Source organism: Synechococcus sp. BIOS-E4-1, assembly GCF_014279995.1.
Classification (GTDB): Bacteria; Cyanobacteriota; Cyanobacteriia; order PCC-6307; family Cyanobiaceae; genus Synechococcus_C.
In genome coordinates this window covers 1,543,756-1,595,773 of the sequence record NZ_CP047935.1, presented here as the reverse complement: position 1 = coordinate 1,595,773, position 52,018 = coordinate 1,543,756, and the positions used below count along the sequence as shown (strand labels likewise).

The window sequence follows — 52,018 nt, the reverse complement described above, 5'->3', positions numbered from 1 at the left end:
GATTCAGACCACCGCGAAACCAGACCCAACAACGCTCACGTTTCATTGATGTCATGCGGACCAGTGACTGCAACGCTCGCATGGGCCTTCCGGAATCACGGCACAGCGCATCAGCGGACTTCGGGCATTGAAACGACAGGCTGGATCACCAATGACCCATCCATGCTGAAACCAGTGTGCATCGGCAGGTCGCTTCTGAGGTTTCACCATCAACACAACTGAACTCAACTGGTAATGACCGGAATGGAGTCGGTAACGGTGACGGCGCTGCATCACCAGAAAACTGTTGTCTTCGTGAAGGAACCAACGTCCTGGGGAAGGTGGCTCATCCAGCTCCACACGATCAAGCAGTTGCTCGCTACCGGTTTGTCGGAGTTCCACGAGCATCAGCTCAGGACTCCTCTGCTGCAGGAGATTCACGCAGTGAAAATCCCCAGATCATCAAGCCGATCACAGCCGCAAGAGTCAGCAGTTCTGATGGATGCAGCGTCGGCATAGCCGTTAACACCAGCAATTTGAGACCAACAAATCCCACGGCTAGGAAGCCGGCCGTTTCCAGTCGTGGATAAATCTGCAGCCATCGAATGAAGAGTCCTGAGGTGAAACGCAAAGCGACCACTCCGATCAAGGCACCCGTCAATACAAGTAGCAACTGATCACTGATCGCAACCGCTGCAGCAACACTGTCAATCGAAAAGGCGAGGTCGGTAATCGCCAGGGTCAACACCGTTCGACTGAAACGAATCGGGTTGGTTGATGTTTCCTGTGATTTCTCGCTGATCTGATCCGTTGAAGAATTCCAATGACTGAAGCAGAGCCAGAGCAGATAAACGCCTGCAATGAGCTGAATCGGAGGAAAAGCAAGTACATATTGCGCCATCAAAATCAGTCCGACGCGCAAACCGAACGCCATCACAATGCCGAGATTTAACGCTCGACGTTCCAGTCTGGGATCACGTTGTTCTCGTGCGATTGTTGCTAATGCAATCGCATTGTCAGCGGATAGGATGAATTCCAGTGTGATAAGGACCGGCAACAGCGGCAGCAGTTCACCCAGCTGGTCAACGCCATCCAACCAGGCCGTGAGTGACGAGAGGGCAGCTGTATCCATACCTACAGCCTAGAAATGGAAGACATTGATTAGTGGAATGCGAACCCACGCCCAGCTCTGCCATATCAGTGCCGACCGATGCGTTGTTCTCGTTGAGGCCTATGAGGGAACCACACCGCTCGGGAGCTCTCTCGGTGAGGGTCGCAGCGTCTCAGAGGCAGAGGATCAGGCTCTCGAGCGACTTCATTCAAGGTTCAGTTCCTCAAAGCCACCCACAGCCGAGGAGGCAGCGATCACGTCCGCTGAGACAAGCATCGAGAGCAAAACTCAGACTGCTGGCTCGAAGCAGCCCGTGCCGATCAAGCGAGTCGCCCCGCCAGAGATAACGGCTTCCGAGGAACCCATGCAGGTCCTGCAGTCCATGGCGCCTCAGTTGACTCCATCTGTTGATGCCTCCTCAATGGTTGAGAGGGGGCCTGATCCTCAAACACCCAGCGAAGCACCCATTGATCCAGAGGACTGGAGTGAGGAGCTCACCGCCATTGACCTCGAACTTCAAAGGGTGGGATGGGATCGTGACAGTGAAAAGATCTATCTCGAGCGAGCCTTCGGCCATGCAAGTCGCCATCGGCTCACACGCTTCAGTGATCTTGTGTCCTATCTCAAACGTCTTCGTGTGCTTTCACCAGGAAGTGATCCCATGCACGCGGAGATTCCTTTACGTCGATCGGATTTAGTCACACAGGGTGATGAAATTCTCAAACGGCTGCAGTGGAGTCAGCAACAGGCAAAGGATTTTCTGAACCAGAACCTCCAGGCCAGCTCAAGGCAGCAGCTCAGTGACGAACAACTTTTAGGTTTTAACATGATGCTTGAAGAGAAACTACTTAATTCATAATCTTTTGTCTCTGATGAATACTCAAACATCAGGCTAGAGAGTTGCGGTTCTTTCCATAAATGAGGATTGAAAAGTTTTCAATCAGCCGTTGCGATGGCATCTGGAATCTCAGCGCTGGGTGCCTCAAAACATCCATCAAGAACAAACTCAAGCCTCAATTTCATAAAAGTAATGAAGTTCGAGTCTGTGGAAACGACAGCCGCAGCGGGCTGCGGCAGCTGATCACAGACCGTCTTCATCTCCTCCGCATTGAGAAAAGCAGGTTGGCGAACCAGCCAGAAGTCGATCTCCTTGCCGTTTTCTTTGTAGTTGCGCCGTCTTTCCTTGAGAACTTCCTCCAAGGGCTCCTCCTCTGTGAGGAATCGCTCGCTTGCTGCAACGAAGTAGTAGGTGGTCATCAATTTTTGCTGGCGAACAAGGGCTCACGGCGTGGATTCTGAACCAGGGAGCGCATCTCACTCACTGCGGTTTTCAAACCCACAGCCAGTGCACGGGCCACGATCGTGTGGCCGATGTTTAGCTCCTCCATTCCCTCGATGGCCGCTACTGGTTCCACGTTCTGGTAAGTGAGGCCATGGCCTGCATTGACGCGCAAACCGAGGGAACGGGAAAAAGCCGTGGCTTCAGTCAAACGTGCCAGCTCACGGGGTTGTTCAGTCCAAGCGGCTTCTGCGTAGGTGCCGGTATGCAGTTCAACCCAGCGTGCTCCCGCATCGCGACTGGCCGTCAGCTGCGACTGATCCGGATCCACGAAAAGGCTGACGGGGATGCCTTTGTCATGGAGTCTCTGCACCATTTTTTTCAGTTGCGGGAGCTGACCTTCCACATCCAGCCCACCCTCGGTGGTGACCTCTTCACGTCGTTCTGGCACGAGCGTGACCATGTCGGGCTTGACCCGTACAGCAATCTCAACCATCTCGTCGGTGGCCGCCATTTCCAGATTCAACCTGCTGCGGACTGTCTGCCTGAGCAGATCCACATCACGGTCCTGGATATGACGACGATCTTCACGCAAATGAACGGTGATGCCGTCAGCTCCTCCGAGTTCTGCCAGCAGAGCCATGGGAACAGGATCGGGCTCCACGGTGCGCCTGGCCTGCCGGACATTCGCGATGTGGTCGATATTCACCCCGAGGCTGGCCACGATCAGTTGTTGCAAAGGCGTGAATCCTATTCAGCACGTGATCCGATGCGGCCGAAGGATCAACTGCCCAGCAGAGTCCTTGCTGCTGGGTCTTCCCCGGTAATTTCTCATGAGTGGATTTTTAGTTCGAGGCGGTGTCCAGCAGCCTGACGAAGCGTTCATCTGCCCTCGACACGGGGATCGATCCCTTCTGGGCGCCGCTTGCCATGTTTTTGACCCAGGACATGGCTCTTCATTACCTACGCGCCAGAATCGTTCTTGGTTCCGAGAACCTTCCGAAGGATGGTCCGGTTCTTCTCGCTCCAACGCACAGAGCCCGGTGGGATGCCCTGATGATCCCCATGGCAGCCGGACGACGGATCACTGGGCGTGACTGCCGTTTCATGGTCACAAGAACAGAAATGTCCGGATTGCAGGGTTGGTTCCTGCATCGCCTGGGCTGTTTCGCGGTCGACCAAGACAAACCTTCGCTGACAACCCTGAGATTCGCTCTCGACCTGCTTGAGAGCGGTCAGCAGCTGGTTGTCTTTCCTGAGGGACGCATCAGGAGAACAGACGCACCAATCACGTTGGAACAGGGACCAGTCCGACTGGCACAACTGGCTCATCGGCGTGGGATCGATGTGCAGGTTGTCCCTGTTGGTCTTGCCTACAACCCTGCTGTTCCAGGTCCACGCAGCCGCTCAGCAATCTGTTTCGGCCAACCTTTGTTTGTTGATGGCAGGGGCAAGGAGGAGGCCCTTCGCTTCAATCATCTGCTGGCCGAGCGGATGCATACGGCTGAACAAGCGGCCCGAGAGGCCATCGGACGACCGCTGAATTGCACTTAAAGTCCGCGCATTCAAGTTTGGTTTCATGGGCACCCGCCTTCTTTGCACAGCGTTTGCCCTGACTGCAGGTTTGTGCATCACCCCTGCATTGGCCCAGTCGGAATCAGATCCATCCGGATCCACCACCAAAGTGCTTGCTTCAAGTGGATCGGGATTCAATGTCTCGTCCGTTGAAGCCTTGATTCAGCGTGGAGATGCAGCAGTGGCATCCGGCAACCTGGCTCAGGCCAAGAAGGATTACGACAACGCCAGGACAGCGTCCAAGCAACTTCTGGCCTTCTACCGCGACCTCTCTGGATCATTCCGTGGTCTCGATGCCCGGATCCCCAGGGAAATGGATACCAAGGGACGTGCGGCACTGGCCCTGCTCGCTCAGTCAAACCTCCGTCTTGCAGCGCTCTTCCGCCGGCAGGGACAGCCCGAAATTGCTGTGCCTGTGCTGGTTGAAGTTGTTCGATTGATGACACCAGCCAAGCCGGAAGGTCAGAAGGCTTATCAGAGTTTACTCGAACTCGGCTTCGTCGATACCCCCTACCGGGGCGCGAGCGCTGGTGAGTGATCTGAGTCACACGCGACATCCATCTGCCAGCATCAATTGAGTTCAAGCTCTGTTCCGTGGTTCAGCCTGACGCCGTCTCTTCCGCAATTCGTCGCGCTATCCCAGATGCGCAGGTGAGCGTTGAGGATCTCACCGGTGGTGGTGATCATCTTCAGGTGAGTGTTGTGTCGACTGCCTTCGACGGTCTCAACCGCATCCGGCAACATCAGCTTGTTTACCGAGCCTTGCGGGAGGAGCTGGCTTCTGAGGCGATTCACGCCCTTGCTCTCAACACCTCCACACCCAACTGATTCACCTCTTTCTCTCATCGCCCGATTCCCATGGACTCACAGACCCAATCCCGCATCGAGAGCCTGATCCAGTCGAGCCCGATCTTCGTGTTCATGAAGGGCACCAAGTTGATGCCACAGTGCGGCTTCTCCAACAATGTTGTGCAGATTCTCAATGCACTTGGTGTGAGCTTTGAGAGTTTTGATGTGCTCTCGGATCCCGAAGTTCGTCAGGGGATCAAAGAGTTTTCCGATTGGCCCACAATCCCTCAGGTCTATGTCAAAGGCGAATTTATGGGTGGTTCCGACATTCTGATCGAGATGTACAACGAGGGCACTCTTAAGGAGAAGTTGGAGATCGCTCTGGCCAGCTGATCAGTCCAGCTGAATCAGAAAATCGTTGATCAGCTCAACGAATGCCTGGTTGCGATCAATGTAGGTTTTATGTCCTGCATCCTTGAGCACTTCCAGTTGTGCACATTCACCAATTGCGGATCGTGCATCCTGCATGGTTTGAGGTGTTGCTGTGTCGAATTCACCGCAGATGAGTAGCGTAGGATTCGACAAATCCTTAAAGCCTGGAAATAGGTCAAGGTCGCTGAGCATTCCGTGATGCTGGAATTCACTCGGCCCCCACATCTGCGTGTACAGCTTGTGGTTCCCTCGTTCACGTTCACAACGCAAAGCATCTTGATCTGATGCCCGCGCAGAACGACAGAAGTGTCGACGTTCAAATTCCTCTTCCAGATGTACTGATCCCCCAAGCTCCAGTTGAATGTTTTTAGTCAATTGATTGCAATCGGCAATCCACCTTTGTGTGGACAACAGAGGAGATGAGAGCAACAGGGCTTTGACTCGATCTGGATGATCAAGGCAGAACTGCGTCATGACGGCACCACCCCATGAATGTCCGAATACATGGGCACGGGGCATTCTGAGCTGATCAAGAATGCGCAGCGGCTCCGTCGCGAAGCGCTTCAGGGTCATCTGCTCAGGCGACAGATCAGCCGGTGATGCATAGGACCCCAGCTGGTCGTAGAAAATCGTCGGTCGTCGGTCTGCGAGGGGGTGCAGAGCGTCATAGAGCCCAACACTTGAACCACCCGGACCGCCGTGTGTGAGCAGCAGGGGAACCCGATCAGCAGCTTCGTCGCAGTGAGGTCGGTAGCAGCGGAGCTCAATCTGCCCTCCGCTGACGCTGACCGTTCTGACCGCCTCAAGTGAATGGCGATTGATGCCCATGACCGCAGAGGCTCAATACTGATTCGGGTGTCTGTAGAGAGCGCTCACATCCCCGTCAGGACCGATGAAACTGGATGGATCCAGAATCCAGCGTTCAATCAATGTCTCGAGCTTGGACAATTCCCTTGGGTCGAGATCACCAGTTCTGCGCAGAGCGTGCAAGTAACCGTCTGCATAGAGGCGAAGCTCGGATGGGCCGTGATAGCGAGTCGTCAGTTCCTGGCATGCATCACAGAGCGCCTGGAAGTGGCGAATGGCCTCCGGGTGCTGAAGAGATGTCATCTTTGGTGAGGACGGCAGCCTCTGTTACCAGCGTGCCTTAGGAATGGCATTAGCGTAAGACGGCTTTCGGACGCCTTGTGACCTCCTCCTCCCGCGATCTCCTCGCCCATGGAACCGGTCAGGCTCCTGTGCAGCAACTGACTGTTCCCGCGATTCCTTCTCGAGAACCCGCACGTGTTCTTGTTGTTGAACCTCATCCGACACTGAGAACCGTCCTTGTTCAGCGTCTGCGCCAGGACGGCCATCTCACTGCTGCGGTGTCGTCATCGCAGGAAGCCCTTGAGCTCTGCCAGGAGCAGTCCCCGGACCTACTGGTAAGTGCTGAACTGCTGGAACAGAGTTCTGCCCTGAGACTTGGCCAGCAATTGCGCTGTCCGGTGATTGTGCTGACAGCCCGCAACGGGGCTGAACCTGTTGTGGGATTGCTTGATGACGGCGCGGATGACGTGCTGCGCAAACCCTTTGGTCTTGAAGAGATGGCGGCACGCTGTCGCACTTTGCTCAAGCGAGGTCGTAGCGGACTTCAGGAACGTGTTGCCGTTGGCCCCCTTGAGGTGCATCTGCTTCTTCGGCAGGTGACCCTGCGCGAGCAACCGGTGGAACTCAGCCCTCGCGAATTCGCGTTGTTGTGTGCACTGCTTATGCCACCTGGAATGGTGCGCAGCCGACAGGAGCTTCTGAGAATGGCCTGGCCTCCTTTCAGCGGCGGCCCACGCTCTGTGGACACACAAGTCTTGACGCTCCGACGCAAACTTGAACAGGCCGGTCTTGGTGAGGGTGGTGGCATTACCACGGTTCGTCAGCAGGGCTACCGATTCAGCCTGGATAACCTTCCGGAATAACAATCCACCCGTATCCGACGCCCATGGCTACCGCGGATTCCACGATCAGCATGCCAAGCGCCAGACCAAACAGCAGCTGGTAGGTCCAGGGTGGAGTTAACCGTCGAATCGAGGCTGTCTTAAGACCTGTTCTCTGCTCAATGATTGAGAGAAAACGATCAAACTTTTCGAGGCGTTGCGGAAGCAGCCGTTGATCCTGGTTGGTTGTGGTGAGGTAATAAACCTTTCCTCCCTGGCTTGTGCCGACGGGAACCAGCCGCTTGATCTCATTCCACTGCAGCTGCCAACCACGACGAATCAACCAGTTGCACCAAGTGGGATGGCCCACGCTGATCCCGTTTTCATCCACGTTCACCTGCTCACTGAGCATGGCCAGCACCAGTGCCAGTCCGATCGGTGCAGCAACCCAGAGGCTGAGCTTCAACCCTGGAGGTGCCATCAACGGCAACGGCAGAACGAGAGCCAGATAAACGCTGATCAAAGTCCACCTGATCAACGGCGAAAGTCGAAACCGCTCCTGAAGCGCGGCAGGCATCACTCAGCGATCCTCCGGTGAACCCGGCAATGGCTCGATGACATCGTTGGGGCGGTAATCACCGTTGAAGACTTCTTGTTCTCGACCCTTCCAGAATTCACCCAGACGCATGAGGTCAGCGTGGGCCTCCTGAATTGATTTGAGGTAGGTCTCAGGGGTCATCTGATCACGCGCTTCCTTCAGTTTTGAGAGTCGCAGCATCTGCAGCATCCAGGGCTTCCCCAGCTCACCGCGTTGTTCCAGGTAGCGCGCAAGTTCAGCAGAACTGGGTTGAGGAGCTGATGCCATGGCGATGAAATTCTCAGATTGACCCTAAACAGCTGATCAGGTCTGATGTGGTCAGATTCAGGCGGGAAGGGCCCAGGGATTCAGACCGAGATCCGCTCCGATGCGATGGCTGCAGGCATAGCCACTGAAGGCAACCGCATTCAATCCCTGGCCCGGGAAGCAGGAGTCTCCAACGCAATAGAGACCGTTCAAACCCGTTCGATTGAACGGCATCGGCAGCAGCCCCGGCAGTCGACCTGCCGGAATTGGTCCATAGGAACCGCCCATCCGCCCGAGGAAGCGACGATGGGTACGAGGACTTCCGACCTCCTGAAGTTCGATGGCCTGCGATAAACCCGGAAGAATTGACTCGAGCCGCTGGATCAGTCGGGTCGCATCAAGCTGCTTTTTGGCTCTGTATTCCTTGGGCTTCAGATCGTTCCAGTGCTGGATATCACTCATGGTGAAGCAGTGAACGATATGCCGACCCTCAGGTGCCAGGGATGGATCCAGCAGGGTTGGAATGGAAACAAAGATCACTCCCTGCTCGGCTTCAAGTTCATTCCAGTCCTCCAGCAACAAGTGATGGCAGTGGAACCCCTCGGGCACAACATCTGCCCTTACCCCGAGGTGGACTGAAAGAAACGAACTGGAAGGTTGATAACGACGACGCCAGGTGGATTCGGCTGCAGGCGTGTGATCCTTTGTGACCAGCGTGCTCTCCGGTGAACCTTCTCCAGCGAAGGTATCCCAGCGAGTGGCATTGCTCACGATGCGACTGGCTCTGAGTTCTTGACCATCGGTAAGGCTAACGCCGACGGCACGACCTTGTTCGATCAGAACCTTCTTGACGCGGGTCCGATAGCGGATGGTGCCGCCATGAGCTTCAAGACCTGCCACCAGCTTCTCGGCGATCGTCCCGACGCCACCCTTGGGGTAATTGATGCCGCCGGCATGGCGGTCGGAAAAGACCATGCCGGCATTGATCATGGGGGTGCGATCGGCTGGCATCACCGACCAACAGAAACACTCCATATCGATCAGCCGAAGCAAGTCCTGATCGCGGATGTGTTTGCGAGCCACATCCCCCACATTGAAAGGCAGCCAGCGAGCCAGTCCCAGGCAAGCAAGGGGTGCCCTGAAAAAGACCTTGGCCAGATAGGCCGGATCCTCAAGCGAGAGAAGCGGCATGGCATCAAGACAGCGAAAGACCTGCCAACAGGTGTCATAAAAGGCTCTGATCCCCTTCGCTTCATCGGGAAATCTGGCGCTCATCCTGGCGATGAATCCCTCATAGTCTCGATCAACGGCCATGGTCAGACCATCAGGGAGGTGGTATTCCAGTTGCACCGGATCTGGCACCGTCTCGCAGCTCTGCCCCACATCGGCAAGAGCCCTCGTGAGCAAATTGGTGTGCCCGTGCTCGCCGAATCCGAAGATCATCGAAGCACCAACGTCGAAGGTATAACCCCTGCGTTGAAAGCTGCCACCTGAACCTCCTGGAATCAGGTACTGCTCAAGCACCAGGGTTCTGGCTCCTTTGGCAGCCAGCTGTGATGCCGTCACCAGCCCTCCTATACCTGAGCCGATCACGATCACATCCCAGTCTGGGTTTGAGCTCACGGCCACACCTCAGAAATTGCTGCAGCCTTAGACCCTAGGAAACACCGGCTGCAGCGAAGGGTGGAGTTGCGGTCAGAATCACTTCGGTGCGAACAGGACAGTTGAGCAGGGACTGACATCGCTGCTGGATGCGATCACGGATCAGGTCGATGGAGCCTCCGTCCATCGGTTGACTTGGATTCAAATAAACGACCACAAAGGCCGTCCGACCGACCTGATAAACCGTGAGATCAAGAAGCCAGCAAGACAGACCTGCCAGCAGATCCTCCAGGGCGAGCCGGGTGCTGCGGATCAGATCGGTCTCGGCCGAGGCACCAGCTGCCTGTCCCAGAGCGATCAGAAAGCCCTGTAAGGGCTCGCGCAACACCAAAAGACTCACCACCAGCACCAGTAACGAGTCGGTGACCGGAATCAGATCGGACAGCATCGTGCCATTGAGCAACGGTGCCCCGAGCAATGCCAGACCAGTCAGACCACTAATCAGTCCATCAAGCCGTGCTGCCTTGGCTTCGGTGAGCAGGATCTGGGAGTGACGCCCTGTCCGGCACCAGTCGTGATGATGGCGCCAGGCCAGCCCCCAGCATGTGGCCACCATGGCAATCGAATACCACGCGACAGGCCCGAGGCGAACGGAGCTCACGGGAACTCCGTAGGCGTAATCAATCACGGTGCTGAGAGCTGAAATCGCAGCAAAAGAAAGCACCCCCATCAGCAGCAGAGAACGAAAGAGCACGTACAACGCTTCCTGTCCGTCGTAGCCGAAGGGATAGGCGCGATCTGGCGGTCGCACGACGTTGCGACTGATCCTTGCGGCCACAAGGCCAGAACCCACCATCACCGCTGAATAGAGGCCATCCAGCAATAAAGCGTATGAGCCTGAAATCAAGTGAACGCAGACACCTGCCACCGCCATCAGGGCGCTGGCATAAACACCGATCTTCAGCGATCGGCGCTCAATCAGCCGGTCTTCAGGCAGGACAGGCGACATCAACAGACTCCTGCTTCTGTGTTGCTAGCAGCAAATCATTCAGTGCTCTGTCCCTGTAAGCGCCATAGCGACGGCGTTTGTCTCTGATCCTTTCAGGCAGAGCAGGCAACAAACCAAAGTTTGGAGGCATCGGCTGAAATTTGCCCGATGGGGCCTCACTGACGAAATGGGTGAGCGCTCCAATCATGGTCGTGGGAGGCAGATCGAACGTTGATTGTCCTAGAGCCAGGCGAGCTGCATTGGTGCCAGCAAGCCAGCCACCCGCAACTGCAGCGGCATACCCCTCGGTACCCGTGATCTGCCCAGCGGCGAGAAGACGTTCACGCGTTCGGAACTGAAGCGTGGGGTGCAACAGCTCAGGGGCCTCGAGAAAGGTGTTGCGATGCATCACGCCGAAGCGCACGAACTCAGCTTGTTCAAGACCTGGAATCATGCGCAGGACCCGTTTCTGTTCGCCCCATTTGAGATTTGTCTGGAAGCCAACCAGATTCCAGAGGCGGCCGTCTCTGTCCTCCTGACGCAGTTGGACAACGGCATGGGCGCGTCTGGCACGTCGCACATCCCGATCGTTGACATCACCCCAGCGTGGATCCCAGAGACCAATCGGCTTCAGCGGTCCATAGCGCATGGTGTCTTCACCACGGCGTGCAAGTTCCTCGATCGGTAAGCACCCTTCAAAAAAAGTGGCGCTGTTTTTTTCGAAGTCCTTCAGCTCAGCCTGTTCGGCGCTCAGCAGCGCTCCCAGAAAGTCTTTATAGCGAGGCTGATCCATCGGGCAGTTGATGTAATCAGCGTCGCCCTTGTCGTAACGGCTGGCTCGGAAAGCCTTTTTCATATCAATGGTTTCACCATCGACGATCGGACTTGCAGCATCAAAGAAGTGACAGTCATCACGGCCTGTGAAGGCGCGAAGGTGATTGGCCAGTGCATCGCTGGTCAGCGGGCCTGTCGCCAGGACCGTGATTTGATCTGCGTCAGGCAGATCCATCTGTTCACGACGTTCGATCGTGACCAGAGGATGCCGCTGAAGGATCTCTGTCAAAGCGGCGCTGTATCGTCCGCGATCAACAGCCAATGCACCACCTGCCGGCACTGCATGAGCATCCGCGGTTCGGATCACCAATGATCCCAGTCGACGCAGTTCCTCCTGCAGCAAACCAGCTGCGCGATCACTGCTGAGAGCCCCAAAGCTGTTGCTGCAGACAAGCTCAGCAAATTCACTGCTGTGATGAGCTGGAGATCTTCTAAGCGGGCGCATTTCGATCAGATGGACCGGCACCCCCGCTTGCGCAACCTGCCAAGCAGCTTCGGTACCGGCCAAACCGGCTCCAATGACAACGACGGGTCCGACGCTCAAGAATGATCAATCAACCGATCTCAACCCTATCGATCGGTACAGAAGTGAGCAAAAGGGTCAGACTTCTCCGCGCTTGAGCATCATTTGCAGTTGACCGATGGCAGCTCGGCTGATGTTGTATCCAGCCCAGCCCAGGGCAATCAGGATTGGAGCTGCCACGATGACGACGCGAAGGTCCATGGTTTCTAGGGATGGTCGGCAGATCCTAATGAATGCATGAGCAACGAAGGATCGAAAGCGTCAGTCCGTTTGGTTTTGCAGCAATTCAGCCCAATTGGCAGCCAGATGGGCGTAGTGGACTGCGTGCTGTTTCTGTTCAAGCACTGCTGAATCGCTCTGTTCGCGCTTCACCTGAGCGGGCACACCCGCTACCAGGCTGCGGGGTGGAACATCACGTGTCACAACTGCACCGGCGGCAACCAGCGCGCCTGCCCCAACGGTGACACCGTTGAGAACGATCGCTCCGATCCCAACCAGACAACCGTCTTCGAGGGTGGCTCCATGAACCACTGCGCGATGGCCGATCGTGACATCGGATCCGATCAACACCGGCGATCCAGGATCACCGTGAAGAACGGCACCATCCTGAACATTGCTGCCTGGTCCGATCACGATGGCTGACATGTCACCCCTTGCCACGGCAGTCGGCCAAAGGCTTGCACCTGCAGCGATCTCGACATCTCCCATCACAACAGCACTATCTGCAACCCAGGCCTGAGGATCAATCCTTGGAGAACCGATGTTCAACGGCTCTGGATTGGGCGAACCATTCATCAGCTCACAGTCCTGAACTCGGAATGCCGATTCAAGCGGTTGGGATCAACGCCTGACCAGATCAGATCAAATCATCAAGCCAATTCAAGCGGACCTCCATTCTGGAGAGCTCGTGGACGACGGTGGGTCAGGGTGATATTTTTCTTGGGTGCTTGAGGGCACAGCCTGTTCCGGATCGGTTGTTCCGGCTCAAGTGAGGGTCGCTAGCTCAGCGGTAGAGCACTCGGCTTTTAACCGATTGGTCCTGAGTTCGAATCTCAGGCGACCCACTTCACCATCACCGCTGGGACCCAAGTGATGATTGGGACATCTGACCAGAGTTGACCATGGATGAAAAACCACGGGTCGCTTTTGTCGATGATGATCCGCGGCTTCGCAGTCTGATCGCGGAAGAGTTGCTGGATGAAGGTGTACTCCCTGTCGCTTTCAGCAGCGGTCAGGAATTACTCGAGTGCGTGGAGGCAGAAGAGATTGACCTGATCCTCATCGATCTGATGATGCCGGTTATGGATGGGCTGACTTGTCTGCGACAGCTAAACAAGCGCACAGAAAATGTTCCGATCCTTGTCGTCACAGCATTCAATGACGATGTCAAGCGGCAGGAATCAATGGACAATGGTGCGGTTGACTACGTTTTCAAACCGGATCTTTTTGAGCGTCTTCCTGAACTGCTGGATCGACATCTCAAAACTCCAAGAAGTACAAGTTAAATCGTATCCATCAATGGAAAAAAACTAGACCTGGAGACCAGATGAAGAATTTGAGTCGTTTAGCAAAACCAATTTGATTGCACTTCACTCAATCACGATGCTCCTGGAGTTGAGGAAATCAATCAGGCAGAAGCAAAATCAGGCTTTTCTTGAATTCTGATAAAAAGCAAACAACTCATGCAAAGGGCGAGTAGTTAAAGCCCTTTTATCCAGAAGATGCAGCAAAACCTGCCGCTGATGCGGGATACAGAGAAACCTGGCAGGAAACGCTAAAAGCCAACATATGAAAATGGTCGACCTATCTCAAGAGGAATGATCATCGATTCCTGGAGGGCATAAGAGTGGATTGATGAATACTGTCGATGCAGTGAATTCATCTAGGTCTAACAATCAAATCCTCGCTAAGATGGCGCGGGCTTTTTGTTTCTTTATTGGTTCAAATAACAGCCTAAATCGTCTTGCAATAGCTGGCACAAATAAGAACAGAAATTACAAACCAAAGAATCTGCAGTAGAACAGTGCTGTGACTGCGGTATTTGCGGCTATCTCATGTCAGAAGAAAAACTTAAGGCATTCCTGGAAAAGTTCACAAGCGACGCCAGCCTTCAGGAGAAGCTCAAAGCAGCTGCTAATTCTGATGGAGTTTGTGCGATTGCAAAAGAGGCTGGTTTTAGTATCTCTGCTGACGACTTGAAGAACGCTCAGCAATCAGAACTTTCAAACGCAGAGCTGGAACGTGCGGCTGGGGTAGGTGACTCTCTGAAAAGCGACAGCGTCGCTTGCTTTTCTGTGTATTGCTGCCCCGATACGCTGTCAGATTTATAGTGTAAATAGTGACGGATTTATGTACTGACACTCTCTAAGTTACTCCTTCAAAAGCCCCTGCCGCCTCAAGGGAGTTTTTATTTCTTCAATTACCCCAAAAAGACCATCAATCAGCATTCAATACCTGGCACGATTGACTGCAGTAATTGTTAGCCAAAGACACTTCATGTTGTTGTTGCTATAACCGTTAAAGACTCCTGAAACCCATGTCAGAAGAGCAACTCAAAGCCTTTATGGAGAAGGTTCAAGGCGACACCAGCCTTCAGGAGAAGCTCAAAGCCGCAGCAGACCCCGATGCAGTAGTGACTATTGCTAAGGATGCTGGTTTTGTAATTACTGCTGAAGAGATTCGATCAGAACTGACAGATGAGGAGATGGAAAGCGCCGCTGGTGGTATTACTTCTTACGAGTGGTGCGATACGAAGTGCCAATACACTGGTCTGCGATGCTGTACCCAACACTGAAGACGGGCAGGGTAAGCCAACCAAAACCCCTACGACCTCAGGTATTTTTTATTTCTACAATCACTCCAAACAGCCCACAAATCAGCCTTCAATACCTGGCACGATTGAGCACATTAAGTATTAACTTAAGACGCTGCAGTAGACCATTGCTATAACCATTAAAGACTCCTGATACCCATGCCAGAAGAGCAGTTGAAAGCCTTTATTGAGAAGGTTCAGGGAGACGACAGTTTGCAAGAGAAACTTAAAGCAGCTGCTAATCCTGATGCAGTAGTTGCAATTGCGAAAGAGGCTGGGTTTAGTATTTCTGCTGATGAAGTTCGGACCAAGATTTCAGACGAGGAGTTGGAAGGTACAGCTGCTGGCGGGTCATTTTATGGCTGCTGCACAGACGAGCACCACCAGACTTTGTGCTAAAAAAGCCTTATTACCTGATTTTTAATATTATTTATCGTGCCTTTATTACAATGTAGCCTACGCCCACAAAACCCCTGCAACTGCAGGGGCTTCTTATTTTTTCAATCTCGCCAATAATCCCACAAATCAGCCTTCAATGCCTGGCACGATTGAGCACAGTTGAGCAGAGATAGTCAGGGCTTGCTTAGTAATCAAGGCTGCAATCAACTAGCAACTCCGGCCAATACTCGTTCAGCGGCAGCCCGATCCACCAGGACGCCCGAGCACCGGTGAACCGTTTGGCTTGCAGGAATCCCCAGTCACTTCCTCACGGGCCGACTCCTCAGTCATGCCACTAATCCCCAATATCGGGTTGATGTAGCTCTTGTGCATTGAAGGTCAAAGCAGCGGTCGCTCAATGTCGGCACCTCTGGCGTTGCACTTGCCGCTGTGGATGTCATTCACCCGGCGCAGATATCACGGGTCAAGTAGACGCCTCGGTTGGGGTCAACCCCATCGGTGTTCAACTGCAGCGCCTGCTGTTGCTCACTGATGCCCATCACTTCCAGGGCCAAAAAAGGCTACTGAGCAGGTCTTCCATGACCTCGGCGACTGCCTTCTTTGCCTCTAGACCAGCGATGCGGATCGCCTGTTCTGTGATGTTGACTGCTTTTTTGATCAGCTCTCGGTTGCTCTGAGCAGCAGTGTTCAAAGCACCGACTGAACGGCTTGCATCGTTGGTTTGCTGCTGCAGGTCTGCCAGAGCTAGGCGATACGTCTCAAAACTTCCGTTGATCTGCTCTTAATTGTTTTTCAGCAGTGCCAGTGACTGCTGCTGTAGCTGTTCACCAGTCTTTGCAGCTTTCTGCCATGGCATTGGTTCGCTCAAGCAGATCGTTGACGATGGCTTGCATTCCGATAACTTTCCCCGGTAGCCGAATTGACCTTGCGTCGATGGCGCTGTTTGCAATCGTCAAAGCCCTATCACTCTCGATAGAACAGTGGATTATTATAACTTAGACCTCTAAAAATTCAAGATAAGCAGTTTTTACCAAAAATCATGGTTCCGTTTTAAAATTGAAGTTTATACATTTTATACATCAGCAGCATGAATCAAATAATTGAAAATCCCTTGAATATTACTTCTTCATGGCTAACAGCAGTATTACGTAAGTCAGGCTTTATTAATCATCAGGTGATTCTTAATCTTAAACTCGAGCCTATTGGCGAGTCTACAGGGTTTCTTTCTAGGATTTTTCGCATTATTCCAAGATATTCAGAAGAGAATGAAGGCTTGCCCGAATCTATCATTCTAAAAATACATACAAACCGACCAGAGTTTTTTTCAGTTGGAGAAAGATTAAAGGCTTTCGACAGAGAGAGTGGATTTTATAGGCATATCAGCCCCCATATATACGGTCGATTGCCCAAAATCTTCGCTTCGTATTCGCAGGGTGGAAAGGGTTGGATTCTAATGGAGGATCTATCATACATGAAAAATGGTGATCAGGTTTATGGGCTAAATAATCAGGGAGTAAAAGCATCACTTTCAAGTATTGCTTCTGTGCATGCTGATTGCTGGCAGGCTTGCGATCAATATTCTTACCCATGGCTTCCAACCGATGACTTCTGGTTTCGTGTGGATCCTCAACCTTTGTGGACAAACCTCAAAGAATGTTACGGGCTACGGATTGGACAAGAAGCAGTAACCTTGTTAGATGAATATGTCATGCGTCATGATGAGATTTTTAGTCGACTCCAAAAATGTCCACGGACAATCGTCCATGGAGATCTGAGAGCAGACAACTTATTGATCGACAACAATGATCAGAATAATCCTAGTATTCTCATCATTGATTGGCAGACAGTCACCATTAGTGCTGCTGCAATAGACGTCGCTTTTTTAATTCTTGGTAGCGAGCCCCCCGCTGAAAGGCACGGCCACTTTAAGGATCTTGTTTCACACTGGCACTCACGTTTAGTTTCATTAGGAGTGAAAAATTATTCCTTTTCTGAAGCGTATAGTGATGTTCGACTGGCTTCTCTTGCATGTCTATCAGCTCCGATCAAGGCTTTTGCAGAGCTGGGTGGACCTAACTTCAAGAACGCCAAGGAAGCACAGTTGGCCGAATGCTTTATCTTTCGCCATATAGAAGCATCAGTGGAATTGAATCTCTCTGAGATCTTATAAATGGCCAACTTCATTCCCGTGTGATAGATTTAAAGCTAACACTTTCAGGATAAAAATCTTAGTATTTTTCAATTCATACGCTTTTCTATCATTGTCAAGCTTAGATAGAAAGAACGAGCAAACAAGAGAAAGCAGGGTTATAGATGCAATCCAACCTCGTCTCAGAGCAGTTCGGGGAATCAGGCTCAATCTGCTAAATAATTTCTGCTCCATCACCCTTTATGCGGGGGAGGCTGTTGAACTTAGCTGGTTCAGAGACCCAGAATCCAGTCAGGGAAATGGCTACGCCAAGCCAAAGACAATTAGTGAAAAAATTTGTGAGCTAGCGACAAAGCTGCGACAAAAAGCTTGCAGATGGCGGTTCTTGACCACTTCTGACACGAGAGCGAAACCCTCTGCAGCAGATGGTTTTGGCGACATCCCCGTCAGGCCCTACTATATGCAGGTAACGGGGCGTGGCGCAGTTTGGTAGCGCGGGTGCTTTGGGAGCACTAGGTCGCAGGTTCGAATCCTGTCGCCCCGACTGGTTTCTCAGCGATTGACCTTACGGGGTGTGTGCAAACGGTGTGCAACCGGGCACCACATATAGCGGTTTTTGCACACATATTTCTGATCACCTGTTGACAGGATTACGCCTGCGGATGAAGATTGGCCCAGCAACTTCTTGTTGCCACCGAATGAAATAGTCGCGGGACTTGGCAGCGCATCGCCTAAGAGCCCACAGATCCTCTGGCTATTCCCCGTTTTTCGGGTCGTACTGCTTACATCCGTTTGCGGGCTGATGAGTCGGTTTCTGTTTATCCCTTGTGCAAATGGCACGCAAGCAGGACCGTTTCTCTAAATCAGCTTCCGCGCAGGTCGTAGTCAACGGCCACACAATCAAGCTCGCCCATCCAAGTGATCGAGCTGAGATTGAACGTGTGGTTTCAGTTATTGATCGCAAGATTGCTGATGATGACTGGCGTCCGTTTGCTTCGAAAGAAGCAGCGGTTCAACGCTGGTCTGAATTGAAAGGTCTTCGCGCTGCAGTGTTGAGAGCCAAGGGGCTGATCTAGAGCCCGCAAATGAAAACCGCACCTGAATGGGTGCGCGAGCAGGAAGCTTCAGAGCTTCTTGGTATCGCACAAAGCACCCTTCGACTCATGCGCCGTGAGCGCAAACTGCTGCCTGGTGATCATTGGATCTTCGCCACTGGCAAACCCAATGGCCCAGTGCATTACGACATCGCTGCGATCCGCAAGCACCTAATTGAGCTGACGATTGCTGCAGCTAAGGAAGAGGATCAGCGCCGTCAAAGAGAGCTAACGACACGCAGAAATGCTGTCGAGACCTACGACGCCCCGCATCTGGATCAACTGATCGCAGAGGTGCAGAGCTGATGGCTGACTTCGATCTGAGCACCCTCCCATCCACCAGCGATGAGATGCAGGCTTACTCCGAGAAGTTGAGGAACGAACTGACCAAGGCTGTCGAAGAGAACGGCATCAATGAGGTCATTCCAATGATCGCCATGGCAATGGCAACAACGGCTTTCTTCTCCAATTCACACAGGCAAACAGCTGAAAAGGCGAATGAAAACTTCGAATGCCTACTGGAAATTGTTAAAGACCTGAAAGAGACGTTCAAGGTGCAAACCACAACGGTCTCCATGCGCCTCGAAGCGCTGGAGGGCAATTGATGCCAAGTCGCATCTCTCGTGTCGTTGGCAAAGCCAAAGAAGACACCGCCACCGTTCTCACAACGGGGCAAAGGTGGGAATCATTGCGGGCTGGTTTCTGGGGTGGTTTGAATCACCTTGAACTGGCGATTGATTGCCGTAATCGCGCCAATGAATACGAGACAGCCCTCACTAACCACCTGAACAATCAGAAAAAAGGGTAGGTATTTTTACCCTAATTTTCCCGTAAGTCCATTAACAGCTGCCATCAAATGTCAGCAGGTGTTTGGTATACGGAAACTCACGGATTGGGGGGTTGGGACTCCCTATCAGCAGTTCTACATTGCGATCATGAACGCTCTACAGACCCCCACGGATCACAAGGCATACATCTATCAAGAGTGCCGTTTTGGCGGCGTGAAAGATCGTAGCTCCATGGTTCGAATGCCTCGCCCGATGTTCGCTCACCTCGGAACAATCGCCAGGCAAAACAACTCCGACATCAGCACCGTCATCCGCCAAGCGGTTTACGAGTACCTGCAAGCATGGGGTTTTAAGCCTTTTACACAACTATGAAAAAAACGCCTCGGGTCTCCACACCCTCAGCGGTCTTCAGACAACGTGCTTTCTACAAATGAACTCTATCCGAGGTCGGCAGTCAACCGACACCCAACACATTCAATCGGTCACACAAGCAGCTGCAGCACGGTTTGCAGAACCGCTCCCGCTGCCTCCTGAATACGACTTTCAAGCAGACGTGCAGAACGATCTTCAATTCGCTGCTTTGCTCTGCGCCATCAGACAGATCGCAAAGCAACGCGGCACAACTATCATCCAGCAACTTGATACCTGGGAGGCGGGTGAGTGAAATCATCAGGGCACAATCAACCCTGCCCCGTTTGTTCCAGGGTCAAAGACGCTGATTGCAGATTCAACGATGAAGTTGTCCTCTGCCATACCGGCACTGATCTACGCCCAGGCGACACCATCACCATCAGCGGGGCGCAATGGGCATTCATTCACCACAAAGGCGGGTTCAGCGGCATGGCCGCAGTCTTCATGCCCCATAGAGAAAGGAGCTGACTAGGGGTCAACGCCTCCAAACCCCTACCACTACGCAGGAACTTCTATCCAGCCAGACCAAGCGCTCTCAATGGGCGCACATCCTTGATCAATTTCACGATGCCTACGACGAGGCGTGGAACATTCCCGACCTCTACACCTGCACCCCTAATCAATTCCAATCCGCCTGCGCAGCCGGATCAGACGCACAGGCCAAAGCAGCAGCTCTTCGACCACACCTCAGGACCATCTGGAGGGATCACGACGACCTCTCACAGCTGCATCGCCTACGCGTTGAAGCGCAGCTAAAATCCATCGCCTATATCGCAGAAGATCTCAGACAGTTTCAACAGAACGAACTCGGTCTTCCTTGCCCCGCGGCTGTTCAAGAACTGCTGGAGGCAACCTAATGACACTCTCTCCAGATTCAGATCTGGCCAAGGTTTACGGGATCTCACCTGTTGAACTAGTTCCAGAGGTTGCTGATGAAGATCTCCCGCTTGATCAATTCATCGAGCGGAAAGTTGATGAGCTACTAGACCTCAGGCTCCGCAGTATCGATACCTGGAACAAGGAGATGGCAATCATCTCTGAACTCACCTGCCGCAGAGTTCAACGTCAGGACATAGAAGGCCGAGTGCTCGAAGCTCTTGCCGATCGCTGGAACCTATCGATCAGCCAGCACCATTCAGGCAAGCGCCGCAACCGTCACGCCAATCAGTCACGAGAAGGCGAACGCCAGCAGATGCTCATTGATGGGTTCCTGCCTTGGAAACACGATGCGCTGCTGTTTAGCCCAGGCGGAGTTGGCAAAACAACTGCAGCAGTCGCGATGGCTTGGTGTGTCATCAGTGGCAAGTCATTCCTTGATTACGACATCTCCTCTGAAATCAAAGGCAAAGTCCTTTGGATTGGCTCTGACGGCGGTGATGGTGCCTATGAGATGTGGCAAAACACTGCTGAAGATTTCGGCATCGCCAACGATCTTCGATGGGAAAAAGGCTGCGTTTTCTGGGGTGCTGATCAGGAAGCTGGTACTGGCGCTTGGTCCTGCTCTCCATCCAATCTCTGCGAGCTGAAAGAAGAGCTGGAATCAAATGACTAAGCCCTTGTGGTCCTTGATTCTTGGAAAGCCGTCTTGGAACGTGCGGGCATTGATTTCGGTATCGGCCCAGTCGGCACCGTCGTGCGCTTCCTTCAAGCACTCATCGGCCAACACTGCAGCTCTCTACCTTCACCACCCATCCGGCAACACAAAAGGGAAAGGCATTAGCGGGGCAGGTGGAAACCAGAACGTCAATCAGATCCCCTACGCCGTCCACGAGCTGCGCGTTGAGCCCTCTTCAGAAGATCGCCCTAAGTGCGTTCGCTGGATCGCTCACAAGCTCCGTGGGTATCAATCCAGAGAGTTTCTCTACCGCCTCTCAGATGACGGCTTTCAAGTCGTTGAAGGCGAGGTCATCACAAACTGCGCCGATCAACTCCTCATCTCCATTTCTGATCTTGAAGGGCTCGAAACTGCAACCACCACGCATGCAATTAAAAACCTGAATCCAACAATCGCTCCAGCCACCGTTTCAAACAACCTCACGACGCATAGACAGCGCCAATTCATCAATAAATCCGGCAGCTCATGGCATCTCACGCATAGAGGCAAACTCGCAATTGATCGGATGATGAAATAGGGGACCCACACCCCCTACCTATGTATCGGGAGAAAGGGAAAATATCTTTATAAACCCTCATTATAACAAGCTTTTTACTTATAGACCTATCGGGAAAACCACAGGAAAACATCGGGAAGCAATCGGGAAAACATAATTCCACTTTCCCGGCTATCCCAACACTTTTCCCGACTCAGATGAACCCTCTTTTTCAGTGTTTGCAGCGCCTCTCAGCCATATTTACCCGATTTCCCCGCTACACATAGCCCCATGTGTCCCCCTCCCCCTGCGCAGGGTGAACAAAAGAGTTTTGCCGCATCTATTTATGACGTCATATAATTTTTGAAAGGCTTAGAGTTAGTAACATCGTGGCTGCATCGATTGAGCAGAGAAGACAAGCCAAAATTAAGCGCAATCGTGATTGTCAATTACATCTGAACGATGCCCCGCAATTTGCAATCTCTGCGGAGTTGGAGATAACCCAGGCCAGGGTGAGCCAATTCATCAAGCAATCAGCCAAGGCGCACCCGATCAATCAGCTGACGCTCGAAGAGCGGATGGCAGTCAGCGAAGAGCGCTGGAATCTGTCTAAGCGGGAATTACGCGAGCAGATTGCGGTGCAACGCCAACACGGACGCACCGTCACCGAAACAGTCACCGACGCCATGGGGCGCACCACCGTGAAGACCACGTACGAGCCTGGTGTCGATCCAGCTCTGCTCCGCGCACTCTCAACGCATCACGATCGCCGTGCTCGCCAGTTGAACAATCAGCTCAGCCCTGATGCAGGCGTCCAGGCGATGCAGGTCAATGTCGTGAAGGATTTCATCCAGCAGGGCGATGCTCAGGGCAAGCTCTCTGCAGAACAGTGGAATCAGCAGGCAATCGACGTTTGATTGCTTCGTAAGCAACGGGTCCACCAGTTACTGACTGAGTTTCTGCAACGCTGTGCGCAAGAGTGTGCGCATACCGACCACCAGTGGTCCGTCATTGAGGATCTTTGGTCATTTTGGGGGATGCGCCTTCACCACCCTGTCAGCGACTGTGAATTGCCTTTAACTAATGGTTACTACGCTCAATCGTGCCAGGTATTGGAGGCTAATTTATGGGATTATTCAGACTGTTGAAGTAATAAAAAGCCACTACGACGGCAGGGTGTTTGATAAGTAGAATCAGGAGCCCGGAGGAGGGTCAGTAAATCTCCTACACAACCTGAGGTTACAGGCAGTCCAAAGAGATGGTAAACCTCTGCCAGCCAAGCCTTCTAGTTCCTCTTAACTGAGTTCAGCGATATTATCAGCAGTGAATTCATGACCGTGCTCCTTAGCGATCCCTACGACGTCTTCAGGAGTCTTTACTGCCTTTAGTTTGTCTTGAAGACTTTTGTCGCCTTTGACCTTCTCCAGGAAGGCTTTGAGTTGTTCTTCTGACATGAGATGTTTTTTAAAAACCAGAATAGCCGACTTTGAATGTGGCAGCTGTGCAACAGCAGAGATTGGGCGTATTAGCACCACCTGACAAACTTTCTAGCTCCTCTTCGCTGAGTTTTTCATATGTGTCTGAAGAGAATTCGTGACCATGTTCCTTAGCAAGGTTTGTTATACATACTGATTCGCTAGCTTCTTTCAGCTTTTCCTGAAGGCTTGTGTCTGCTTTGACCTTCTCTAGAAAGGCTTTGAGTTGTTCTTCTGACATGAGTAGTAGGTCCTTTCAGCAGTTATAGCAACAGTCTGCTGGAGAGGCTTTGAGTGTGTAAGTTTTGAAGCCGAGGAGAAAAGTTATGGACACAACTGCAGCCTGTTGTTTAGTTTCTTATGTTCTTTACGTAGGTTTAGTTATGGACACACTTCCAGTCCGATAAAGACATCTGGCCACCAGCCACGCCTTCTAGTTCCTCTTCACTGAGTTCAGTGACCTTATCAGCAGTGAATTCGTGGCCGTGCTCTTTAGCAATGCCTACAACATCTTCAGGTGACTTAGCTTCTTTTAGTTTCTCCTGAAGATTGGAATCACCTTTGACCTTGGCGAGGAATGCCTTGAGTTGTTCTAGGGACATGGGTATCAGGTCTGTTCAGCAGTCATAACAACGGTCTACTGCAGCGTCTTTGGCTAATACTTACTGCGCTCAATCGTGCCAGGTATTGAAGGCTGATTTGTGGGATTATTGGCGAGATTGAAGCAATAATAAGCCCCTGTCAACGCAGAGGCTTTGATGAGTAGGCTCACATAACACATTCACCACACATATTTAGTGCTTATTACAAATAAAACAGGTTCCCATATAGGAATCCCAGACTTGGTGAGTCATGATATCGCAGGAGTTAGCTCCACCAGCTGCACTTTCAAGGTCTCTCTGAGACAAGTCTTGGGGATTTGCTTTTAAGTCTTCTGTGCTAATCGCGAAACCAGCAGCTTTGGCAATAGCAACAGGGTCTGCACCTTCTGCCTTGAGCTGTTCCTGCAGTGAAGTATCGGCTTGAACTTTGGCGATGAATGCCTTGAGTTGTTCTTGAGTCATGGGTGTCTCCGAGTGGGACCTTTTCGTTCTATTCCCGCTGGATCACGCATGGAAGTGGGGCGACCGTCCGTCGAGGTTCGGTTTCAGGACCTTTTCGGACAGTTTGTGCGGGAGCAAAGTCGTATGTTTCGATGGCGCTGAATGAGCCAAGCCTTTTAAAACTGACAATAAAAGGCTCGGTGAGACGCTAAACCTTCAAATAGATGTATCACCCATAGAGACAATTACAGGCGCCTTGTAGAGGCTTCTAGCGAAAGTAGAAGCCGTTATAACTAGGATTTAGCGGTACGGTATTTGGCAGTGTGCCTGACATAAAGGGATTCCCTAGCAGCAGCTAAACCACAGTTATGATTGAACTGTTTTTGTGAATGGTTATAGGAAGGCAACCCAATATCCTTTTCAGCCTTTTCTCCTTCTTTTTTAGTCATTAGTGTTAGTAAATTAATTTATTGCACTCAGAGTACTAGCGTTAAGTGATCAAGCGTATGTCTATGAAATCTCTATTAGTATTAAGTGCTCTATTTCTTACATCTGCACCTGTCTATTCGCAGTACTACGCCGACGATGACTGCGTTCTCAATAAGGCAAGTGAAATACAAAGGATGGAAAGTGAGCTTCAAGAGCAAGTCAAAGAAACCGAAGAGCCTGGATTTATTGATTCTTTTGGAGATCGATTGGTTTTCACGGGTCACCTTCCAAAGGATGCGAGTGCAAGCATGAAGAAAGAGCTGGCTCTCTGGTTTATTGAGGGATGCAGAAGGGCATTGCAAAAGAATATTGATGCATTAAACATATCTCCTGACTGCTCAACGATTGATTGACTGGACAACACGAAGGAAGTCAGCTTGTCTGGTGCGTCGCTAGACGCGCCGCTGGCTTACGGAGAGTTGTTGCTATGTGGGAAGGATGTGCGTCACCAGGTCAGCTTTGAACCAGCGGATCACCACTGAGATGCCCCACTCATGAGAGCGGGGCTTTGCTTTGAAAGGTCGTGGCTCAGTCGTTCTGTGCAAGCTCAAATAGCGGTCAGCCCAACATTTGAAGCCAGAGTTTTGGATCAGGTGGACGACCAATCTCAACTGAAGCTCCTTCAAGTGGTTGAAAACCGCCATCTTCTGGAACGGGCTTGAGGGATTCACCAAAGCTGTCCATCTCAGGGACTGGCTTGAAGGTTTCGGTTATGTCTTCGAAAGTAGCTCCGGGGCCAAGACGGTATCTCTCTGAGGTATTTCCAGCTGCATCACGAAAGTTTCCAGCTGCATCTTTGCCCCAAACACTGTTCATCGCGCCTTGATGCATCGACATCTGGGGAGGTGTTGTATCTAGGACGATCCCACTGCCAGGTGCTTCAAGACCGCCAATCTCTGGATCAGGTCGTTGTCCAATCTCAACGGGTATCACTTCACGCGGCTCAAAGCCGCCGGTCAGCTCATCTGCCTGTTTAAGCGAGGTACCTTCATCGCAGATTTCACTCCAGTTCAAACCCTTCCGACCGGTCACGTCATCATTCGTAGAAGCGTCCTGCAACTTTGCTTGCCTTGGTTCAAAGCTTCCAAAGCTGTCCTTTTCGGGTTGAGGTACGACGTCGAAAGTCACAAAATGAGGCATGGATCTGAAAGCGGTGGAGGCTTGTTTCCTCTCGATGGCCACACCATCTCCGCAATCAACAGCTGACTTGATGACCTGCCTCAAGGAGGGTTGTGAGGTTGGTCACACCGCCCTTAGATCGCAGGAAGGATGTGAGTCACCAGATCAGCGTTGACCCAGCGGATCACGCCAGAATCCACATCAGCGATCTGGAACAGGTTGTGCATGGAGCGGTGGTGAGGAACCGCTGCAACATGCGCTGCCTGTTAGAGGTGGGCTCCCTCAAGATCCCCCAAAAGCCCCTTGACCACATCACCTGATCGGGTGATTCCGAAAGCCTTTCTGAACTCGCTTGACCACACCTCTCACCCTGTCTTAGTACGTCTGCACTACAGCAGAGAGGAGCGATGGAGGAGTGGGACTTTGTGGACGAGAAAGAGCTGCAGAACTGGAAAGGAGCCCGGATTTGCCTGACTTGCCAGCACTTCGCCTATGGAGTGGATGGCCACTGCCGAACGATGGTGGCCTGCAATCTCAGGCAACAGCAGCTCCAGCAGGGCGATCACCTGATCAAGCGTTGCCGCCACTGGACTCCCACCTGGCAAGACCAGGCCGGATGGTGCCCGGAGTTCGGGTGACGCTGCAGCTGGCCATGGCTAAGCCTTCTGTACTGGCCAGCCACCCAAGTCAGAAGAGCAACTCAAAGCTTTTCTAGAAAAGGTCAAAGCTGACACCAGCCTTCAGGAAAAGCTCAAAGCAGCTGCTGATGTTTAAGCAGCTCTTGCGATTGCAAAGAGGCGGGATTTAGTATCTCTGCTGACGATTTGAAGAAGGCTCAATCAAAGCCTTCTGAAGATGAGCTGGAAAGTGTTGCCGGCGGTGGACTCCAAGGTAAACCGTGCACCTGGCTGCACACTCACACCTACGCGCACACGTGTGTAATCTGCTTAATGTTGTAAGTAGCTGTAGTCCACTCATCAAATTCCATGCCGATGCAGGTTAATTTAATGCTTCAATATCCTAAATAATCCGATAAATCAGCATCAAACACCTGCCACGATTGAGCGCAGTAATTGTTAGCCAAAAACGCTGCAGCCGCTGGTATTATTTCTGATCAGACCTGATACCCATGACAGAAGAACAGCTCAAAGTTTCTAGAGAAAGTCAAAGGCGACACCAGCCTTCAGGAGAAGCTAAAAGCAGCTGCTAATGCCGATGCTGTGGCAGCCATTGCTCAAGAAGCAGGCTTCAATGTCTCAGCTGAAGCCATCGTCAAAGCTCAATCAATCTATACAGAACTTTCAGAAGGAGAACTCGAGGAAGTCTCTGGAGGAGCTAACTCCTGCAGCACTGGGTCATATTATATATATGGCACTCATTGCGGCACGTGTAAATGCGAGAAAAAATAATACTAAAAAGGGTAAATTGAAACCCCACACATCTGCCTAGAACTTTCACAACTTAAGTATTCTTTCAACAACACTCAGAAGCCTTCATGGCCTCAAATCTCTATATTTTAGAGTACATAATTATCAGCCAAAGCACCTTCATCAGGCCATTACTATAACCACTAAGGACTACAGATACCCATGTCGGAATAACAACTCAGAGCGTTCCTAGCAAAAGCGAAGGACGACCAGACAATTCAGGAGAAACTAAAAGCAGCTATATTAGCTGAAGATGTTCTATTGCTAAAGAGCATGGTCATGAATTCAATTCAGATCACCTCAGTCAGCTCAGTAAAGAGGAGCTAGAAGGCGTGGCTGGTGGAACTGGTAGCTGGGGTCTGGGCTGTAGCGGTTATAGTTGAGTAACCAAGCCTACACACAGCAAAGCTCTTGCATTGACAGGGGCTTTTATTTATTTCTTCAATCTCGCCAATAATCCCACAAATCAGCATTCAATACCTGGCATGATTGAGCACTGTAAGTATAAGCCAAAGACACATCAAAACATCGTTGCTATAACCTTTTAAGACACTTGATATCCATGTCAGAAGAACAACTCAAAGCATTCCTAGAAAAAGTCAAAGGCGAGACCAACCTTCAGGAGAAGCTCAAGGCAGCTGCTGGTTCCGATTCAGTTCTTGCGATTGCAAAAGAGGCGGGATTTATGATTTCTGCTGACGACTTGAAGAAGGCTCAATCAGAGATTTCTGAAGAGGAGCTAGAAGCTGCGGCTGGTGGTGGAACCTCCAATTTTATGACGACTTGCTGGTTATTGACGGCTGAGTGTTGAGCCTACTAAAAGACTACTCATCAAAGCCCTTGCAACGGCAGGGGTTTTTTATTTCTTCAATCACCCCTAAAAGACCATCAATCAGTCTCAGACATCTAATACGATTGTTCGCATTAGTTGTTAGCCAGAGACACTAGAAGATATCGATGCTATAACCGATAAAGACTCCCGATACCCATGTCAGAAGAACAACTCAAAGCCTTTTGGGAAGCAGTCAAGGCTGATACTTCTCTGCAGGAAAAGCTAAGGGCAACAACAGATGCTGATTCAATCGCTAGTCTTGCCAAAGAGGCAGGTTTTGAGATTACTGCTGAAGCGGTCGAGGAAGCACAAGCTCAGCTGTCAGAAGAAGAACTGAAGGGAGCTGCTGGTGGTTTGTGCATTCCTGGATGCGGACCGTGTAGTGGTGCTTGAATTGAGTGCGTCGTTTCTGCGGTGACTAGCCCGGGACCGGACAACAGCCTATTTTGCTGGTGACACAGCCAACACACTCACAGCCCTTGCATTAGCAGGGGCTTTTTATTGGTTCAATAGTCTGACTAACCCCATAAATCAGCCTTCAATATCTGGCACAATTGAGCGTATTAATCGATTGACAAAGGCTCTGCAGCAGACCGTTGCTATAACCGTTAGTGATTTCAGATACCCATGTCCCTAGAACAGCTCAAGGCATTCCTGGCCAAGGTCAAAGATGGTTCCAATCTTCTAAGCAAGCTAAAAGCAGCTAAGTCACCTGAAGATGTCGTAGGCATTGCTAAAGAACATGGTTACGAATTCAGCGCTGATAAGCTGAGTCAGCTCAGTGAAAAGGATTTAGAAGGCGTGACTGGTGGGAAGGTCAAACAGAATTGGCATGGTTGGACACCAGTTGAGAGAGCGATTTACTATGCGGAGGGTGGAGGATGGGGACTGATATAAAGGGTAACTTATAAATTTTTCCACTCGGCTTTAAAACTTACACACTCAAAGCCTCTGCAGCAGACAGTTACTATAATCGTTAAAGACTCCCGATACCCATATCAGAAGAGCAACTCAAAGCGTTCCTTGAAAAGGTCAAAGGCGATACAAGTCTTCAGGAGAAACTTAAAGCAGCAAAGTCACCTGAAGATGTTGTAGACATTGCCAAAGAGCACGGTTATGAATTCACTGCTGATAAAATTAACCAGCTCAGTGAAAGGGAGCTAGAAGGTGTTTCGGGTGGCGCGGCGAGTACGTTTGTGGGGGATTGTCAGTCTCAGGAAGGGCATGTATGTTTCAGTGAGGGCGAGGTTGTGTGTGGTAAAAGGTAGACTGCTGGTCTAGTTGAATTACTAGTTATATCAAACCTGAAGTCTCTTTTATCACTGAGATCTTGCTTCATTAGCTCAACTAAACCCATAAATACACCTTCAATACCTGGCACGATTGAGCGCGCTAAGTATTAACCAAAGACGCTGCAGCAGACCGTTGCTAAGGTTGCTGAATAGATTTCATACATATGTCAGAAGAACAGCTTCAAGCCTTCTTAGAAAAAGTCAAAGACGACACCAGCCTTCAGGAAAAGCTCAAAGCAGCCGCTGATGTTGATTCAGCTCTTGCGATTGCGAAAGAGGCTGGGTTTAGTATTTCTGCTGATGACATTCAGAACGAGATTTCAGAAGAGGAGCTGGAAAGAGCTGCTGGGGGTGCTTGCATTGATTGTTTTACTAGATATGGTACAGATGAAGATGTTACCTTGATCGATGACTGATACCGTTAAACCTGCTAATGCTAGGAAAGGAAGGAAAAAGAACTGTACTTTATTTATCAAAGCCACTGCCGTCGTAGAGGCTTTTCAATTCTTCAATATCCTGATTTATCCCATAAAGCAGTCTCTAAAAATTTTAAATTCGTCGCCATGTCTGGCTCGATTGAGCATTGTCACTGTTAGCTGAAGACACCGCTGCAAGTCGTTGCTATGACTGCTGAACAGAACTGCTATCCATGTCCCTAGAACAACTCAAGGCATTCCTGGCCAATGTCAAAGGTGATTCCAATCTTCAGCAGAAACTAAAGGCAGCTAAGTCGCCTGAAGATGTTGTAGGCATTGCTAAAGAATACGGTTATCAATTCACTGCTAACAAGTTCTGTCAGCTCAGTAAAGAGGAGCTTGAAGGTGTGGCTGGTGGGAAATTAAAGTGGCATGAAGCAGATGTGCCCTTAATGGGTTATCCCATTGATGCCTTTTGACAAAGAAAAGATCTGACGCTGCAGCACATAGTTGCTATGACTGCTGAACAGACCTGCTTCTTATGACAAAGAACTGCCGAAGCGGGAAAAAGATTAAGTGGAAGAAGCTCTTGTCTACTACTACTGGCAGAGTGGTAATCCTCTTTGCTTTGATACTCTTTATATTTAATGTTGGTAAATTGATAGGTATTGCTCCGACATTGATTGCTCTCATCGTTTTTGCTTGGTTGATAAATAAATTCTCCCAATGATTTCAGCGGAGTTGATTCTTTTTAGAGTTATGGCTTATAAAATTTTTCCATCCAAGCGTAGCCGCCAATAAGTAGCTAGCTGGCATGATCAGATTTATGTTTAGTCTTTTCACGAATAAGCATGAATAACTTAAACGCCAGAAAGCCGAAGACCAGGGCAACAATGATTTGTCCAATGGGATTGACAATTGCGAAGGTTGTATTAATTAAATTGCAAGCAAACGCCCAAATTGCAACAAGAATAGTCGCAGCAAGTGTGTAGAAAGCAAATTTTAGTTCAAGTGATTTGCCGTTGTTAGCCATAAGGAGCTTTAGATATTTGCCAAGATAGCTCCTTTTAAGCGATTAAACATCCCCCAAATATCACCAATAGTGCCAGCAAAGGAACTTGGCCGGCATCGTTTCGCTCAATGCTCATCGGATCACGTTGACTGATATGAGGGAAAGCGCTGTGGCTGAAAGCACTCTGTCGCCAGTCGCATTGAAAGACACCTTGCCATCGAAGCCTGGACACCATGCAGAAGTCAGGCGATTCGGTGCCTTGTCAGCCCTGGTATTGACGCTCAGCAAGCCAGTGCCACAAGAGCGACGATGACGACGGTGGCAGTAATGGGTTCCATGTCGTTGTGCTGTTTCCATCCATAATCGTTTGGATGCTCTGAATCCACCACTTCAAACACTGGTGAATCTGTGGTGAATTTCATGAGAGCCCCCCCAAATAGTCAATGAGTCTGTTCCTATGACAGCTGAAGACACCAGCTACCCATGTCCCTAGAACATCTCAAAGCAATTCTCTAAAAAGTCGAAGCCTACCCCTGTCTTCAGGAGAAACTAAAAACAGTTTACTCACCTGAAGATGTTATTGGCATTGGTAAAGAGCATGGCCATGAATTTACCGCTAAATAGTGCAGTCAGCTCAAGGAAGCGCAGCTATAAGAACCAATAAGAGGTGTTTTTTTCCCAGTATGGTAAATTTGAACAAATTAATTGATAAACAAGCGAGGACTTTGACTCATATTAGAAATCAGAAGATGTCACTTCCGTTCGATTTTTAATTGATTTAAATGCACCCATAAGCCCACAAAGAAGGCTTCAATATCTGGCTTGATTAATCTCAGTTGAGCAGGGACAAATGTAACCTTATTATTATAACGAGTTTTTGATTTGCGACTTTGCAGCCCGCATTAAATGACTCAACAGCAGGTTCGGTTATTGAATCGTGCTCGCAAGATGGCAGGCATTGATTCAGGCAAGATCAGCCCTAGTAATCCATTCGAGAAGAGTGAATCTGTTGCGGGAATTTTGCAGGCAGCAATTGCAGAATTAGACCCAGCGCAGGCACCAAAATGGGGCATTGCTGCTGGTGGATTGCTTTTTATTGCCACTCTGAATGAGCTTCAGAGCGGATAGAGCTGACCGCCGCTGCTGGGGCTGACCTTTTGTATCGCGATCCTGAAATTGTTGCTGAGGTCCAGCAGCAGCGAGAGAAGCTCTTCGAAGCACAGTTGAAGGCACTTGAGAACGGCACCAATCAGAAGCGTCTTCAGAACACGATGGTCTGCTCTGGTGGTGATGAACGGCATGCGAAGCGGATGATCGCTGCAGAAGACGCAGAAAACGAGCGCATCGAGCAGCAGCGCCTGGAAGTGATGGGCTGATGGCTGAAGCAATTCAGCTAGCACCGGCGGGTGCTGTTGATCGCCTTCGGAGACGAGCAGTTGGACGCTGAACCGCGGCTGAGACCATCAGCAATGCTCCGCTCTCTTGGTCGCCTCCGTGAAGAGCTGGAGGCAATGACAGAGCACTCAGCACTTGATGCACGGGTCTGCGTATCGCTTCAGGACGCGCTTGTGCTGATGAGTCAGCTCATGCAGAAGCTGCGCTGATGCCTCCAAAGTGAAGACGCAGGCCACCAGCACAAAAGGCAAGGGCAAAAGCGGAAGTCGAGATCCTGGAGTGTGGATGCAGAAGTCAGCTTCAGGCCAATGAAGCTCTCCACAGCGAAGAGGCAAACATCACCTTCTCAGCACTCTGCAGACACTTGCTCGAAGGTGGTGCAGCAGCGGCTGATTGGCTGGATCTATACGGGCAGAAGTGACTTCCATGCGTTTGGGGGTGCGGATCAACAGCTTCCGGTGCGATGACAGAGAGGCTTACCCCACCTGCCGATGAAACGCTTTGCACCCGTCGCCGCCATTGCGGTTGGCTCAATCCTGGTTCTCGGCTGTGCAAACAAAGACGTCGAAAGAATTGCTCGCAACCGGCATACCTGCTAATTGCTGAGCGCAGGAGACATCAAAGCCAAGGAAGCCGGGGAACGAATCGGCACGAAAAGTGCATTTCGGTACTGCGGCGAACTCATGCCCCGATGAATCAACCCGGTTCAAACGGGGTCAGTTCAGATCCGTTGGCGTGAGCTTCCAAACGGCATTTTCTGGAATCTCAGGGCCAACTTGCAGAGCCTCTGGCTCCTGAAACATCAGTCGCCAGTGGGCAATACGACACGCCACATAATCACCTGGTTCGATTCGAATGCAGCCCAGCACAGACGGCGCTGCATAGAACCCGCTCACCCAGAACGACGCAACACCAAGCCCACCATGGAACCAGAGCCGGCAACGGCAATTCAGCCGGGTGGTGGATTGCTTGGCGACGCAGACTCCCTATGAGCAAGGAGGCGCAGTGCGATTGAGAATTCTGCAGACAGAAGTAACCAGTCAGGCGTTCTTTGACTCCACCAGTTCAACCATCGCTTTGAACTTGAACCTCGCGTAGCTCTGCTGGTGGACCTGAAAGGTGTGATCCATTGCCTCGCTGATGTTGGCGATGGGTAAGCCTGCTGGGTGTATGCCTTTGGCGTATTGATGCCGGAAGCTGCGCGGCGTCAGCTGTTTACCCTGACTTTCAGCCTGATTGCGTAGCTCTCTCCACGCCTCACCCCTGCGCAGATAGATGCCAGCGCCTGCCCACCCTCTCCTTCACGGTTCAACGGCGGCAGCTCTTCATTGATCTGCACCCAGGCCTGCAGCTTCCAGTCGATCGCCTTGGGGGGCCTATCCCGCAGAAGCAGCGGATGCAGTCGCCTCGGTTCGGTTATTCGGCCTTTGGTGCCGCCCATCGACTTCTGATAGATCGACCACAGCTCGGGACCACTTGTCCCGCTCTTTACGACCAAGTGCCGCAGCTCTTCAGGGCGCTGTAAGCACGGTCCCCCAGTGAATTACACAATCAAAAAAATTTCGACCGCCAAAAGTCTTCCCCCACGCGTCGTCAGACCAATGGTCGAAACCATGAGGACGCAGCACTGAAAGAAGGACCGCAGGTTGCCGGCTTCAGGCTTGCTCACTGGCGAAGACTGCATTGCTCATCAGCCGAACTGCCTCAGTGTTTTGTCGGCGTTGGGCACCAATGATGCGCTGCACATCTCCAAACGTTGTGTGAAAAAGGAGTTTGGTGCAGCATTCAACCCCGCTAATAGCAGTTCACCTAGGCTTGACTGGATAAATTGCCACGGGCTGTTGCAGCTGATCAGCAGCTTCTTGTATGCCAGAGTTCTAGGCGCAGTGCATTTAATCCAACGCCACTGACATATCCACAATTCACAGGAAACGGACTCCTTCGCTGATCTGCCCTTCTGAGCGAAAGAATCAGTTGGTTGCTCTCCTGGCCGACATTATTGAAAGATGAAGACCTCAACTGTCTGTACAGCACCAGTGACAAATAATGATGATTTCCTTGCTACTTCGCAAGGCATGGCTCGGCGGACAGACTTTTAAGTATTTTGAACAATTGAGGCTATTTCAATTACGCCTTGGCAAAACTCTCACACCATTCTTTCCGAAGAATACTCTGAATATTATTCTCTAAATAGTCGCAATCAACAAATTTAATAATCAAAAATCGCAAATTACATATCACGTGGGTGGCGAGCTAAATCAACTGATCTACTCATAACATCAAATTCCGTGATCCTTTACTGCCTGTACGTCCTCAGCGACCATGATGGAAAAGAATTACAGAAAACCAACACTACAAGCTGTTTTGAAAGCATTTTACTCAATCCTTGGCAAGATCACCTTAGTCGTTTTATCATCTATATCTATATCAGCATCAGGACATGGGTACGGGAACAGCTGTTGCAAATACAATGGCAAAAAGGCCGGAGACTGTACTTTTTATCTAACCAAGCATGAATTAAGAATTGAATGGTCCGATGGACTGACCGAGACGTATAAGCTTATTTCCGCGCAAAGTATTGGTGACAGGAGTTATATAGACAAACGTGGTGGCTTATGGCATTATTTTCTCTATCCACAGGGAAACCAATCGCTAAAAAATAAGAAAAATGGCAACACAATCTTCAAACCATTGAGAGGTTGTGTTGATTAGTTTGCTATTAATAACCGGAAATAACTAAATAGTTTTATCTGCTACTTTTCATTCAACACTCTAATAGCTATCGATCAAGGTCCAGGCGGGACTCCCAATACATGTGGCTTTTGTGAGCGGCTTTGTTGTGCTCAGAGCTCATTCAAGCATTAGATCCTGAGCCATTCACCAGATGATCACCAGAATCTCTTGGCGTCTGCACCAATGCTGTGCAGTGGGGTTCACCAGAAAGGCTGCGATCTTCAAGGAGTCAATTGGGGCAATAACCCAAATATTCACTTTTTAAAGCGATGTTCACTTCACTCATTGCATCCATTGTCATGATGACCAACTCCTTCAAATCAACGACAGACGCTATGGTCGATGATCTTATAGCTGAAAGGTTGTACTACGCAGAAGGGCGTCAGCACCCAGATCATCCCATGCATGGCTCTCATCAAGGCCTTTGGGCAGGCTCTGAACATTGAATTGACTGTGAATGATCTTGACCAACAGATCAGTACTTCCGTCTACACTTATCACACGAATTCCAATCAAGAGCTCTGGGATAACAAAGAAGTCATTTTTTCAAATGACAATAGCCATGATTTATTGATGAACTGCTGAACTGGAGAATAAAATTGTACCTAAGGCTTTTTATGTGCACAAAAAGACGAACATTTCATTAGAAGATTAGTATGTATCTATAATCAACCACTAAAAACTCTGTATTTGCTAAAAATTATTTAACATTATATGGATTGTATGTTTTTCACTCTCAACAAATAAACCCAAATACCAGGTTGATACAATTAAAGCATGTACACACAACAGATCCCACTAAATCTTCTTAAGCAAACGAGCATAAAAATAGTTAAATTACTCACGCAGTAATATTCAAATGTAGCTAGAAGTACAACATTAGCCAATCTGTCTTTTGAATCCACTTATCATCAACGCAGCTTTTACAGTTCTGCGGATTCTATTTCCAATTGTTGGCATTGGCTATTTAGTCATTGAGTCACGAGAAGTGCTTGTCGTCAGACAATTATCAAATCTTACTTTATTTGTTGCTTTTTTCATGTTTGCTAATCTTCAAATGGTTACCAGTAGAGCACTCTTATCTACTACAAAGCACAGAGCTGGCATCAAAGCAGCTCAACTAGCCGGAACAATGTACATCGCGACCTTTTACGCTGCTGTAGACGCAGCATTGGATGCATTTTTTAGCCATTACAACTTATCTACCAATTGGCCAATAGGTTTTTCACTCTACCTTCTCGGTTGGTTGTGCAATCTAACTGCAGTGCTGTTCGCACTCGTTTCGATGCATCAATTTATTGGAATATTAAGTAATTTTGTTCAATCGCCAATCACTGAGTTGGATTAATTTTAAAATAATGTATAACATACCTATTGGTAAACATTTACTTGGATTCCACAAGACAATTCCTCTGCCACATTCAACGAAGAGAGAGTATTTTCATCAACTTGTTAAATACCATTCCCGACCATCCTCGCGTCGCAGTCAATTCGTGCTACAACTGGGATATTGTTTTAATATGGTGCTCGCAATCCCTTCGTTAATCACAATTGACAGTGCAGGGACTCTTGTTGAAATTCTTTCACCTCAATTGATTATTTCACATGCAGCGACAATGGATTCAAACTGGTGGACTACTGGCGTAGAAACATCATGGAAAAATTTTTAAAATCCATTGCTGTGTTCAGTGCCATTGCGGTGGCGTTATTCACTGGATCGCTTTATGTGCGTGGTATCAGAGATGATATTCACAGCCAAGAGGATCTGAATCGTCGCTTGAACGAACTTTGCGATCAAGCACGACAATCAAACTGGACTGAAGCCAATCGCTCTAAATTTCTCAAAAGAAACTGTGAGCAACAACAATCCTGACAAGCCTAGGGCCTGTCATTGTATTGCTTATGCGAGAAAGTTTATATATTCAAATAAAAGAGTTTTTTGCTCCCATTAATTAATAGATCTTTCGTCAGGCTAATGAATTGACCATTTTTTGCTTGTGAATAAAATTAAAACATATGCTTCATTGAGATTGTTCAATTTTTACACTAAGTGCAGCTCAATGGCGTGCATTGCATAGTTTGTTTTACCTTCACAAGACAAATACCTTGAATAGCGCATAAATACAAATTGACTATTCTGTTGACGACTTTATACCGCATAAATTTTAAACTTTTCATCATGCTTGAAAAGTTCACTTTTCTTGCATAGAATGTACTCAATACAGGAATTTTAGATGAAGGAATCACCAGACACACTCTGCATTGACATTGGCGGAACTGGAGTCAAGCTTATTGTTGTCGATTCAAAGGGGAGTCAGCTATGCGACCGACAACGTCGTGAAACTCCTCATCCTGGAACACCAGAGGCGATCATTGAGGTGATAGAAGGATTAACAACTCAAGTACCCGGATTTGATCGTATTGCTGTGGGTTTTCCAGGGGTTGTGCGAAATGGAATTATTGAGACAGCTGCGAACTTAGATATCAATTGGCCGGGCACCAATTTAGCCACTCTCTTGCAGGAACGATTGAACAAACCAACACGTGTGGCCAATGACGCGGATGTTCAGGGATATGGTTGTGTTTCTGGAGAGGGTGTTGAAATGGTTTTGACACTTGGTACAGGTATGGGTTCAGCATTGTTTGTTGATGGAGGTCTTGTACCCAACCTCGAACTTGCGCATCATCTGTTTAAAAAGAGCAAAACCTATGAGGACTACGTTGGCAGAGCAGCCCTTGAAGCGATCGGAAAAGACAAATGGATTAAGCGTGTTGAAAGAGTGATCTCAACCACTAAGCATATCTGGAATTGGGATTTGCTGCATTTGGGTGGTGGCAACAGCAAGCTCCTAAAAGGTTTTGAATTCTCCAATGAAGTGATCTTGCACTCAAACAAAGCAGGAGTCCTGGGAGGTTATTTTTTGTGGGAAAGTCACTAAGCTTGCATACCATTCAACAATTTAAATGTCTACTAAAGGGCTGGGAAATTTAAAAATTATCCTTGATTGTTTTTGCGCATCCAATAACTCTTCGATTAAAAATCTAAATTAGAGGATTTTTTGAAGACCTGTTGGTAACCGAATGTTGATTGCTATTCAGAAATAACTATCTGTCTTCAATCAATATTGATCGGCATCATTCGATTGTTCGCACAACTGAGCACTGCTTTTGCTTTCCACAAAGCGGTATCCGTTGAAACCGCAGAGGGCCTTTACATCAAGCAATATTCTGATGACTAGGACATCGGCAATGGAAATCCTTACAGCCATTGCGGTTCTGCCCTTTCTTGCCGCTCTGATCGTTGGTGCCAGAGAAGCGGAGCAAGATCAACGCTGAATCGTGGCGCCAGATCCTGATCCATGGCTATGCCTGATGAAACGGGCTCGGTTATGCGCTGGCTGTTGGTCTTTTCCGGCCTCATGATGTCCGGGATGTGGCTTGATCTGAAAGCAGAACAACGGCCGCCTGATCTCCAGGCTGGTCAATCAATTCTGGTTGTTGATCAGACGCTCACTTCAACTGGATGGAATCCGGCTCCTGTTGATCCAGCTCGCAACTTTGAACAACAGCTGGCGGGTAACCAGCTTTCGTCGCTGGCGTCCTGTTCAGGAACAGGTGTGGGCTACTGCCGCTATGACTATCAGCGCAGCAACAAAAGGCTTGTGGTGGTGACTGTTCCAGCCAGTCAGCCTGATGAGGCTGGCCGTGTTGCCCGTTGGTGGATGGAATCCACGACCCTCAACCCAGCACATTGATCAGTCTCAGGGTTCCCCACAGGTCGAACACACAGAAAATCAGACCAATCACAATCAGGTCCCAGGCACGATGGCGCAGCGCCCAGGGAGCCAGAAAAACTTCGGCAACGCCATGCAGAGCTGTACCCAGTGCTATGTGCTCAAGCACGAGCAAACCATGGGCCAGCAGGAAAAGGCCGCTCGCAAAGAAGCGCATTAGCACCGTCCAGGAGACCGACACTCTTTTCTTCGAACGGCAAGTCAGCCTATCGGGTTTGCCACCATGCTCCTGAGCAACCTGTTGAGGCTTGTTAAGGCCGATGTCAAATCGATTGCAGTGAACGGGCGCATCGATGGCTCCAGCACCCCTGCAAAGAGCCACTGATGGCCCGGCTCAACGGCTTGTCTGTATCAGAAGTCACGTAGAAGACCAGCCAAAGGAGGACCCAATTCGTCAACGAGCACTGGTGTTGACTCTCAATAGTGCGTACTATTGAGAAATACCGCATTCGGTTTGCATGTCGCCTGCAACCTCTTCTGCTGAAGCGACCGGAACTCTGAAGAAGGGGCTTCACCAAGAAGGGCGTCGTATGACGCCACAAAGGCGACTGGTGCTTGATCTGTTTGAAGAGATCGGCAGCGGAAGCCATCTCAGTGCGGAAGAGGTCCACCGTCAGCTTGTCGACAATCAGTCAAAAGTCTCCCTGGCAACCATCTATCGCACCCTGCGGTTGTTGGTGGAGATGGATTTTCTCCAGGAACTGGAGCTCCGTGATGGTGGCAGCCGTTTCGAGCTGGCCGACGCCGAACATATTCACCACCATCACCTTGTCTGTGTGCGCTGCGGTCGAACGGAGGAATTTGAAGATGAGCCGGTTCTTCAGGCTGGGCGTGATGCCTGCAAGCAGTTCGACTTTGAACTGATCGATTCCAGCCTGAACGTGCGTGGAATCTGCCAAGAGTGTCGCTGAGCGGTTGTTCACTCGTGATGGTTCGTTGAATGCTCAGCACAAGCCATCCAGTGACTTCCCATCTGATGCACTCCCTCACAGCCGATCAGCCTGGCCTGTTTTTCGGCTTCAGTCTTGGTGGGATAAGCCATGAAGCGGGGATCATCCTCTAAAGCAGCGTCAGCATCGCTGCTGCTTTGGCTGTTTTGGTGATGGCTGTTTTGGTGATGGCTGTTTTGGTGATGGCTGTTTTGGTGATGGCTGTTGTGGTCATGACTGCTTCGAGCACCGATCTGCACCAACCCCATGCTCATTGGCCCTACCGTCCAGATCCCCATGGTGTTGGCTCCAATCGCCAGCAAGCCCATCCCAACGATTGAGAGATTGATCACACCCATGGCGACCACACCGATGGAGACAACCCCCATCGGAACGATGCCAATACAAATCACGCCCATGGGAACGATCCCGATTGAGACAGTCCCGAGAGGAGCGATTCCGACAGCCAAGCGTTTGGGCTTACTGCCGCAGTGAGCGGGAGCCGGATCAGGTGAGGAGGATTTAGTCATCACTGCATGGTGACGGTTGCTGCGACTTTCCTCCAGCCTCGCCAGGCTGAGAGTAATGAATCAATTCACTCAAGAGCGATCACAGGAGTTGCTTGTGATCCGTCCGCAGACCGTGACGGAGGGGATGTCAGCCGTTCTGGCCGTTCGCAGTCAGAAAACGGTGGTCCTTGATCTCAGTGGCATGGACAGGGCCCAGGCACAACGCACCGCTGATTTCGTTTCCGGTGGTGTCAGAGCCGTCGACGGTGAGGAACATCGTCTGGGAGAACACGTTTTCCTGATGACGCCAGCTGGGGTGCAGGTAACGCTCAACTGAGAGAACCACCACAGCTGGAGCCATTGCCAGCTGTGCACCCGAAACAATGATCTGCGACAGCGATCGGTTGATCCATCAGTCCGTCGGCTGCGCTGAGTAAATCAGGCAGATGTCGTGGTCCGCACTTGGATGCAAGATCCAGCTGCTGGTTGAAATCGCAGTCGTAAAGGGCACCGGTCCAACTCACACTGATCAGGCTTCGGCACATGACTGCATTGATGTTTTCCGGTCGATGCGCATCTCGCAAAATCTGCTGATAGGGCTCAAGTTGACCCTGATGCTGCAAATCGCGCGCGAAGCGTTGGATCGGCATGTTGGTGATCGTGAGCAAGTGAGAAAACGAAATCCCGTGGCTGGATGACAATGCCTGCCTATATTGAGCTTCCAGGGGCTCCTGAGCCGGCGGAAGCGAAGGACCTGATGGGTTGAAGACCAGATCCAGCTGCAACGGTGATCCTGGTTGGGCATACCCCAACTGATTCAACTGCTTCAAACCGGCAATGCTGCGCTCGTAAACGCCCCGGCCTCGCTGCAGATCCACTCTCTCCTGCTCGTAACAGGGGAGAGATGCAACCACCCTCACTCCCATGCTCGCCAGAAATTCAGCGAGATCCTCGTATCCGGGTTCGCTGAGAATCGTGAGGTTGCAGCGATCAATCACCTCAACGCCAAGCGTCCTGGCCGCCGAAACAAGCTCACGAAACTGTGGATGCAGCTCCGGCGCACCGCCAGTGAGATCTAGACAGCGAAGATCAAGCCGGGCGAGCACCTCAGGGATCAGATCAATCAGCTCCCCGGCCATCATTTCCTTTCTCCAGGGACCCGCATTCACGTGACAGTGACTGCAGGTCTGATTGCAGCGATAACCGAGATTGACCTGCAGGGTGGTCAATTTGCCTCGGCGAACGGGGGGGAATCTCAGCGTTGCTGGAAAGGTTGATGTCAACGTCGGAAAGCGATCTGAGCCATGACCTGTTGCAATTCTGGCCAAACACCCCCGCCTTAGGAAACCGACGACTTAACTCAAGCAATGATGAGACATCAGCTTGAGTCGGCAGGAAGACCTAACCCGGGCCAGCTGAGCGAAGCATCGACGCAGCTGCGATGGTCACAGCGCGTTCATCCAGTCAGAACCATTTCAAGCTGTGAGCTCGCTGCGAGATTTGGATAAACCGCTAAACCAGTTCACATAGGCCTCTGGACCACCAGGAATGCAGACATCGAAATGGAGGGGATCCTCGGGATCACTGATCCCGGCCAGCGAACCATCAGCCAGAGAAGGACGGTCCACTTCTCCCGCACTGCTGTCGACGAGCACAACCCGGTTTGGACGCCCAAAGCTGCATCCCAGTTCCTGAAGAAGAGTCAGAAAACCGCGGTCGCTGCCTCCTCGCAACCAGCCATCTCCCGAAGGGTTGATTGTTGAAGTAACGGTGTCACCGACGCCCACCAGGTGAGGCATCTGATCAACGGGTATCCGTTGTTTGCACAGGGCAAGCAGCGATGCATGGTCGTGGGGTGCGGTTCGAACGTTGAACTCTTCACCGAGAGGCGCGGTGCCTGTGCGCGCTTGGATATGGCGATTGATCAAGACCAGTAACCCGGCTTCCTTGATAGCTCCCCGCAACATGAACTGGATATCGGTGCTGCCAACATTGCCCTGCTCGGCTGGCTTGAGCCGTTCATGGCCAAGGGAGTCGCGCCCGAGGTTGGGAGCAACGTGCAGAAAGAAAGAGTCCTGAAGCCCTTCGGCCACAGCCATCGCCATCAGTTGCTGCATGAGCGACTCCAGCATTGACTGCAATCGCCGCTGATGCGCAACATCGTCAGGGGTTCGACTGAACAGGTGGTTGAGATTGATGGTTGGTGAGAGCTGAGTGTCTAAAACAGCCAGCTCCAACTCAACGGCAAGCTGCTCATCGTTCAATTCCGGCATCAAGGCAGGAAGCATGGAACTCATCAGAGCCTTCATCCGCTCCGGGACGGAAGCCAGGAAGCTGATTTCAGACTCACTGACTCCTGGATGCGTGACATGGCCGAATTCATCCTGGAACTGCACTCCACCAGCGGCAAGACCAGGTAGGTAGAGGCCTTGGCTGCGCGCTATTGCACTGTCACCGAGTGCCGTTTCAACCAGACGATTCACTCCACGACGACCTTCGTGCTCACCATTGGTGAGCACGGCGAAACTGCCTCGTAATCGGGCAGCGGCTTGCACGTATTCCGGAGAAAGGGTCCTGGTCAGGGGATCCTTCACAAGTGGAATGCAGACCCCATCGAGATCCTGAACAATCAACAGGTCAGGACTGTCAACGAGTTCCCGATGCAATGAAGCGAGATCCATCCGAACCAGGGTTGCCGCAGTCATTTTGCACACCTTCCCATGCATTGACTGAATCGCCAATCAACATGAACAAAGAGGATGATCACAGTTCAGGAATAACCCATGACCAACCTGTAGGCCGGACGTCGACTCGTGCACTCAATCACTGCCTGAACGACGGGATAAGGGCTGAGATCGATCTCAGGAAAAAACAGTGGCAGGTAACTGAGGTAAGCCTGAACAGCACAGTCCGCTGCTCCCCAACACTCACCAACGAGAGGACGTTCAGGATCCAATTGCTGATTGAGCGTCTCCATGAGTCGTGGGAATTCACGCTCGCGATTGGAGGGAACGAACAAAGCAATGGAAAGAGTTGAGTTAGCAAACAACAGCCACTGGCTGGTCAGAGCTCGCTGTGCAGGCGTGATGATCTCGCCGCTGTAATGCTCGGCCAGATGCAACAGGATTGCACCGCTTTCAAACAACTTCAGGGGAGAACCATCCTCAAGCAGCACGTCGCTGTCGATCAGAGCGGGCAACTTTCCAAATGGGTTGATGCCAAGAAATTCGGGCTGGCGATGTTGATTCGACTGAAGGTCCAGTTCCACCAGCTCGTAGTCGATCGCTTTCTCCTCCATGAACCAGCGAGGCATGCTGGCTCGCGTTCTGGGACCACCGAAGAGCTTTAAAGCCATGGATCACTTCAACAAAACTCAATGCTGGCAATGAACAGGTCTAGTTTCAAGTTGCTAAAAGGCTCGACATCTCTTTTTGATAGCCTGTCAAACTCAAAGCTGTGAAGCATTGTTCTGATTAAGCGTTCAGACAGTCGGAAACATCAGTTAACCTCAGAAGTCAAGCACAATCAAAAGACATCGTTCAAATGCCATTCGATTTGAGTTCTTCAGAATTGTTCGGCTTCGCAGCGGCAACACTATCAACAATCGCATTTTTGCCACAAGTCATCAAAACCTGGAAAAGCCAATCGGCGAAGGACGTTTCTTATGCCTTGTTACTGACTTTCAGCACTGGCTGTCTGTGTTGGGTGATCTATGGCTTTCAGGTTGAGGCCAAACCGGTGATGATCGCAAATGCATTTACATTGACGTTAAACTTGGCCATTCTGGCGATGAAATTCAGCTTCGAGAGGGAACCAAAACCCGCTTCCGAAGAAGTTTAGTAGTGACTTTTTAGAATCTGAAGAATATCCTGAAGTTCATCAATTTGAATCGAGTCTCTTTTTTGCTCGTCGAGCAAGATCATTTCAAAACCATCCCAGTTTTTAATCAGATCAACTTCGACAAATTCATTATTCAACGTCATTCTGATATTGACACCCCAATCTGCCGAGTCAACCAAGAGACCCTCTAACAAGCCAATATCTGAATTCCCGAGCAGTGTACGGATCTCATTTTCCATCTCAGCACTGTTCATCAAACCAATTCAAAATTGCAATCATAGGTGTGTCGGTACCATCATGGTACACCTTCAAGGCAAGTCATTCGTCACATATGCAGGAAAAACTGTATCAATGACATCTGATTCCCTAACACAAATTAGATACGACGCGAAGAATGAACATCTTTGCTCAAACTATATCAATAAAAAAATTCCCTGATTGAAGCCAAGGAAAGCTGAAGAGATCGAAACCAATCACTGATCAATCAGCAATTGCTCAGTAGTCAATGAACTCGCGTTAATGAAGCAAACAATACAATGAACGAATGAGATGAGTAAAACATAAACAAACCGAAATCAATCATGATCTAGAGATACTAGGCAAGGCTAGGTATTAACAAGCTCATATATCATCAACACTTGGTGAAAAATTATGAGTACTGATCGAAAAAAAATTTCGGGCGTGAGTCGATACACGACAAATCAAATTAAATTATAACTTGTGGATTATCAAGATAGGTTAGTATTGGATGAGGAGCAAAACCCTTGCAATCTAATTTCAGAAGCTTGAAATCAGATTCAACAATATCAATAAAAACACTCAACACAACTGGTGATACAAACTTTCCGATACATGAGTACTCCCCAAATCCAAACGTAAAGGTACGATGTTTGCTTACGCCCATCAGACAATTAATAGCCTGGATGGAAATCATAACAGTATCACCTGATCTAACTGTAAAATCATCAAAATTAAGATCCGAGGTAGAAACTCTGGCAATAAACCTAAAATATGGGAAATATGCAAGGATATAATCAGCCTTTCGACCAGAATCCATGGATGAGAAATGTGGATATAATTGCTGATTAGATCTGAGATACAAATAAACCTCAAAAAGGCTGATGATTGTATCGCTGCCCGAAAAGAATATGAAAAAAAGGGATTCTATACTTTGCTTGGCAGTTTCTACGTCTATGTTTGGATCATCATCTAGACATACCTTGTAGAGCTCATCCACAAGGTCAATAGAAATTTGCGTGAAATCAAAGGGAAATGTCTTGAAAGCGGCAGCAAATTGAGGAGTAAGCTTTGAAAAAATTTTTTCAACAGGATCACTTAAATGAAGTATTTTTGAGTTGATCTTCATAGTTAGATCACTAAGATTATTTGACAGTGAATCCCCTGATTTCAATAGGCAAAGTGAATCTTGAATATATTGACTTGCAATGCTACCACAATAAAGATGAGATTGCTTTAAATAGTTTTTCCCTATAAATCCTCGAAATTTACGATGGATCTCGACAGACGAAAAAACAGGAAAATTCTTAATAAGACTGGCAATTTCTGGAGGTATATCAAATAGTATATCACCAATATTTGGCAATAATAAAGTTGAGCTAAGCATCTGTTCAGCAAGCTGGCTTGCGAAAATATAATGTGTATTATTTTGGGGCAGTAATATTGAATAAGTAGGACATCCCTTTGCAAAAGAGCTGACAAATTCAAAATTTAATGGTACAAACGATGGATCTCGATGAAGTCTTTGAATAAAATCAGTTTGATTCATTGAACTAATCACTGGGACTCAGACAAAATTCTCCGACTGCAGGCATTTTGAGTGGATCTTCTCCAATAATTTGACTAAACCGGAATGAGTCACTATTGCCCATTGGGCAGCCATATAAATTGAGCAAAGAAGCTACTTGTGACATAAAACCTAAAATCACTCCAGTATTCTTAAGGGTAACGTGGTATGCCATTCGCTCATATTTCCAGGACAACCTCTCGAGTCTTGAGACTAATATTATAAAAACGGCAGGAAGTGATTCTTTTCCAGAGGAATGATATGCTTCAGAAATCGTCGATTTAAGATCAGAATGACTAACAGAGAGTAAAGATAATTGGTGGTGGAAAGGTGAATAATGATAGATACCTGAATCGAGACCTGAAACGCGATTGACAACAACAAAAGGCTCTAATTCGTGAACACCACCACCATTTGGGTAAAATCTTAAACATGAATCATAGCTATTAGGATATTCATCTGAACGCAAAAATATTCTTGTAGTGTAAAAGACAGTGCCTAAAAATCTCGAAAGGTCATCGAATGATAAAAAACGATTGATATCGAGACTCTTTCGCGAACGTCGTGATGAGATTGTTGTTGTAAAACTAACAGCAGGTAGAGAGGATAAGACTAATTGATTGAGTGAAATAGGATCCGCTTTTGATTTATTTGATTTATAGAAGAGATGAGGAGGATCAACATCATAGGGGAAGGTTGCTCCAATTGGCTGTGTGTGGTCGAAACCCTTGCGTGAATGAGCTATATGTAATTGATCGACAATATCAATAGGGATATGCCGAGATGCTTGATCAATTGAGTCTTGAGATGATGTATTAGACTGTTGGGGGATCTCATCACAAATAGATCTCATCAAATTGATGAACGAGCTATCGGAGTTCAATAATATTTCGACAGTTGGAATGAGTTCAATTTTAGAAGTAAGTCTCCAAGCAGAACTAGGTGACATATATATTGCCTTAGTACTATCTGTTCGGATAATGTATTCATGGTTATCATAAAAGAAAATTGTTTTATGTTTTTTAAGAGAGATACGGCAAGAACGCTTTAACTCAAAAACAATGCCCCTGCATTCTGAAAATATTTTCACCCTTCCGAATCCACATGAAAATGCCAACACTGGAAGGAGATCATTAATATGCTGCTCGAAGGAATCTGTCGAAATTGGTTGACTGATAAGAGCAATGATCCGATCATCTATGATTTGCGAAGGAACAATGGTATCAATAACACCGGAGCGAAGTCTGATTGCATTGTCAATTTTGATAAACTCAGGGAACTGAATAAGAAAGTTCATAAGAACATTGGGATTGGATTGAAATCAGTCTCCTTATTTTGGTGCTGAAGATAACCCATACGAACCGGCACTTCAAATAATCGATCACAACCATATCTAGCCCAGAAATGTGATAATTGTGGAACTATTGTTTTTGTACATGAAATATTGATATTAGGTTTAGTGTAGTTATAGGCATAAAAATCGAAATTATGATTCATACAGAGCTGTTTTATCTGATCAAGCAGTTCACGAGATGTTGATGGACCTTCACCCTCAAAATAATTAGAAGGGAGATCTCCATAGGATGAGGGCACCAGATAGGGTTGATTCTCAAAATTGGCGGCAGACCACCATTGAAGGGATTGTGGATCATCATAGAGATAATTTGAGTCAGTGTCATCTTTAATATCTGAAACAGCTGGAAAGAACTGGTTGATTTCGCCTAAAGCACGTTGCGCTGCAATTACAGGATCAAAATGAGCACCAAATGCCATCAATATATCCTTTTTATTTTTATCTGTTCTAAAACATATAGCAGCGATCACAGGAATGTGGATATCAGTTGTTAAATCTATAAAATACAATTCTCTATTCTTTGTCTTATAAAAAGAGTGAAGATCATCAATATATTTTGTATGAAACTTTGAAGGATGAATTCCCGGACACCGAAGCATATTATTCCACCAAATTCCAACTGCATCACGCTCTATAAGTTCTAAAAAACCTTGAATGATTGAATCCTGACAGTTGGCACCAACGGATATACCATTCGAAGAACCAATGGAATAAAAATTGTCTTCATAATCAGAGTCATAGCCAAAAAAAAGATACCCAGAGGGAAGAAGTATTTCTCTATCATTAATCAAATCGTAGCCTTTTGACCACTCAAGTTGAGTGTTCATATTGGTTGGGAAAGGAATATTAGCAAACCGATAATTTTGATCATTCCATAATTCACGTTGTTGATATTGTAAATCTGAAAATTTTAAGCATGCTTGTAATGAAACGGAAGGCAAAGTAAGATCACACTGGGCGCTAAAAATAACAGTCTGTTCCTTATTGTGTAACGGTGAAAATCGCTCAATCGCCTCAGCAATGGCTCCAGCTTTTGCTTGTGCATCGCTCTCACCTTTGCCTTGGGAATTCGTACGTAATCCTGCTTTTAAATCATTGATTGAATTCAGATGAACAGCCCAATTATGCCCTGAATTATAAACATGATACATATCAGACTCACTTTGCTTTACTTTCGTTAGGAATTTAACGACACCTGTTAACGGACTTACTAAGTGCTCAGCGTTATCGATGAACATATTAGCGGATAGGCTACGGAAGCCAGATTGAGAATTTTGTAGATGAACTTCAACGTTTAAATCAGCTTTGAGATTCTGAATTGGGTCGAAATCAAATTGACAATTATAGTTTTGGCATGAGAGATGTCTACGCAGTACATGATATTGTTGCCTATCAATGCTAAGATAATCAATATATTCAACGAAGGGAAATTTTGGCAATGTTGAATCCAATAAATGAAGTCGTTTTAATAGATTTGCATAGATCATCACAGCAAAAGATTCTGTATTCCACCAATTTCGTAGAAATAAACTGGTGTTTGACAACTTCGAACTTCTTACATTATTTTGATAAAGACGTATTTCATCTCTTTCTTCCAGTGTATTAAACAAACAGTTTGAGCAAGGGCTACTTCCGTTATTAAATGGTTCGGAGATAATTATACCTGTCTTCGTGGAAATAATTATTTGGAATAGATCGCGATCTATCCTACTGTTTGCAATCTCCTGGTATATATATTCTTTATCTGCAATGGTAGGCTTATCATTAACGAGAAAAATCCTAATGTTTAGACCCTGTAAATGCTTTGAAGTACAACAACTATATAAATTTGCCAATTGATTATCATCTGATTGATAAGATTGCTTGGTCAGATCTTCTACTCTTAGACAGCAAGAATTTTCATCAAATATTAGATCGCTAAGATTTAATCCAAGTCGCATGTGAAACAGATATTGATTCTGAATTTGCTCATTCTCGAAATCAAGAATGAAATAGTTTTTACTAATCCATTCGGCACATTTAAAGATTAATATGGATAAATCCTGATTTATTTTTTCTGACAATCCATGAAAATCTATAGAGCCTATACCCTCTAGTTGCTTATATATATCAATAAATAATTTGTCGTAAACTACATTAGATGAATCTAATGTAGATACAACGATAGACTCGTCGTCGAACAAATAGTCATTAAAAGGACTTAAGCGGATCCTGCGTGTTGGCCTTAATAATCTTACTACCAATAGTAAAGTATGATGCAACATCATTTTAGCCACAGATTTCTAAGCTTGCATATATATTGCGAGTTTTAACTTATGCCGGCTTGCACCCCTAGGACTGATGCAAATCATCAGAATTTTGATAATCAACAATTGTTCTTTTGCTATTAAATTGTATGATGGCAACTTAGCTCAATACTTTGTGCTCTGTTAAAAAATAAAGTTTAACTTGCAACGATTTTAATTATCAACCTTAGCAAAGATCATGCAAAGTGTAAAAAATCATCAAGCCTTTGTAAAGGCTTTAATAAAGATGAAAACAGTAGATCATTATTGTCAATTTTACCTATGAATATTAGACAATCTCAGTCCAATTAAACAATACTAACCATTATACTAGCAAATCACCTGGAACGCAGACAATCAATAACGTCTGAAATAACTATTACTTATTATGCGCTATATTTCAAGAATAACTAATCTCACTCAAAAATTATTCCGTCAAATCAAGGCAATATCCTCTCCAGATCCAATTATGTTCTTAACCATTCTTTTTGGGCTTCGTGCAGTGGCTTCCAGCTGAACCTGAGGTGCTTGCTGAACCTGCTGGGCAGCCCATCGTTCCAGCGGTTCCTGCACAGGCAGCTGACGAACTCCCTTCTGATAAGGAGGATAATTGCTCTTCACTCAAAACGTCACTGGTCGGTTTTTGAGGAAGAGGAAGATGTAGCGTGTTGCTGTAATCTGTTTCATAAGCCACAAACTTAAATCCTTCTGTATCAAAACCATTTTCTTCCAAGACACCACTTAAATCAGATTTCAGGCGTTCTCTCAATTCTGGGTTTGACCAAGACTCTTCCACAAGCCTTTCATAGATGTGCATGAATTGTTTAGCACGATTTTCGTCGTAAGAGAGTTTGAAATGTCCTTGAGCGACTCCAAAAATCATAATAAATACAAAGGGAGAAAGAAAATGCAAGAAAAAGAATGGTAATAACTAAATTTAAATCACTACTCCACACCCTCTAGTTTTGCTGCTACATGCATAATCGTGCTCTGCGTCTGCTTGGAAGGAGGAGCACCACATGACCCTGTTGAACTTGCCGATCCAAGCGGACAACTTGCAGTTGCTGCAGTACTTGTTGTACCAGTACTTGACGATCCTCCGGAAATAGAACTTAATTCCTCTTCACTGATAATTTGTGCGTCTGGCTTCCTCGGTAAGGGGATAATCACTGGCTCTTCTCCCGGCGCATAAAGCTGTGTCTCAAACATCTGAATGGAAATACCATGTTTCTTTAATTCACTGGTATCAAAGCCTCGTTCTGCAAATACTTCCTCTGGATTTTCAATCAATCGAGTGCGAAGAGCTGGATCGGACCATGTTTCTTCGACAAGTCTTTCATACATCAACATGAAATCATGAGCAACTGATTCATCTATGAATGAATTGCTCAGATCGAGTTTTCCATTCCTGACGCCGAACACCATTAATAATTAAGCTGCTTTATTTATGATAAGCCCATATGTGCCACTTAGCTCCTGAAATAAAAGACGTTGTTTGATTAAAAAATTGTGTTTAAAATTATCTCCCAGTCAAGAAATACGTAAGATACAGCGAAATACTTTTAATGATGCTGGCATCGGTGTACTCTTTTTTTAAATCCCTGGAAGTGATGATCAATTATTGACCCAGGATAGGTTTTTTTGTTCGGGGGTCTTTCTTCCACCAGAGCAACGGCTTCCAACTGATTCTGCTGTACATGCGGGACAACTCAACGTACTGGCAGACGCAGCACTAGCACTAACCGATGTACCGCCAACAATAACTGCTAACTTTTCCTTTGTAAGATTAGCCAAAACAGCTTTATTGGGTAATGGAATCTTGATTGATTCAGTTTCAGGACCTGATAAATCTATTGAAACCATTCGAAATCTGAAACCATTTTCTTTCATCTCACAGGTGTCAAATCTTCGCTTATTAAAGACTTCTTCTGGATTCTCTATCAGTCGATCGCAAAGTTCTTGATCATCCCATGATTCTTTTACGAGCTATTCATACATCAGCATGAATTCTAAAGCCGTATGTTTTTTAGTGAAGTTTTCATGTAATTCTTCTAATCTGATTTAACCGCTTCGAATCCCAAAAGGCATAACGATGAAACGAATTGTTTTATGTTAAACGAGCAGGTTTCGCGAGTCGACAAGTCTCATGCTTTTGTTAGCAATGTACTCAACGGCCACTTTGCTCAAACAAATTACTTACGGCATCAAATATTACATTCCGCTCTTGTTGAACCGTATCAATTTTTTGTGATCAATCCACCAAAGAAATCTTTGCTAATATGTCAAGCTTGGCCGTATAAAGTATATGTAAACAATGACTTACTGAAATGCAAATATAGAAATTTATTGGCAGATACAAAAGGCTTGTCGACAGTAATTACTTGCAAATATTGAAGTTAAACCTATTCAGCACCCTTAAGATTTAATCAAAAAACTCTGTATGGTCGACAAAATAATTGTATTATAATTATGAGCCTATGCGACCATCATTAATCAGGGGTCACCGGGATATTTTGTGAGTGTTCTACCTTGGTAACCCCTGCACCGCCACAAGAGGTCCCTGCGGAGCTGCTTGTACTGGCACTGCTTACGGGACAACCAGCAGTCCCAGACGTGCCTGCACTTCCAACACAAGAACTAGAACCGCCATAAATCTTAGTT

Annotated in this window: 74 protein-coding genes, 2 tRNA genes and 4 pseudogenes (2 of these 80 running past the window's edge); 43 read left to right on the top strand and 37 right to left on the bottom strand. The window is 48.5% G+C overall.

The annotated features are described in order from the left end of the window. The 3 genes in view from SynBIOSE41_RS08580 to SynBIOSE41_RS08570 are tightly spaced (at most 4 nt apart) and all read right to left on the bottom strand, a layout consistent with a single transcriptional unit that may run on beyond the window. Positions 1-55, bottom strand: the beginning of a protein-coding gene (locus SynBIOSE41_RS08580) for a hypothetical protein (protein ID WP_370594208.1). 179 nt of this gene lie to the left of the window's left edge; only the first 55 of its 234 coding nucleotides appear in the window; it begins with the start codon at positions 53-55; the stop codon falls past the left edge of the window. Further along, the gene (locus SynBIOSE41_RS08575; protein WP_186540565.1) at positions 52-387 is read right to left on the bottom strand and encodes a DUF6464 family protein; all 336 of its coding nucleotides are present in this window, start codon (positions 385-387) and stop codon (positions 52-54) included. Before SynBIOSE41_RS08575 ends, SynBIOSE41_RS08580 begins: the two co-directional genes overlap by 4 nt. 4 nt (positions 388-391) lie before the next feature. Beyond that, positions 392-1,111 (bottom strand): DUF475 domain-containing protein, encoded by a 720-nt coding sequence (locus SynBIOSE41_RS08570; protein WP_186540563.1) that lies wholly within the window; start codon positions 1,109-1,111, stop codon positions 392-394. A 37-nt stretch (positions 1,112-1,148) separates the two neighbouring features. Between SynBIOSE41_RS08570 and SynBIOSE41_RS08565 the strand changes: the two genes are divergently transcribed. After that, positions 1,149-1,949, top strand: coding sequence for a hypothetical protein (locus SynBIOSE41_RS08565; protein ID WP_186540561.1), 801 nt, complete (start codon positions 1,149-1,151; stop codon positions 1,947-1,949). 77 nt (positions 1,950-2,026) lie between these two features. Here the strand turns inward: SynBIOSE41_RS08565 and SynBIOSE41_RS08560 are convergent, their stop codons facing one another. Together SynBIOSE41_RS08560 and SynBIOSE41_RS08555 are read right to left on the bottom strand one after the other, a co-directional pair. Next, on the bottom strand, positions 2,027-2,347 hold the full coding sequence (locus tag SynBIOSE41_RS08560; RefSeq protein WP_186540559.1) for an MgPME-cyclase complex family protein: 321 nt from the start codon (positions 2,345-2,347) through the stop codon (positions 2,027-2,029). Further along, positions 2,347-3,093 carry a pyridoxine 5'-phosphate synthase gene (locus SynBIOSE41_RS08555; protein WP_186540557.1) on the bottom strand — a complete coding sequence of 249 codons (747 nt, stop codon included), beginning with the start codon at positions 3,091-3,093 and terminating at the stop codon, positions 2,347-2,349. The genes SynBIOSE41_RS08560 and SynBIOSE41_RS08555 overlap by 1 nt, the downstream gene beginning before the upstream one ends. A 134-nt stretch (positions 3,094-3,227) precedes the next feature. Here SynBIOSE41_RS08555 and SynBIOSE41_RS08550 point away from each other — a divergent pair, with 134 nt between their 5' ends. The 4 genes from SynBIOSE41_RS08550 to grxD are packed head-to-tail and all read left to right on the top strand — an operon-like array spanning position 3,228 to position 5,126. Continuing rightward, a complete protein-coding gene (locus SynBIOSE41_RS08550) occupies positions 3,228-3,923 on the top strand; it encodes a 1-acyl-sn-glycerol-3-phosphate acyltransferase (RefSeq protein ID WP_255476012.1) in 696 nt (231 codons plus the stop codon). Positions 3,924-3,948: 25 nt separating this feature from the next. Then, complete coding sequence (locus tag SynBIOSE41_RS08545) at positions 3,949-4,482, top strand: hypothetical protein (protein WP_066907376.1); 534 nt, start codon at positions 3,949-3,951, stop codon at positions 4,480-4,482. A 56-nt stretch (positions 4,483-4,538) separates the two neighbouring features. Further along, positions 4,539-4,772, top strand: a complete 234-nt coding sequence (locus SynBIOSE41_RS08540) for a BolA family protein (RefSeq protein ID WP_066907374.1) — start codon at positions 4,539-4,541, stop codon at positions 4,770-4,772. 30 nt (positions 4,773-4,802) lie between these two features. Next, a complete protein-coding gene (gene grxD / locus SynBIOSE41_RS08535) occupies positions 4,803-5,126 on the top strand; it encodes a Grx4 family monothiol glutaredoxin (RefSeq protein ID WP_066907371.1) in 324 nt (107 codons plus the stop codon). On the opposite strand, the gene SynBIOSE41_RS08530 is transcribed toward grxD, so the two are convergent. After that, positions 5,127-5,993 (bottom strand): alpha/beta fold hydrolase, encoded by an 867-nt coding sequence (locus tag SynBIOSE41_RS08530; protein WP_186540555.1) that lies wholly within the window; start codon positions 5,991-5,993, stop codon positions 5,127-5,129. A 12-nt stretch (positions 5,994-6,005) separates the two neighbouring features. Next, entirely contained in the window at positions 6,006-6,275 is a 270-nt protein-coding gene (locus SynBIOSE41_RS08525) for a DUF6761 family protein (protein ID WP_066907364.1), read from the bottom strand. Between the two features lie 77 nt (positions 6,276-6,352). On the opposite strand from SynBIOSE41_RS08525, the gene SynBIOSE41_RS08520 reads away from it, so the two are divergent. After that, positions 6,353-7,117, top strand: coding sequence for a response regulator transcription factor (locus tag SynBIOSE41_RS08520; RefSeq protein WP_370594207.1), 765 nt, complete (start codon positions 6,353-6,355; stop codon positions 7,115-7,117). Here the strand turns inward: SynBIOSE41_RS08520 and SynBIOSE41_RS08515 are convergent. From SynBIOSE41_RS08515 to SynBIOSE41_RS08485, 7 genes are read right to left on the bottom strand one after another with little or no spacing between them, the layout of a single operon-like run. After that, entirely contained in the window at positions 7,092-7,652 is a 561-nt protein-coding gene (locus SynBIOSE41_RS08515) for a hypothetical protein (RefSeq protein ID WP_186540553.1), read from the bottom strand. The two genes, SynBIOSE41_RS08520 and SynBIOSE41_RS08515, sit on opposite strands and share 26 nt — an antisense overlap. 3 nt (positions 7,653-7,655) lie before the next feature. Beyond that, entirely contained in the window at positions 7,656-7,940 is a 285-nt protein-coding gene (locus SynBIOSE41_RS08510) for a hypothetical protein (protein ID WP_186540551.1), read from the bottom strand. Positions 7,941-7,997: 57 nt separating this feature from the next. Beyond that, entirely contained in the window at positions 7,998-9,548 is a 1,551-nt protein-coding gene (crtH, locus tag SynBIOSE41_RS08505) for a carotenoid isomerase (RefSeq protein ID WP_255476011.1), read from the bottom strand. A 28-nt stretch (positions 9,549-9,576) separates the two neighbouring features. Continuing rightward, positions 9,577-10,530: a cation transporter gene (locus SynBIOSE41_RS08500; RefSeq protein WP_186540549.1), complete on the bottom strand. Its 954-nt coding sequence runs from the start codon at positions 10,528-10,530 to the stop codon at positions 9,577-9,579. Then, positions 10,511-11,887 carry an FADH(2)-oxidizing methylenetetrahydrofolate--tRNA-(uracil(54)-C(5))-methyltransferase TrmFO gene (gene trmFO / locus SynBIOSE41_RS08495; RefSeq protein ID WP_186540547.1) on the bottom strand — a complete coding sequence of 459 codons (1,377 nt, stop codon included), beginning with the start codon at positions 11,885-11,887 and terminating at the stop codon, positions 10,511-10,513. Before trmFO ends, SynBIOSE41_RS08500 begins: the two co-directional genes overlap by 20 nt. A gap of 57 nt (positions 11,888-11,944) precedes the next feature. Then, positions 11,945-12,067, bottom strand: a complete 123-nt coding sequence (locus SynBIOSE41_RS08490) for a photosystem II protein Y (protein ID WP_186540545.1) — start codon at positions 12,065-12,067, stop codon at positions 11,945-11,947. Positions 12,068-12,127: 60 nt separating this feature from the next. After that, the gene (locus SynBIOSE41_RS08485; RefSeq protein ID WP_186540543.1) at positions 12,128-12,661 is read right to left on the bottom strand and encodes a gamma carbonic anhydrase family protein; all 534 of its coding nucleotides are present in this window, start codon (positions 12,659-12,661) and stop codon (positions 12,128-12,130) included. 197 nt (positions 12,662-12,858) lie between these two features. On the opposite strand from SynBIOSE41_RS08485, the gene SynBIOSE41_RS08480 reads away from it, so the two are divergent. The 15 genes from SynBIOSE41_RS08480 (at position 12,859) to SynBIOSE41_RS08410 (ending at position 22,526) form a co-directional block, all read left to right on the top strand. After that, a tRNA-Lys gene (locus SynBIOSE41_RS08480) sits at positions 12,859-12,930 on the top strand. Positions 12,931-12,987: 57 nt separating this feature from the next. Continuing rightward, a complete protein-coding gene (locus tag SynBIOSE41_RS08475) occupies positions 12,988-13,371 on the top strand; it encodes a response regulator (protein WP_186540541.1) in 384 nt (127 codons plus the stop codon). 549 nt (positions 13,372-13,920) lie between these two features. After that, entirely contained in the window at positions 13,921-14,196 is a 276-nt protein-coding gene (locus SynBIOSE41_RS08470) for a Nif11-like leader peptide family natural product precursor (protein ID WP_186540539.1), read from the top strand. A 206-nt stretch (positions 14,197-14,402) separates the two neighbouring features. Continuing rightward, a complete protein-coding gene (locus SynBIOSE41_RS08465; RefSeq protein ID WP_186540537.1) occupies positions 14,403-14,660 on the top strand; it encodes a Nif11-like leader peptide family natural product precursor in 258 nt (85 codons plus the stop codon). A gap of 177 nt (positions 14,661-14,837) precedes the next feature. Further along, positions 14,838-15,077: a Nif11-like leader peptide family natural product precursor gene (locus SynBIOSE41_RS08460; protein ID WP_186540535.1), complete on the top strand. Its 240-nt coding sequence runs from the start codon at positions 14,838-14,840 to the stop codon at positions 15,075-15,077. Between the two features lie 1,087 nt (positions 15,078-16,164). Next, the gene (locus tag SynBIOSE41_RS08455) at positions 16,165-17,247 is read left to right on the top strand and encodes an oxidoreductase family protein (RefSeq protein ID WP_186540533.1); all 1,083 of its coding nucleotides are present in this window, start codon (positions 16,165-16,167) and stop codon (positions 17,245-17,247) included. Positions 17,248-17,696: 449 nt separating this feature from the next. Further along, positions 17,697-17,770, top strand: a tRNA-Pro gene (locus SynBIOSE41_RS08450). 289 nt (positions 17,771-18,059) lie between these two features. After that, positions 18,060-18,302, top strand: coding sequence for a hypothetical protein (locus SynBIOSE41_RS08445; RefSeq protein ID WP_186540531.1), 243 nt, complete (start codon positions 18,060-18,062; stop codon positions 18,300-18,302). 9 nt (positions 18,303-18,311) lie between these two features. Then, positions 18,312-18,626 (top strand): hypothetical protein, encoded by a 315-nt coding sequence (locus SynBIOSE41_RS08440; RefSeq protein ID WP_186540529.1) that lies wholly within the window; start codon positions 18,312-18,314, stop codon positions 18,624-18,626. Between the two features lie 44 nt (positions 18,627-18,670). After that, positions 18,671-18,925 (top strand): hypothetical protein, encoded by a 255-nt coding sequence (locus tag SynBIOSE41_RS08435; RefSeq protein ID WP_186540527.1) that lies wholly within the window; start codon positions 18,671-18,673, stop codon positions 18,923-18,925. After that, entirely contained in the window at positions 18,925-19,128 is a 204-nt protein-coding gene (locus SynBIOSE41_RS08430) for a hypothetical protein (protein WP_186540525.1), read from the top strand. The genes SynBIOSE41_RS08435 and SynBIOSE41_RS08430 overlap by 1 nt, the downstream gene beginning before the upstream one ends. A 410-nt stretch (positions 19,129-19,538) precedes the next feature. Next, positions 19,539-19,772 carry a hypothetical protein gene (locus tag SynBIOSE41_RS08425; RefSeq protein ID WP_186540523.1) on the top strand — a complete coding sequence of 78 codons (234 nt, stop codon included), beginning with the start codon at positions 19,539-19,541 and terminating at the stop codon, positions 19,770-19,772. A gap of 603 nt (positions 19,773-20,375) precedes the next feature. Then, entirely contained in the window at positions 20,376-21,071 is a 696-nt protein-coding gene (locus SynBIOSE41_RS08420) for an AAA family ATPase (protein ID WP_186540521.1), read from the top strand. Next, positions 21,064-21,651 carry a hypothetical protein gene (locus tag SynBIOSE41_RS08415; protein ID WP_186540519.1) on the top strand — a complete coding sequence of 196 codons (588 nt, stop codon included), beginning with the start codon at positions 21,064-21,066 and terminating at the stop codon, positions 21,649-21,651. The genes SynBIOSE41_RS08420 and SynBIOSE41_RS08415 overlap by 8 nt, the downstream gene beginning before the upstream one ends. Before the next feature lie 470 nt (positions 21,652-22,121). Further along, positions 22,122-22,526: a hypothetical protein gene (locus SynBIOSE41_RS08410; protein ID WP_255476010.1), complete on the top strand. Its 405-nt coding sequence runs from the start codon at positions 22,122-22,124 to the stop codon at positions 22,524-22,526. Positions 22,527-22,904: 378 nt separating this feature from the next. On the opposite strand, the gene SynBIOSE41_RS08405 is transcribed toward SynBIOSE41_RS08410, so the two are convergent. The 4 genes from SynBIOSE41_RS08405 to SynBIOSE41_RS08390 form a co-directional block, all read right to left on the bottom strand. Continuing rightward, complete coding sequence (locus tag SynBIOSE41_RS08405; protein WP_186540517.1) at positions 22,905-23,063, bottom strand: Nif11-like leader peptide family natural product precursor; 159 nt, start codon at positions 23,061-23,063, stop codon at positions 22,905-22,907. 10 nt (positions 23,064-23,073) lie between these two features. After that, a complete protein-coding gene (locus SynBIOSE41_RS08400) occupies positions 23,074-23,325 on the bottom strand; it encodes a Nif11-like leader peptide family RiPP precursor (protein WP_186540515.1) in 252 nt (83 codons plus the stop codon). 136 nt (positions 23,326-23,461) lie between these two features. After that, on the bottom strand, positions 23,462-23,686 hold the full coding sequence (locus tag SynBIOSE41_RS08395; RefSeq protein ID WP_186540513.1) for a Nif11-like leader peptide family natural product precursor: 225 nt from the start codon (positions 23,684-23,686) through the stop codon (positions 23,462-23,464). Positions 23,687-23,878: 192 nt separating this feature from the next. After that, entirely contained in the window at positions 23,879-24,148 is a 270-nt protein-coding gene (locus SynBIOSE41_RS08390; RefSeq protein ID WP_186540511.1) for a Nif11-like leader peptide family natural product precursor, read from the bottom strand. Positions 24,149-24,750: 602 nt separating this feature from the next. Here SynBIOSE41_RS08390 and SynBIOSE41_RS08385 point away from each other — a divergent pair. Then, entirely contained in the window at positions 24,751-24,969 is a 219-nt protein-coding gene (locus SynBIOSE41_RS08385) for a hypothetical protein (protein ID WP_186540509.1), read from the top strand. A 205-nt stretch (positions 24,970-25,174) separates the two neighbouring features. On the opposite strand, the gene SynBIOSE41_RS08380 is transcribed toward SynBIOSE41_RS08385, so the two are convergent. Together SynBIOSE41_RS08380 and SynBIOSE41_RS08375 are read right to left on the bottom strand one after the other, a co-directional pair. Next, positions 25,175-25,675 carry a hypothetical protein gene (locus SynBIOSE41_RS08380; RefSeq protein WP_186540507.1) on the bottom strand — a complete coding sequence of 167 codons (501 nt, stop codon included), beginning with the start codon at positions 25,673-25,675 and terminating at the stop codon, positions 25,175-25,177. A 194-nt stretch (positions 25,676-25,869) separates the two neighbouring features. Then, positions 25,870-25,965, bottom strand: a pseudogene (locus SynBIOSE41_RS08375) (DUF3104 domain-containing protein); the annotation flags it as partial. Between the two features lie 177 nt (positions 25,966-26,142). On the opposite strand from SynBIOSE41_RS08375, the gene SynBIOSE41_RS08370 reads away from it, so the two are divergent. From SynBIOSE41_RS08370 to SynBIOSE41_RS08330, 9 genes and pseudogenes are all read left to right on the top strand, one after another. Next, entirely contained in the window at positions 26,143-26,373 is a 231-nt protein-coding gene (locus SynBIOSE41_RS08370) for a hypothetical protein (RefSeq protein ID WP_186537626.1), read from the top strand. Positions 26,374-26,422: 49 nt separating this feature from the next. After that, positions 26,423-26,694, top strand: a pseudogene (locus tag SynBIOSE41_RS08365) (Nif11-like leader peptide family natural product precursor); the annotation flags it as partial. A 170-nt stretch (positions 26,695-26,864) separates the two neighbouring features. Beyond that, positions 26,865-27,144: pseudogene (locus SynBIOSE41_RS08360) on the top strand (Nif11-like leader peptide family natural product precursor). Between the two features lie 580 nt (positions 27,145-27,724). After that, entirely contained in the window at positions 27,725-27,973 is a 249-nt protein-coding gene (locus SynBIOSE41_RS08355; protein ID WP_186540505.1) for a Nif11-like leader peptide family natural product precursor, read from the top strand. A 177-nt stretch (positions 27,974-28,150) separates the two neighbouring features. Then, on the top strand, positions 28,151-28,387 hold the full coding sequence (locus SynBIOSE41_RS08350) for a Nif11-like leader peptide family natural product precursor (RefSeq protein WP_186540503.1): 237 nt from the start codon (positions 28,151-28,153) through the stop codon (positions 28,385-28,387). Between the two features lie 234 nt (positions 28,388-28,621). Next, positions 28,622-28,891 (top strand): Nif11-like leader peptide family natural product precursor, encoded by a 270-nt coding sequence (locus SynBIOSE41_RS08345; protein ID WP_186540501.1) that lies wholly within the window; start codon positions 28,622-28,624, stop codon positions 28,889-28,891. Positions 28,892-28,989: 98 nt separating this feature from the next. Then, positions 28,990-29,262 carry a Nif11-like leader peptide family natural product precursor gene (locus SynBIOSE41_RS08340; protein WP_186540978.1) on the top strand — a complete coding sequence of 91 codons (273 nt, stop codon included), beginning with the start codon at positions 28,990-28,992 and terminating at the stop codon, positions 29,260-29,262. 188 nt (positions 29,263-29,450) lie between these two features. Beyond that, positions 29,451-29,702: a Nif11-like leader peptide family natural product precursor gene (locus SynBIOSE41_RS08335; protein ID WP_186540499.1), complete on the top strand. Its 252-nt coding sequence runs from the start codon at positions 29,451-29,453 to the stop codon at positions 29,700-29,702. A 233-nt stretch (positions 29,703-29,935) separates the two neighbouring features. After that, complete coding sequence (locus SynBIOSE41_RS08330; protein ID WP_186540497.1) at positions 29,936-30,181, top strand: Nif11-like leader peptide family natural product precursor; 246 nt, start codon at positions 29,936-29,938, stop codon at positions 30,179-30,181. A gap of 326 nt (positions 30,182-30,507) precedes the next feature. On the opposite strand, the gene SynBIOSE41_RS08325 is transcribed toward SynBIOSE41_RS08330, so the two are convergent. Together SynBIOSE41_RS08325 and SynBIOSE41_RS08320 are read right to left on the bottom strand one after the other, a co-directional pair. After that, positions 30,508-30,735, bottom strand: coding sequence for a hypothetical protein (locus SynBIOSE41_RS08325; RefSeq protein ID WP_186540495.1), 228 nt, complete (start codon positions 30,733-30,735; stop codon positions 30,508-30,510). Positions 30,736-30,995: 260 nt separating this feature from the next. Next, a complete protein-coding gene (locus tag SynBIOSE41_RS08320) occupies positions 30,996-31,136 on the bottom strand; it encodes a hypothetical protein (RefSeq protein ID WP_186540493.1) in 141 nt (46 codons plus the stop codon). Positions 31,137-31,242: 106 nt separating this feature from the next. Here SynBIOSE41_RS08320 and SynBIOSE41_RS18345 point away from each other — a divergent pair. The 4 genes and pseudogenes from SynBIOSE41_RS18345 to SynBIOSE41_RS08300 all read left to right on the top strand — a co-directional run. Continuing rightward, positions 31,243-31,338: pseudogene (locus tag SynBIOSE41_RS18345) on the top strand (Nif11 family protein); the annotation flags it as partial. 282 nt (positions 31,339-31,620) lie between these two features. Continuing rightward, complete coding sequence (locus SynBIOSE41_RS08310; RefSeq protein ID WP_186540491.1) at positions 31,621-31,842, top strand: hypothetical protein; 222 nt, start codon at positions 31,621-31,623, stop codon at positions 31,840-31,842. A gap of 29 nt (positions 31,843-31,871) precedes the next feature. Further along, positions 31,872-32,090, top strand: coding sequence for a hypothetical protein (locus SynBIOSE41_RS08305; RefSeq protein ID WP_186540489.1), 219 nt, complete (start codon positions 31,872-31,874; stop codon positions 32,088-32,090). 30 nt (positions 32,091-32,120) lie between these two features. Continuing rightward, the gene (locus tag SynBIOSE41_RS08300; protein ID WP_186540487.1) at positions 32,121-32,318 is read left to right on the top strand and encodes a hypothetical protein; all 198 of its coding nucleotides are present in this window, start codon (positions 32,121-32,123) and stop codon (positions 32,316-32,318) included. A gap of 507 nt (positions 32,319-32,825) precedes the next feature. Here the strand turns inward: SynBIOSE41_RS08300 and SynBIOSE41_RS08295 are convergent. Together SynBIOSE41_RS08295 and SynBIOSE41_RS18065 are read right to left on the bottom strand one after the other, a co-directional pair. After that, complete coding sequence (locus SynBIOSE41_RS08295; RefSeq protein WP_255476009.1) at positions 32,826-33,005, bottom strand: hypothetical protein; 180 nt, start codon at positions 33,003-33,005, stop codon at positions 32,826-32,828. A 311-nt stretch (positions 33,006-33,316) separates the two neighbouring features. Further along, positions 33,317-33,550, bottom strand: a complete 234-nt coding sequence (locus SynBIOSE41_RS18065; RefSeq protein ID WP_255476008.1) for a hypothetical protein — start codon at positions 33,548-33,550, stop codon at positions 33,317-33,319. A 1,697-nt stretch (positions 33,551-35,247) separates the two neighbouring features. Between SynBIOSE41_RS18065 and SynBIOSE41_RS08285 the strand changes: the two genes are divergently transcribed. The 5 genes from SynBIOSE41_RS08285 (at position 35,248) to SynBIOSE41_RS08265 (ending at position 38,597) form a co-directional block, all read left to right on the top strand. After that, positions 35,248-35,427 carry a hypothetical protein gene (locus tag SynBIOSE41_RS08285; RefSeq protein ID WP_186540485.1) on the top strand — a complete coding sequence of 60 codons (180 nt, stop codon included), beginning with the start codon at positions 35,248-35,250 and terminating at the stop codon, positions 35,425-35,427. A 310-nt stretch (positions 35,428-35,737) separates the two neighbouring features. Next, a complete protein-coding gene (locus SynBIOSE41_RS08280) occupies positions 35,738-36,190 on the top strand; it encodes a hypothetical protein (RefSeq protein WP_186540483.1) in 453 nt (150 codons plus the stop codon). Positions 36,191-36,472: 282 nt separating this feature from the next. Beyond that, positions 36,473-36,715, top strand: coding sequence for a hypothetical protein (locus SynBIOSE41_RS08275; protein WP_186540481.1), 243 nt, complete (start codon positions 36,473-36,475; stop codon positions 36,713-36,715). 361 nt (positions 36,716-37,076) lie between these two features. After that, positions 37,077-37,781: an ROK family protein gene (locus SynBIOSE41_RS08270; RefSeq protein WP_186540479.1), complete on the top strand. Its 705-nt coding sequence runs from the start codon at positions 37,077-37,079 to the stop codon at positions 37,779-37,781. A 420-nt stretch (positions 37,782-38,201) separates the two neighbouring features. After that, positions 38,202-38,597, top strand: a complete 396-nt coding sequence (locus SynBIOSE41_RS08265) for a hypothetical protein (protein WP_255476005.1) — start codon at positions 38,202-38,204, stop codon at positions 38,595-38,597. Here the strand turns inward: SynBIOSE41_RS08265 and SynBIOSE41_RS08260 are convergent. Further along, positions 38,581-38,793, bottom strand: coding sequence for a hypothetical protein (locus SynBIOSE41_RS08260; RefSeq protein ID WP_066906241.1), 213 nt, complete (start codon positions 38,791-38,793; stop codon positions 38,581-38,583). The two genes, SynBIOSE41_RS08265 and SynBIOSE41_RS08260, sit on opposite strands and share 17 nt — an antisense overlap. A gap of 301 nt (positions 38,794-39,094) precedes the next feature. On the opposite strand from SynBIOSE41_RS08260, the gene SynBIOSE41_RS08255 reads away from it, so the two are divergent. Further along, complete coding sequence (locus SynBIOSE41_RS08255; protein WP_186540477.1) at positions 39,095-39,547, top strand: Fur family transcriptional regulator; 453 nt, start codon at positions 39,095-39,097, stop codon at positions 39,545-39,547. 8 nt (positions 39,548-39,555) lie between these two features. On the opposite strand, the gene SynBIOSE41_RS08250 is transcribed toward SynBIOSE41_RS08255, so the two are convergent. After that, positions 39,556-40,095, bottom strand: a complete 540-nt coding sequence (locus SynBIOSE41_RS08250; protein WP_186540475.1) for a hypothetical protein — start codon at positions 40,093-40,095, stop codon at positions 39,556-39,558. 55 nt (positions 40,096-40,150) lie between these two features. On the opposite strand from SynBIOSE41_RS08250, the gene SynBIOSE41_RS08245 reads away from it, so the two are divergent. Then, the gene (locus tag SynBIOSE41_RS08245; RefSeq protein ID WP_186540473.1) at positions 40,151-40,411 is read left to right on the top strand and encodes a cell division protein SepF; all 261 of its coding nucleotides are present in this window, start codon (positions 40,151-40,153) and stop codon (positions 40,409-40,411) included. Here the strand turns inward: SynBIOSE41_RS08245 and arsS are convergent. The 3 genes from arsS to SynBIOSE41_RS08230 all read right to left on the bottom strand — a co-directional run bounded on the left by arsS (position 40,404) and on the right by SynBIOSE41_RS08230 (position 43,429). Further along, entirely contained in the window at positions 40,404-41,357 is a 954-nt protein-coding gene (gene arsS, locus SynBIOSE41_RS08240; RefSeq protein ID WP_186540471.1) for an arsenosugar biosynthesis radical SAM (seleno)protein ArsS, read from the bottom strand. The two genes, SynBIOSE41_RS08245 and arsS, sit on opposite strands and share 8 nt — an antisense overlap. A 192-nt stretch (positions 41,358-41,549) precedes the next feature. Further along, a complete protein-coding gene (stpA, locus tag SynBIOSE41_RS08235) occupies positions 41,550-42,779 on the bottom strand; it encodes a glucosylglycerol 3-phosphatase (RefSeq protein WP_186540469.1) in 1,230 nt (409 codons plus the stop codon). A 65-nt stretch (positions 42,780-42,844) separates the two neighbouring features. Continuing rightward, the gene (locus tag SynBIOSE41_RS08230) at positions 42,845-43,429 is read right to left on the bottom strand and encodes a glutathione S-transferase family protein (protein WP_186540467.1); all 585 of its coding nucleotides are present in this window, start codon (positions 43,427-43,429) and stop codon (positions 42,845-42,847) included. 188 nt (positions 43,430-43,617) lie between these two features. On the opposite strand from SynBIOSE41_RS08230, the gene SynBIOSE41_RS08225 reads away from it, so the two are divergent. Next, on the top strand, positions 43,618-43,914 hold the full coding sequence (locus tag SynBIOSE41_RS08225) for a SemiSWEET family sugar transporter (RefSeq protein WP_186540464.1): 297 nt from the start codon (positions 43,618-43,620) through the stop codon (positions 43,912-43,914). On the opposite strand, the gene SynBIOSE41_RS08220 is transcribed toward SynBIOSE41_RS08225, so the two are convergent. From SynBIOSE41_RS08220 to SynBIOSE41_RS08185, 8 genes are all read right to left on the bottom strand, one after another. Further along, positions 43,911-44,168 (bottom strand): hypothetical protein, encoded by a 258-nt coding sequence (locus tag SynBIOSE41_RS08220; RefSeq protein WP_186540462.1) that lies wholly within the window; start codon positions 44,166-44,168, stop codon positions 43,911-43,913. The two genes, SynBIOSE41_RS08225 and SynBIOSE41_RS08220, sit on opposite strands and share 4 nt — an antisense overlap. Positions 44,169-44,620: 452 nt before the next feature. Beyond that, positions 44,621-45,700 (bottom strand): hypothetical protein, encoded by a 1,080-nt coding sequence (locus tag SynBIOSE41_RS08215; RefSeq protein WP_186540460.1) that lies wholly within the window; start codon positions 45,698-45,700, stop codon positions 44,621-44,623. A gap of 4 nt (positions 45,701-45,704) precedes the next feature. Then, the gene (locus tag SynBIOSE41_RS08210) at positions 45,705-47,015 is read right to left on the bottom strand and encodes a SagB family peptide dehydrogenase (protein WP_186540458.1); all 1,311 of its coding nucleotides are present in this window, start codon (positions 47,013-47,015) and stop codon (positions 45,705-45,707) included. Next, the gene (locus SynBIOSE41_RS08205) at positions 47,012-49,255 is read right to left on the bottom strand and encodes a YcaO-like family protein (protein WP_186540456.1); all 2,244 of its coding nucleotides are present in this window, start codon (positions 49,253-49,255) and stop codon (positions 47,012-47,014) included. Before SynBIOSE41_RS08205 ends, SynBIOSE41_RS08210 begins: the two co-directional genes overlap by 4 nt. A 577-nt stretch (positions 49,256-49,832) precedes the next feature. Next, a complete protein-coding gene (locus tag SynBIOSE41_RS08200; RefSeq protein ID WP_186540454.1) occupies positions 49,833-50,270 on the bottom strand; it encodes a thiocillin family RiPP in 438 nt (145 codons plus the stop codon). Between the two features lie 32 nt (positions 50,271-50,302). Then, positions 50,303-50,782, bottom strand: a complete 480-nt coding sequence (locus SynBIOSE41_RS08195; protein WP_186540452.1) for a hypothetical protein — start codon at positions 50,780-50,782, stop codon at positions 50,303-50,305. Between the two features lie 189 nt (positions 50,783-50,971). Beyond that, positions 50,972-51,247: a hypothetical protein gene (locus SynBIOSE41_RS08190; protein WP_186540450.1), complete on the bottom strand. Its 276-nt coding sequence runs from the start codon at positions 51,245-51,247 to the stop codon at positions 50,972-50,974. Positions 51,248-51,846: 599 nt separating this feature from the next. Further along, positions 51,847-52,018, bottom strand: partial view of a hypothetical protein gene (locus tag SynBIOSE41_RS08185; protein ID WP_186540448.1) — the end only. Its footprint extends 281 nt past the window's final position; 172 of the gene's 453 nt are visible here — the last part of the coding sequence; its start codon lies beyond the right edge, outside the window; the stop codon is at positions 51,847-51,849.

Bases quoted from the DNA above. Each gene is read 5' to 3' on its own strand.
- SynBIOSE41_RS08515 (WP_186540553.1), bottom strand. From the start codon at position 7,652: ATGCCTGCCGCGCTTCAGGAGCGGTTTCGACTTTCGCCGTTGATCAGG.
- SynBIOSE41_RS08395 (WP_186540513.1), bottom strand. From the start codon at position 23,686: ATGTCCCTAGAACAACTCAAGGCATTCCTCGCCAAGGTCAAAGGTGAT.
- SynBIOSE41_RS08325 (WP_186540495.1), bottom strand. From the start codon at position 30,735: ATGGCTAACAACGGCAAATCACTTGAACTAAAATTTGCTTTCTACACA.
- SynBIOSE41_RS08215 (WP_186540460.1), bottom strand. From the start codon at position 45,700: ATGAATCAAACTGATTTTATTCAAAGACTTCATCGAGATCCATCGTTT.
- SynBIOSE41_RS08490 (WP_186540545.1), bottom strand. From the start codon at position 12,067: ATGGACCTTCGCGTCGTCATCGTGGCAGCTCCAATCCTGATTGCCCTG.
- SynBIOSE41_RS08400 (WP_186540515.1), bottom strand. From the start codon at position 23,325: ATGTCAGAAGAACAACTCAAAGCCTTTCTAGAGAAGGTCAAAGCAGAC.
- SynBIOSE41_RS08385 (WP_186540509.1), top strand. From the start codon at position 24,751: ATGGAAAGTGAGCTTCAAGAGCAAGTCAAAGAAACCGAAGAGCCTGGA.
- SynBIOSE41_RS08225 (WP_186540464.1), top strand. From the start codon at position 43,618: ATGCCATTCGATTTGAGTTCTTCAGAATTGTTCGGCTTCGCAGCGGCA.
- SynBIOSE41_RS08330 (WP_186540497.1), top strand. From the start codon at position 29,936: ATGTCCCTAGAACAACTCAAGGCATTCCTGGCCAATGTCAAAGGTGAT.
- SynBIOSE41_RS08460 (WP_186540535.1), top strand. From the start codon at position 14,838: ATGCCAGAAGAGCAGTTGAAAGCCTTTATTGAGAAGGTTCAGGGAGAC.
- SynBIOSE41_RS08255 (WP_186540477.1), top strand. From the start codon at position 39,095: ATGTCGCCTGCAACCTCTTCTGCTGAAGCGACCGGAACTCTGAAGAAG.
- SynBIOSE41_RS08265 (WP_255476005.1), top strand. From the start codon at position 38,202: ATGGCTATGCCTGATGAAACGGGCTCGGTTATGCGCTGGCTGTTGGTC.
- SynBIOSE41_RS08425 (WP_186540523.1), top strand. From the start codon at position 19,539: ATGAACTCTATCCGAGGTCGGCAGTCAACCGACACCCAACACATTCAA.
- SynBIOSE41_RS08565 (WP_186540561.1), top strand. From the start codon at position 1,149: ATGCGAACCCACGCCCAGCTCTGCCATATCAGTGCCGACCGATGCGTT.
- SynBIOSE41_RS08570 (WP_186540563.1), bottom strand. From the start codon at position 1,111: ATGGATACAGCTGCCCTCTCGTCACTCACGGCCTGGTTGGATGGCGTT.
- SynBIOSE41_RS08430 (WP_186540525.1), top strand. From the start codon at position 18,925: ATGCCAAGTCGCATCTCTCGTGTCGTTGGCAAAGCCAAAGAAGACACC.
- SynBIOSE41_RS08455 (WP_186540533.1), top strand. From the start codon at position 16,165: ATGAATCAAATAATTGAAAATCCCTTGAATATTACTTCTTCATGGCTA.
- SynBIOSE41_RS08285 (WP_186540485.1), top strand. From the start codon at position 35,248: ATGGCTCTCATCAAGGCCTTTGGGCAGGCTCTGAACATTGAATTGACT.
- SynBIOSE41_RS08190 (WP_186540450.1), bottom strand. From the start codon at position 51,247: ATGAAAGAAAATGGTTTCAGATTTCGAATGGTTTCAATAGATTTATCA.
- SynBIOSE41_RS08485 (WP_186540543.1), bottom strand. From the start codon at position 12,661: ATGAATGGTTCGCCCAATCCAGAGCCGTTGAACATCGGTTCTCCAAGG.
- SynBIOSE41_RS08260 (WP_066906241.1), bottom strand. From the start codon at position 38,793: ATGCGCTTCTTTGCGAGCGGCCTTTTCCTGCTGGCCCATGGTTTGCTC.
- SynBIOSE41_RS08230 (WP_186540467.1), bottom strand. From the start codon at position 43,429: ATGGCTTTAAAGCTCTTCGGTGGTCCCAGAACGCGAGCCAGCATGCCT.
- SynBIOSE41_RS08335 (WP_186540499.1), top strand. From the start codon at position 29,451: ATGTCAGAAGAACAGCTTCAAGCCTTCTTAGAAAAAGTCAAAGACGAC.
- SynBIOSE41_RS08445 (WP_186540531.1), top strand. From the start codon at position 18,060: ATGGCACGCAAGCAGGACCGTTTCTCTAAATCAGCTTCCGCGCAGGTC.
- SynBIOSE41_RS08435 (WP_186540527.1), top strand. From the start codon at position 18,671: ATGCAGGCTTACTCCGAGAAGTTGAGGAACGAACTGACCAAGGCTGTC.
- SynBIOSE41_RS08370 (WP_186537626.1), top strand. From the start codon at position 26,143: ATGGAGGAGTGGGACTTTGTGGACGAGAAAGAGCTGCAGAACTGGAAA.
- SynBIOSE41_RS08245 (WP_186540473.1), top strand. From the start codon at position 40,151: ATGAATCAATTCACTCAAGAGCGATCACAGGAGTTGCTTGTGATCCGT.
- SynBIOSE41_RS08195 (WP_186540452.1), bottom strand. From the start codon at position 50,782: ATGGTGTTCGGCGTCAGGAATGGAAAACTCGATCTGAGCAATTCATTC.
- SynBIOSE41_RS08310 (WP_186540491.1), top strand. From the start codon at position 31,621: ATGACTCAACAGCAGGTTCGGTTATTGAATCGTGCTCGCAAGATGGCA.
- SynBIOSE41_RS08545 (WP_066907376.1), top strand. From the start codon at position 3,949: ATGGGCACCCGCCTTCTTTGCACAGCGTTTGCCCTGACTGCAGGTTTG.
- SynBIOSE41_RS08355 (WP_186540505.1), top strand. From the start codon at position 27,725: ATGTCAGAAGAACAACTCAAAGCATTCCTAGAAAAAGTCAAAGGCGAG.
- SynBIOSE41_RS08510 (WP_186540551.1), bottom strand. From the start codon at position 7,940: ATGGCATCAGCTCCTCAACCCAGTTCTGCTGAACTTGCGCGCTACCTG.
- SynBIOSE41_RS08530 (WP_186540555.1), bottom strand. From the start codon at position 5,993: ATGGGCATCAATCGCCATTCACTTGAGGCGGTCAGAACGGTCAGCGTC.
- SynBIOSE41_RS08345 (WP_186540501.1), top strand. From the start codon at position 28,622: ATGTCCCTAGAACAGCTCAAGGCATTCCTGGCCAAGGTCAAAGATGGT.
- SynBIOSE41_RS08575 (WP_186540565.1), bottom strand. From the start codon at position 387: ATGCTCGTGGAACTCCGACAAACCGGTAGCGAGCAACTGCTTGATCGT.
- SynBIOSE41_RS08560 (WP_186540559.1), bottom strand. From the start codon at position 2,347: ATGACCACCTACTACTTCGTTGCAGCAAGCGAGCGATTCCTCACAGAG.
- SynBIOSE41_RS08350 (WP_186540503.1), top strand. From the start codon at position 28,151: ATGTCAGAAGAACAACTCAAAGCCTTTTGGGAAGCAGTCAAGGCTGAT.
- SynBIOSE41_RS08465 (WP_186540537.1), top strand. From the start codon at position 14,403: ATGTCAGAAGAGCAACTCAAAGCCTTTATGGAGAAGGTTCAAGGCGAC.
- SynBIOSE41_RS08500 (WP_186540549.1), bottom strand. From the start codon at position 10,530: ATGTCGCCTGTCCTGCCTGAAGACCGGCTGATTGAGCGCCGATCGCTG.
- grxD (WP_066907371.1), top strand. From the start codon at position 4,803: ATGGACTCACAGACCCAATCCCGCATCGAGAGCCTGATCCAGTCGAGC.
- SynBIOSE41_RS08220 (WP_186540462.1), bottom strand. From the start codon at position 44,168: ATGAACAGTGCTGAGATGGAAAATGAGATCCGTACACTGCTCGGGAAT.
- SynBIOSE41_RS08405 (WP_186540517.1), bottom strand. From the start codon at position 23,063: ATGTCAGAAGAACAACTCAAAGCCTTCCTGGAGAAGGTCAAAGGCGAC.
- SynBIOSE41_RS08415 (WP_186540519.1), top strand. From the start codon at position 21,064: ATGACTAAGCCCTTGTGGTCCTTGATTCTTGGAAAGCCGTCTTGGAAC.
- SynBIOSE41_RS08250 (WP_186540475.1), bottom strand. From the start codon at position 40,095: ATGACTAAATCCTCCTCACCTGATCCGGCTCCCGCTCACTGCGGCAGT.
- stpA (WP_186540469.1), bottom strand. From the start codon at position 42,779: ATGACTGCGGCAACCCTGGTTCGGATGGATCTCGCTTCATTGCATCGG.
- SynBIOSE41_RS08210 (WP_186540458.1), bottom strand. From the start codon at position 47,015: ATGAACTTTCTTATTCAGTTCCCTGAGTTTATCAAAATTGACAATGCA.
- SynBIOSE41_RS08420 (WP_186540521.1), top strand. From the start codon at position 20,376: ATGACACTCTCTCCAGATTCAGATCTGGCCAAGGTTTACGGGATCTCA.
- SynBIOSE41_RS08525 (WP_066907364.1), bottom strand. From the start codon at position 6,275: ATGACATCTCTTCAGCACCCGGAGGCCATTCGCCACTTCCAGGCGCTC.
- SynBIOSE41_RS08270 (WP_186540479.1), top strand. From the start codon at position 37,077: ATGAAGGAATCACCAGACACACTCTGCATTGACATTGGCGGAACTGGA.
- SynBIOSE41_RS08440 (WP_186540529.1), top strand. From the start codon at position 18,312: ATGAAAACCGCACCTGAATGGGTGCGCGAGCAGGAAGCTTCAGAGCTT.
- SynBIOSE41_RS08470 (WP_186540539.1), top strand. From the start codon at position 13,921: ATGTCAGAAGAAAAACTTAAGGCATTCCTGGAAAAGTTCACAAGCGAC.
- SynBIOSE41_RS18065 (WP_255476008.1), bottom strand. From the start codon at position 33,550: ATGGGCGGCACCAAAGGCCGAATAACCGAACCGAGGCGACTGCATCCG.
- SynBIOSE41_RS08390 (WP_186540511.1), bottom strand. From the start codon at position 24,148: ATGACTCAAGAACAACTCAAGGCATTCATCGCCAAAGTTCAAGCCGAT.
- SynBIOSE41_RS08475 (WP_186540541.1), top strand. From the start codon at position 12,988: ATGGATGAAAAACCACGGGTCGCTTTTGTCGATGATGATCCGCGGCTT.
- SynBIOSE41_RS08320 (WP_186540493.1), bottom strand. From the start codon at position 31,136: ATGAAATTCACCACAGATTCACCAGTGTTTGAAGTGGTGGATTCAGAG.